Genomic DNA, 57671 nt, shown 5'->3' with positions numbered 1-57671 from the left:
TCTCTGTTCCACCAAACGTTTGTGGATATATTCGATGGCTCCAACATCCAAGCCCCGGGTTGGTTGGGCTGCAATCAAGAGTTCGGGATTACGGTCCATTTCCCTTGCAATAATGGCTTTTTGCTGGTTACCACCTGACAAGGCTTGGGCTTTTTCCTTAGGTCCTTGTGAGCGAACGTCAAACTCATCAATCAAACGCTCAGCATGTTCCTTGATGCTGTCATGATCGAGGATACCGCCACTGGAGAAAGGAAGTTGATAATAGCTTTGTAGGACTAAATTTTCCTCCAGGGTCATGTCCAGGATTAAGCCGTAGCGTTGGCGGTCTTCTGGAATGTGGCCGAGGCCTTGTTCGGTAATTTGTCTGGGCTTTTTGTTCTTAATATCAAACTTGTTGAGGTTGATTTCGCCTGATTCAATGGGTTTTAAACCTGCGATAGCCTGGATCAATTCGCTTTGGCCATTGCCGTCTATACCAGCAATCCCTAAAATTTCACCGGCTCGGATATCAAGGCTTAAACCCTTGACTGCTTCCAGACCTCTGGAATCTTTGACCACTAAGTCTTCAAGAGATAGGACGATTTCCTTACGCTTGGCTGGCTTTTTATCCACCCGGAAATTAACCGACCGACCCACCATCATATCAGCTAGGGCTTGGCTGGAAGTCGATTTAACGTCAACCGTATCGATACTTTGACCCCGGCGAATAACCGTACACCGGTCAGCCACCTGCTTAATTTCATCTAATTTGTGGGTGATGAGGATGATGGACTTGCCTTCAGCGGTCATGTTCCGCATAATCTCCATCAATTCTTCTATTTCTTGGGGGGTTAAAACGGCGGTTGGCTCATCTAAAATTAAGATATCTGACCCACCGTAAAGGGCCTTGATAATTTCCACCCGCTGCTGCATGCCGACTGAAACATCCCGGACGACAGCCTTGGGGTCGACCTTCAGGCCGTAGCGGTTGGACAGGTCTTCGATCCGTTTACGGGCAGCCTTTTGGTCTATGTAGCCAAACTTGTGCTCTTCCCGACCCAACATGATATTTTCGGTAATAGTAAACTTATCGACTAGCATAAAGTGTTGGTAGACCATGCCGATTCCGTATTGGCGGGCTTTTTCGGGTGAAGAGATGGATACCTTTTCCCCTTTAACCCGAATCTCCCCACTAGTGGGTTCCAGTAGGCCAGATAATATATTCATTAGGGTAGACTTGCCTGCCCCATTCTCTCCGAGCAAGGCGTGTACTTCCCCTTTTTTGACTTGCAAATTTACCTTGTCATTGGCCTTAAAGTCACCAAATTTTTTGGTGATATCGACCATTTCAATGACATTCTCATTTTGAGCCAAAAGAATCCCTCCTTAACTTCCTTGCTTCTATAGTATAACTTTCTCAAAAAAAGCGCTAGCCTTAAATGAGACTAGCGCTTCATTTTTTGCTCAAGACTTAGCCTTAACCCAGTAGGACCTGGGCAAAAACTCTTAATCAGTTCCTATTCTTCAGAATCCCATTCTTGGGAGAATTCAGGCACTTCAATTTCACCATCTAGAATTTGTTGGCGGACATTTTGAACTTCTTCCCAAACATCAGCTTCCATGTTCCCTTCGACAATATCTACACCATCATTGGCTAGACCGTATTGGATGTTTTCACCACCAGGGAAACCTTCGGACTGGGTTTGTTCAACTGAAGAAACGATGGCATTGCCAACTTCTTTAATGGTAGAAGTCAAGGTTAAATTACCACCAGACCATTCACCTTCAGCTTCTTGGTCCCGGTCTACTCCGATAACCCATAATTGTGTGTCAGACACGTCTTCCATCCGGTTACGAGCTTCAGTAAACAAGCCGTTCCCTGCAGCACCAGCTGCGTGGAAAATAATATCAGCCCCAGAAGAGTACATGCCGTTAGCGATTTGTTGGGCTTGGGCTGCATCCCCAAAGGACTCAGCATATTGAACGTCCACTTCAATGGTGTCGTCCACGTGTTCAACACCAGCTAAAAAGCCAGTTTCGAAGCGGTCAATAATTGGACTTTCAATACCGCCGATAAAACCAACTTGACCGGTTTCAGTAGTCAAGGCCGCTGCCACACCAGCTAGGAAAGAAGCTTCATGGTCTCCAAAGTTAAGGGAAACCACATTGTCCAAGTCAACTTCATCGTCTACGATACCAAAGTATTGGTCTTCATTTTGTTGGGCGATCTCTTCAATTGAGTCCCGGAGCATAAAACCGATACCGTAAACGATATCGTAGCCCCCTTGGATGGCCTGGTTCAAGTTAGGGACAAAGTCAGAAGTATCATCAGATTGGAAGTAAGTAGATTCATTGCCGGTTTCGTCTGACCACTCTTGCATCCCTTCCCAAGCAGATTGGTTAAAGGACCGGTCGTCAACCCCACCTTCATCGGTAACCATGGCAATGGAAAAATCACCACTTGCTTGGTCACCACCGCCTTCTTGACCTTGGTCTTGTTCTTGGTTTTGGGCTTGGTCTTGGTCTGGGTTTTCACCAGCATCCTGTCCTTGGCAAGCTGCTAAAAGCATTGAAGAAGCAGCTAGGCCTAAAAGGCTTTTTAATTTTCTTGACATCATAAACCTCCATCAATCTATTTAATGTAAATTTTTTGTAACGCTATAAGTATCATACTTTCAATAGCAAGAAATGTAAAGGTTTTTTTATACAAAAGCAGAAAAAATAATCAGTTTGTTTTCGCTTACATTGTTATGAAATAGACAAGCTTGGTCAAAAATGACTAAAAAACGAACAATGCATTAATCATTTAATGCATTGTTCGTTTCATATTTTTTCTTCTGGCAGTCATTTTACAACATACTAGCCTGAATCTTTCATTTAGTCCGAAAATCCCTCTGCCCTACTTTTTACCTTTGGGAATTTGACAAAGCATCCATTTTGAATCAGGTTAGCCCGGTCTAGTCTGCTGGATCAGCTGGGTCTTCAGAAACTTGGTTAGGACTTGGGTCATCTGGGTCTGAATCTAGGCTTTCAAGGAGGACTTGTCGGGGTTTAGACCCTTCATGGGGACCGACTACGCCCCGGGCTTCCATTTCATCGACAATCCGGGCAGCCCGGTTGTAGCCAATTTTAAACCGGCGTTGGAGGAGAGAAATGCTAGCTGTTTGCAATTCCACCACCATTTCCACCGCATCTTGGTAGTATTCGTCCTCTGGTTCTTCTTGGCCAGATGAGTCTTGGTCAGTTGGAATCATTTCCTCAATGTAATTGGCATCCTGCTGGTTTTTGACGTGGTTGACGATCCGGTTGACCTCATCATCGGAAATGAAGGCCCCTTGGACCCGGCTGGCCTTGTTGGCTCCCATGGGCTGGTAGAGCATGTCGCCCCGGCCCAGTAATTTCTCAGCCCCGTTGGAGTCCAAAATGGTCCGGGAGTCAGTCCCGGAAGAAACAGCAAAGGCCATCCGGGAAGGGATGTTAGCCTTGACCACTCCCGTAATGACATCCACACTGGGTCTTTGGGTGGCTAAAATCATGTGGATTCCCGCTGCCCGGGCCATTTGAGCTAGTCGAGTGATGGCATTTTCTACTTCATTAGAAGCTACCATCATCAAGTCAGCCAACTCATCGACAATGACCACAATATAAGGCAAGGGCAAGCCTGCCTCCCCATCTTTTGCCTGGTTTTTCTCTTGGATAAACTCATTGTAGCTTGCCATGTTCCGAGTCCCAGAGGCAGCAAATAATTCATACCGTCTTTCCATTTCTTGGACCACCTTGTGTAAGGCCTGGGCCGCTTTTTTAGGGTTGGTTACCACTGGGGTCAAGAGGTGGGGAATTCCATTATAAATGTTCAATTCTACCATTTTAGGGTCAATCATCATCAACTTCACTTCATTGGGTTTGGCCTTGAGAAGGATACTGGCAATAATTCCATTAATGGCAACCGACTTACCGGACCCGGTAGCCCCCGCAATCAAGAGGTGGGGCATCTTGGCCAGGTTGGCGATCTGAATATTACCGGCGATATCCCGGCCAATCGCCACTTCCAAGGGGTCAGTAGAGTCCTCTGAGCTGCCCTCAACCACTTCACGGAAGGAGACCATGTTAACGTGGTTATTAGGAACTTCAATCCCAATCACTGCCTTGCCCGGTATGGGGGCTTCCATCCGGATATCCTTGGCAGCCAAGGCCAGGGCAATATCATTGGAAAGATTGACGATTTTAGACACCTTGACCCCGGTAGCTGGTTGGATTTCATACTTGGTCACTGCTGGGCCAAGGTTGGCCTTGACAACCTTGGCATCCACCCCAAAGCTTTGGAAGGTGTCTTCCAGCTTCTTAACATTGGCTTCAATTGTATTGAATTCTTGGCTTTGGTCTTGGTCTGGCACTGGGTCTAGCAAGCTTAGAGGCGGTAGTTTGTAATCTGTATTTTCCTCCTCACTGATGTCCAAGTCACCAATGTCCGAGTTGGCATTGTCTTCTTCTTGACTTCTTTCTTTTTGAAGCGGGCTAGCCTGTTCTTGCCCCTCAGTATCAGGCTTGTCCTGGTGGCTGGCTGCAGGACCCCCATAGACGGATTCAATTTCTAGTGCAGATTTTTCTTGACTAGTTTCTTGGCTAGCTGATGCTGCTTCCTGGGCCATGAGGTCTTTAGCTGAACTAGCTTGACGGTTAGCCTTGGGATCCTCTTTTGCTTGAGATTGCTTGCTGGTTTTGGCCTTTTTAGACTTGCTTTTTTTTGAAGCTTGCTTGCTCTTGGCTCTAGAAAAGACTTGGTTCAACCACTTACCGGCTTGGACCAAGCTATCTCGAGTAGATTCCAAAAATATATTGTAGGAAAAGTCGCCCAGGGTCATAATCCCAACAAAGAGGGATAGGAAGATAACCAGGAAGGTCCCTGGAGAACCCAGGAGTAATTGGAAGACTTCAAAAAATCCGGCCCCGATGATTCCCCCTCCCAGATTCAATTCAATGGTATTGGTTAAAACCTCTTGGCTTATGGCCTGCCAGGTCAGGTTGGTTAAGCTGGTCTCGCCTCCCACGAAATCACGGAAATAATGCCAGTGCATAAAGATTAAAACAGATAGGTAGACCAGTAAAAAACCCAGGTTAACCCGGTTGGTCAGTTTGGGGAACTTTCCTTTAAAAATAGCATAGAGACCAATAAAGATAATGGCCCCAGCCAGGATGATATAAGACTCCCCAGTTAAGGCCCTTAAGATATTAGCCAGGAAAGTACCTAGAAAACCAAATTGGCCTACTGCAAAGGCACTGACTAAAACAAGGACGATGCCTATGACTTCTGTTGGAAATTGTCTTTTTTTACGTCGCTTACTGCTTCGACGTCTTTTTTTTGCCATCTTGCATGTCTCCTAATCTACGTAATCGAAATTATTATAGCATGAATACCAGGTCGAATAAATATAACAGCCAGGTCACCAAGGGAAGTTCAGCTTCCCCTTATTTAATAAGACTAGCTAACTTCATTCAAGTGTCGCATCATAAGCAAGGCCAACTCCCCCCTACTTAATAAGACCTATGCGCCACCGAGCTTAGAAAGATAAGTCTTGAGCCAACTTCACCTGCTTAAAAAGGCCGGTCACTAAAATTTTGAACAGAAATACCAAAAATGAAATGAAATGACAGCCGATTTTCCTTATAATGGATAAAATGATGCAAAGGAGTGTCTCTCATGTCTTCTATTCTAGATAATTTTTTTGATAAAGGAAAAAACCGAAAGTCAAATGGCCAAGTCAGCTACCTGAATGACCGACCAAGCGGGGATGGCCAGGTCAAAATCACCGCCCAAATTACTGGCCAGGTCCAGGGAGTGGGCTTCCGTTTTTCTACCCAACAGGCAGCCCAAGAGTTAGGCGTTGGTGGCCTTGTCCGTAATGAAAGTGACGGCAACGTCTATGTGGAAGCTAATGCTGACCCTGAAACCATGGATGAATTTATCGAACGGCTCCGACTCGGCCCTTCCCCAGCAGCCCAGGTGGACCGAGTTGAAGTCACCTATGCCCCTGACCTTAAGGAAAGAGACAAATTCACCCAAGCCAATTGAAAAAATCCCTCCAATCAGCTATGATAAGGCTTGTGGCTTTAGGCCCAACCATACTATAGATAAAGGGTGAAGCAAATTTGAAAAAGAAATATAAAAGATGGTTGTTTGCTGCGAGTCTTGTCCTAACAACCCTCTTCTTATCTGGCTGTATGCGGTTGGATGAGAACAATGAGCCAGTAGGATTTTTCTCTGAATTGATGTACGACTACTTGGTAGTCCCCATGGAGGCTCTCTTGGACTGGCTGGGTGGCTTCTTTGGTAACTATGGTTTGGCGATTATTGCCATTACCGTTATCATCCGGATCATCCTCCTGCCAATTACCTTAAACCAACAAAGATCCATGATGAAGTCTCAGATCCAGATGGCGGATATCAAGCCGATTATCGACGAGATCCAAGCTGACTTAAAGGAAACCAAGGACCCAGCCCGTAAGCAAGAATTGAACGAAGAGTTGATGCAAGTTTACCGGGACAATGATATCAATGTCTTCGGGCAAATGGCAGGCTGCCTGCCCCTCTTTATCCAAATGCCCATCTTCATTGCTATCTTCCATGTCTTCCGCTACTCTGAAGCCATCGCTTCAACTGAATTTTTAGGCATCCAACTAGGGTCTCCCAGCATCCTCCTAGCCCTCATTACGGGTGGCCTCTACTTTATGGAGTCCAAGATGATGCAAAAACGAATGCCAGACCAAGCCCCTGGTGGCGGTGGCATGACCCTTATGATGCCCGTTATGATGGTCTTTATTGCCATAACCTCTCCTTCAGGCTTAACCCTCTACTTCTTGACCTCAGGTATCTTAGGCATCCTCCAATCCTACTACTTAAACAACTTCTTTAAACCCAAACTTGAAGCCCAATTGAAGGAAAAATATGGGGACAAAAAAGTTGTTGGTCGGCGACAAAGACCAAAAACCCAAACCTCAACTAGCCAAGCTGGCTCAGTCAGTGGCCAAGACAAGCAAGAAGACAAACTGGCTAAACAAAAACAGCGAAACCGAAACCGGAACAAGGGTAAACAAGACCACCACCGGTCCCAGCAATAGTTAAGACACAAAAAGCTTTGAGCACGAGCTCAAAGCTTTTTCTTTATTCTTTTTTCTGCCCCTTTGAATCAGTGAAGTCTTGGTCTTTAGCCTGGTTTTGAAGGAGTTTTAATTCAATACGGAAGACGGACCCGCGGCCGGGGACACTGTCGACCGAAATAGTGCCGCCGTAACCATTGATCAATTGTTTGGCTATGGACAGACCCAAACCATTCCCGCCTTTTTCCCGGCTTCTAGCCTTGTCCACCCGGTAGAAGCGGTTAAAGATCTTCTGGCTATCTTCTTCACTGATGCCTTCACCAAAGTCTTGGACGGCTATTTGGACCCGGTCGCCACTGGTCGCCAAAGACAGGTGGACTTCCTTACGGTCCTTGGAGTATTTGACGGCATTGTCTAAGAGGATGATCAAAACCTGCTCTAAATGGTTGCGGTACATATTGACAATGGCTTCCCCTTCCACATCAATATCCAGGTTAAAAGTAAAGTCTTCATGAACCAATTGGAAGTTATTGTGAAGTTGAGAGACCAACTGCTTGACATCAGTCCGCTCATCCTTGTACTGGATATCTACTTGGACAGCCCGAGACAAGTCCAGCATTTCTTGGACCAGGCTTTTCATCCGTGAAATTTCTTGGACGGAAGCTTGGATGGACTCTTCTAAGATCTCAGGGTCATCCTTGCCCCAACGCTCCAATAAGTTTAAGTGGCCTTCCACGATAGCTACTGGTGTCCTTAATTCATGGGAGACATCTTCAACAAATTGCTTTTGACTGTCAATGTTCTTTTGCATCCGGTCAATCATCTGGTTGTAGATGCTGGCTAATTCAGCCAATTCATCTGAACCTGCTACTTTCAAGCGTTTTTCTGATTCCGGCTCCTTGATGATCCCAGCCATGGCATTTTTTAAGCGCCGGATAGGGCTCAAAAAGCGGTCAGAAATAAAGAGGCCTAAAAAGACACTGAGGACAACCACTAAAAGGCCGATAAAGAAAATGCTAGAGATTATCTGGCTAATCACATGGTGGAAGCTGGCCAAATTATTGATAATTTGAATATAGCCGATTCTTTCCTGGCTGGTCTCTGACACCAAGGGCTTGACCCCCATCAAGGAAAAATTAGGGTCATCACTGACGGGGCGGAGGATAAACTTATTGGTCACCTGGAAGGGGTAGTCATTGGCACCAATGGCGTAGACTTCTTTGCCATCTAAATCGAACAAGCGTAAGCTCAACTTGGAGATGGCCCCCTCCCTATCTCCAGACCGGGAGTCAGCTTGGTCATACCGGTCTCTGAAGGTGTTCACCGCCACTTGTTGATCTCTAACCAGGTTATCAATATTCTCCTCGGTCACTTCTTCCTGGAGGGGCTTTAAGACCTCCTCGGCATTCCCCATGGCAATTTCAATTTCCTGGCTTTCCTTGTCTAAGACCACCTGTTGGGTCGAATAATAAACCAGCATGGCAAAGATCAAGTAGACAAAAATGATCGTTGCCGAGATGATAAGGGACCATTTCCACTTAATAGAGAGTCGCTCAATATTCAGCCCTCTCCCCTTTAGTTTCATGTCCGCATCACATAACCGGTACCTCGAACCGTTTGAATATAACTTTCGCCAGTTGGACGGTCAATCTTGTTTCGAAGGTAGCGGATATAAACATCGACGACATTGGTTTCAATGTCCGATTCATAGCCCCAAACTTCATTCAATAGTTTTTCCCGTGATAGAACCACGTCCACATTTTCCATCAGTTCAACCAAAAGTTCGTATTCCCGCTTGGTGAGTTCAATGACTTCATCATCGCGGCGGACAATCCGGTTTTCTTTCTCAACCACCAAGTCCCGGTATTCCAAGATAGTCTTTTGCTTTTCTTGGATGGAAGACTCGATGTCGATACGGCGGAAAAGTGCCCGCATCCGGGCTAATAATTCTTCAATAGCAAAGGGCTTGACCAAATAGTCATCTGCCCCGTGGTCAAAACCAGACACCCGGTCAATAACGGAGTCACGGGCGGTCATCATGATAATGGGAACCTCACTTACTTGGCGGACCCGGCGAGCTACGTCGATCCCGTTTAATTCCGGCAACATCAAGTCAAGCAAGATAACATCCCAATCTTCTCCATTGAGTGCTGCTTGCAAGCCAGACCGGCCGTCAAATTTTACGGTTGGGGCAAAGCCTTCGTGCTTGAGTTCCAACTCAACGAAACGAGCCAAGTTCTTTTCGTCTTCAATGATTAATACTTTTTTCATTACTCTACTCCTATACTAAAATTTTGCTATTATCATAGGGGTGATTCCTCTTATATTCTATCACATTTCCAAACCGAAATTCACCTATATCTTAACATCAAATTAAAAAGTTTGGGGCAATTTTCCCCAAACTTTTTTGAAAATATTTTGAATTCATGGCAAAAACTTACTTTTTTATAGTAATTGCTTGGCCTGAATCCTAGTCGTCTGCGACTACTTCCCCTTGGTCGCCATACCAATCAAAGTGGTAACGACCTGGCTTGTCCACTCTCTCATAGGTGTGGGCCCCAAAGTAGTCTCTTTGAGCTTGGATGATATTGGCTGACAATCGTTCAGACCGGTAGCTATCGTAGTAGGCAATTGCGGATGAAAAGGCTGGAATTGGGATGCCAGCTTGGACAGCATGGCCTACAATTTGACGAAGGGCAGGCTGGTAGGCAGAGACAATGTCTTTAAAGTAGTCATCCAAGATAAGGTTCTTTAGGTCTTCCTGATTGTCATAGGCTTGTGTGATGTCTTCTAAGAACCGGGCCCGGATAATGCAACCCGCCCGGAATATTTTGGCAATTTCACCTAAATGCAGGTCCCAGCCGTATTCCTGGGAGGCATTAGCCATTTGGGAAAATCCTTGGGCGTAACTCATGATCTTGCTAAAGTAAAGGGCCTGGCGGAGTTTTTCCAAAAAGTCGTTCTTGTCTCCCGTAAATTGACTAGCTTCAGGCTTAGGCAGGATTTGAGAGGCAGCCGACCGCTCTTCCTTGAAGGCCGAAATATAGCGAGCGAAGACGGATTCAGTAATCAAAGGTAGGGGTTGGCCTAGGTCGAGGGCGGACTGGGAGGTCCACTTACCGGTCCCCTTGTTTCCTGCCCGGTCTAGGATCACATCTACCATGTAGTCTCCGCTTCCCGGGTCCTTCTTGGTCAGGGCATCAGCGGTTAACTCAATTAAGAAGGAGTCCAATTCGCCTTCATTCCATTCTTTGAAAGTTTGGGCCATTTCTTCATTGGTCATGCCCAAATAGTCCTTCATAATAGTATAAGACTCACCAATCAGCTGCATGTCCCCGTACTCAATCCCATTGTGGACCATTTTGACATAGTGGCCAGCACCGTCAGGCCCGATATAGGTCACACAAGGCTGGCCATCAGATGGGGCCTTGGCTGCAATATCTTCCAAGATTGGTGCGACCAGGTCGTAAGCTTCTTTTTGGCCTCCTGGCATGATCGAGGGTCCTTTTAAGGCGCCTTCCTCGCCACCGGAAACCCCTGTCCCGATAAAGTTAATCCCTGCCTGGCTTAATTCCTTGCTTCTTCTCATGGTATCTTGGTAGTTGGTATTCCCCCCATCAATCAAGATATCACCCTGGTCCAGGTGGGGGAGCAGGGATTCAATGGTCGCGTCAGTGGCATAACCAGCCTTGACCATCAACATGATCCGGCGGGGTTTTTCGAGCGAATCGACAAAATCTTCAATGGTATAAGTCGCTTGGATATTCCGGTCAGGGAACTGGTCTTTGACAGCCCGGGTCTTGTAGTCAGACCGGTTGTAAATGGAAACGGAATAACCCTTGCTCTCCACATTCAAGGCCAGGTTCCGTCCCATCACTGCCATCCCAATCACACCAAATTCTTGTTTGTCCAAATCATCTTCTCCTCTCAAGATTGCTTTCGTATTTAGACTCTTCTTTATTATAAATAAGATCTCAAGGCTTAGCAATTTTTCTTTCCCTTGTCAAGAACTTGGCACACCAATTGACTAAATCACAAGATTGTCAACTTGACAAGACTAGGAGTCTTTCGCTAAACTAAGCTTATCCATGTAAAAGAGGTGATGACATGTCTTCTGAGCCAAGCCACAAAACCGATAAAAAAACCAAAAAAGACATTAATAAACAAGCTGAAAAGAAAGCTAAAAAAAGTGGTACTTCTACCTTTGTCAAGGGCTTTATCATCTTTATCTCCATTGCCATGGTAGTCCCACTTTTAGCTAGCTTGATCTTCCAACTCTTTTAAAGAGGCAATCGAGGCAGGAGTCCGTTTTTGGGACCCTGCCTTTTTGTTTTTTATTAGTATCATTATTGGGGCTCTTCCCTTTAGCCATTTTAAGGCTAAAGGCCTTTTTTGAGTAATTCCCGGGCTGCAGACAGACTAGCTGGCGTGGTTTGGTCTCCAGACAGCATACGGGCAATTTCTTCCACCCGGTCTTCTTCAGACAAATGACTCACTTGGGTCTTGGTCCGGTCCCCTACTATTTGTTTGTTGATGTAGAGGTGTTCATCGGCAATCGCCGCAACTTGAGGCAGGTGGGTAATGCATAAGACTTGGGACTGGTCCGAAACCCCGTGGATTTTTTTGGCAATCGCCGAGGCTACCCGACCAGAGACCCCCGTGTCCACCTCATCAAAGATAATAGAGGTAATACCTTGGGAACTAGAAAAAATCGTCTTCATGGCTAACATCATCCGGGACAATTCCCCACCAGAAGCTACCTTGTTGAGGGGCTTCAAAGGCTCTCCCGGGTTGGTCGAAATATAAAAGGCCAGAGTGTCAAAACCATTGGCATTCATATTCTCCAGCTGGGCCGGTTTTTTAAATTCAACCGAAAATCGGGCCTTGTCCATGTAGAGCTCTGCTAGTTGGTCAAGGACAGCTTGCTCCAATTGCTCCGCCTGGTCTTGGCGGACCTGGTGGAGTTTTTGACCCAGGTCGACCAGGTCAGCTTCCAAACTGTCGACCTGGTTTTGAACCTGGTCGATATTGCCTTCATTATGTTTTAAATTATAGAGCTCTTCTGAAGCATTGTGGTAATAGGTCAAGACTTCACTAATGGTGTCCCCATACTTCCGTTTCAGCTCTTGGATCGACTTGAGCCGGTCTTCAATTTCATACAGACGGCCTTCATCAAATTCCATCTGGTCCAGCTCATTTAAAATATCGGAACTCGCCTCTTGGACCTGGTAAAAAAGTGAAGACAGGGTGTCCGATATGGCTTCATAGTCCTTGTTGACCGATGCAATATCGGACAACTCTTCCATGGCCATTCCTAATTTTTCCACGGCATTGCCTTCAGAAGCCTGCAAGGCATCATAGCTTAATTGGAGAGACTGGGAAATCTTGTGGAAGTTGGCTAGCTTGCGGGATTCAGCTTCCAATGCCTCATCCTCTCCTTCTTCCAAGTTGACAGCCTCAATTTCCTTGACTTGAAATTCCAACATGTCAATCCGTTGGGCATACTCTTTTTCATTGGCCTGCCATTGTTGTAGTCTTTTTTTGACTTTTAGGTATTCTTCCCGCTTGGCCTGGAAGACTTGCTTCAAGTCCTTGATTGCTTCACCAGCGTAATTATCCAATAGCTCAATATGCTGGTCCGCCTGCATGAGCTCTTGGTGCTCATTTTGGCCATGGATATCAATCAAGTTGGAAGCGATTTCTTTTAAATTAGCCACAGTGACCATAGACCCATTGACCCGGCAAACATTCCGGCCACTGGCAAAAATTTCCCGCTGGATCAATAGAATATTGTCTTCTAAGCTGATGCCAAATTGGTCCAAGATGGGGGTGAATTTATCCGGGTTCAGGACCAAAAATTCACCTTCTAGTTGGCACTTTTTAGCCCCGTGGCGGACAAATTCTGCCGAGCCACGACCACCAGCCAAGAGACCAACCGCATCAATGATAATGGACTTGCCGGCCCCAGTTTCTCCGGTTAAGACCGTCATCCCATCATAGAAATTCAGATCCACTTCCTCAATGATAGCAAAATCTTTAATATGCAAGTCTTGAAGCATGTCATTCCTCCTGACTAGCTTGCTTGTCAACGAGATCTAGCGAAAGAGCTTAGACCTTATTATATTATTTGCAAACTCTCCTTCAAGTCTTAACCCAGATCTTGGGAAAATTCTTCATGAAGCAATTTATAGCCTAACCTTTAAGTCATATCCCAAAGCTTGGGGCAAAAATTCCTTTTAAAGCCAATTGTAGCCGTATCCTCAAGCCTAAGATCAAGGCTTGGATAAAACAATTCTTCATTAAACATTGACTTAGAGGTCTAAAGACTGGTCAATGGCCTGGTCAATCATGGGTTGAATATTTCGGTCTTGGTCACTGGCATTACGGAGGAGGGCGATGAACTCAATATTCCCCTTGCCCCCCTTGATGGGTGAAGCTAGGAGGCCAAGGAGGCAGTAGTGGAGCTTAGTCATAAAGGCGGTCGTAGCCTCCAGTACCTTGCGGTGGACTCCTGGATCCAATACCAGGCCACCCGGTTGGACATCTTCCTTGTCAGCTTCAAACTGGGGCTTGATCAAGGCAACTGCCAAGTGACCAGGCGGCAAGATCTGGGCCAAGTTTTCTAAAATGGGATATAAGGATATAAAAGACACATCCATCACAGCTAGGTCGGGTTGGCCCGCTCGAAAGTCACTTAACTTGCAGTCCTTAAAATTGGTCTGTTCCATTACAATGACCCGGTCGTCCTGGCGCAAGGACCAGACAAGCTGGTTGGTTCCCACATCCAGGGCATAAACCAGTCCTGCCCCATGCCTTAAGGCCACATCGGTAAACCCCCCTGTTGAAGACCCAATGTCTAGGATAATTTTACCCTCAAAGTCTAAGTCAAAGCTGTCAATAGCCTGCTTGAGCTTGAGTCCACCTCGGCTGACATAGGGGTGGTCGGGGCTTTTGATATAAAGCTGGGTTCCTTCTTTGACCTGGTAGCCAGGAGTTGGGACTTGGCTTTCCTTTACGGTATACACCCGACCCGCCATGATAAGGGCTTGGGCCTCCTTGAGGTCGTCCAGGAGGTCTTGGTCTAACATGGCTTGGTCTGCCCGGATCTTCTTAGCCATCCCAGTCACCTTCTAGGTTTAAGCTTAAGATAAAACTTTCTAAGATGGACTTGTCAAAATGACTGGCCTTTTCAATTTCTTTCAATAGTTCTAAGCAAGAATGCAAAGACTGAGCCAGCTGGTCTTTGGCCCCTTGGATACCAAGTAAGCTAGGGTAAGTCGACTTGCTTAAGTCTTGGTCCGACCCCCTAGGCTTGCCTAAGTCACTAGAGCTAGCGGTCAGGTCCAAGATATCATCTCGGACCTGGTAGGCTAAACCCACTTCCAGGCCCAATTCACCTAAAAGCTGGCAGGTATCTGGGTCTTTTTGGGCAATCAGTCCGGCCCCCTCCAGGGTAAAACGCAAGAGTTGCCCGGTCTTTTTGGCATGGATGTCCGAGACTTGGTCAAGAGAGAGGTCTTCTCCTTCGCCAGCCAAGTCTAAAGCCTGGCCTAAAACCATTCCACTAGGACCAGCCGTTTGACTCAAGAGCTGGGTCAATTTAATCTTGGTCGGATCACTAACCGGAGTCGATAAGATAAGCTCAAAGGCCAGGGTCAACAAACCATCTCCCGCCAAGATGGCTAGACCCTCCCCATACTTTTTATGGTTACTGGCCTGCCCCCTTCTTATATCATCATCATCCATGGCAGGTAAATCGTCATGGATTAAAGAATAGGTATGGATTAATTCGACTGCCCCAGCAGCAGGATAGCCTAGCTGGGGGTTAAAGCCAAAAGAAGCCAAGCAGGCTAAAAGCAAAAGAGGCCGGACCCGTTTACCAGGTGAATAAAAGGAGTAGGCCATGGCTTCTCGCAGGGCCGTTTTGCCTAAATGAGAAAAAAGTCCTTCTAGGTAGGACTCAAAGGATTGGCTTTCCCGGTCCTTAAAAGTGGTAAAATCCATTTGATCCTCCTATTCCTTCTCCTCTAAGTCGGCTCCGTCTTCCCCCTGGTCTTCCTTCATGACTTCAAAGAGCAATTGGTCGGCTTGGTCTAGTTCTTGCTTTAGTTTCCGACTCAACTGAATGCCTTTTTGGAACTTGTCCAAGGCTTCTTCTAGGGGGATATCCCCTTGTTCAAGCCGGTCAACAATTTGCTCTAACTCTTTAAGGGAGGCTTCAAAATCCAAATCCTCTTGAGCTTTGGCTTCCTGGAGGTCTTGTGGCTGATTTTCATTGGTCATGTTTGTCTACCCCTTTCTCTTTCCTGATGCTTAGGATCTTGGTTTCTAGCTGGCCGTCAGCTAGTCTGACGGTTAGATTTTGGTCCTTACTTGCCTGGTCAACACTTCTGAGAACATGGCCTTCCTGGCTAGCATAGGCATAACCCCGGCTCAATATCGCAAGCGGTGACAGGTGGTCTAAGGCTTGGGTTAATTGGGCTAGGTCCCGGTGTTTTTGATCCTGGATATCCTTCATATTCTGGTCTAGCTGGTCTTTGAGGGACTGGCTTCTGAGCTTCAAGGCTAGGATATATTTTTGGAAATGGTCAGGATTGATGGTCTGGTCTATTTCATCTATTGCCCGCTTATAATGGGCTAAGATCTGACGGAAACTTCGGTAAAGGCCACTGGTTAAGTGGTCAATATTTTGGATATAGCCTTCATATAAGCGGTTAGGCTGCTTGAAGATATAAGATTTATGGATGCGGTCCAGGGCCTGGCGACGGTTTTCAACCAGGCGGCGGGCATGGTGGTGTAAAAGGCGGGTATATTCTAAAATTTGGTTGTTGATATCACTGAATAATGGAACAGCAAGTTCAGCTGCAGCTGTTGGAGTGGCTGCCCGGACATCTGCTGCCAAGTCAGACAGGCTAGTGTCCGTTTCGTGACCGACGGAAGAAATAATAGGTGTTTGGGCTTGGTAAATGGCCCGGACAACCTTCTCATCGTTAAAACCCCACAAGTCTTCGATGGATCCACCACCCCGTCCAACTATAATCGTATCAAAGCTGGCAGATTCATCCGCCCTGCGGATATTTTTAACGATAGACGAAATAGCTGACTTGCCTTGGACTCTAGTCGGGAATAAGACCAGTTCAACAAGGGGATAGCGTCTCTCTAGGGTCGTTTTAATGTCCTGGATGACAGCCCCGCTCTCACTAGTGACCGCTGCTATCCGCTTGGGGAATTTAACCAGGGGCTTTTTGTGGTCTGACCTAAACAAGCCTTCCTTTGCTAGAGCTTTTTTGGTCTGTTCTAAAGCTTGGTAGAGGGCCCCTACTCCATCTGGCTGGATGTCACTCACGACTATTTGGTAGGTTCCCCGCGGGCCATAGGTCGATACCCGTCCCTGGATCAAAACACTCATCCCATCTTCAATCTTGAACTTGACCCTTTTAGCATTGGACCGGAAGAGGACAACAGAAATGACATTCTGGTCATCTTTTAAGCTGAAATATTGGTTGGCATTAGGCCTATTCCGCCCTGAATTAGAAACCTCACCCTTAATGTAGACCGTCCCTAGATAGGGGTCCTGGTCAAATTTCCGTTTGATGTATTGACTTAATTGGCTGACCGTTAAGTACTCGTAATCCACATGACCACCCTTTCACTGGCTAAAAGGGGCTGTGACTGGTCAGTCAAAGCCCCTTATTCTAGCTTATTTGCCTGCTTCCTTGCTGTCTAAAATGGCCTGCAAGACCCCATTGATAAATTTGCTGGACTTGTCATCATTAAAACGCTTGGCTAGCTCTATGGCTTCATCAATAACCACACTAGGGGCTAGGTCCTCTTGGAAGAGAAGTTCATAACTCGCAACTTGCAAGATGACGTGGTCGGTTTGGTCAAGTCGGTTTAAGCTCCGTTTTTTTAGCTGGGGGCCAATCTGCTTGTCCAAATATTCTTCATGGTCCAAGACCCCGGCAGTTAAGGTCAGCAAATAATCCAAGGCATCCTGGACAATAGCTTTAGTCTGGTATTCTTCTGGCAAGTTCGCTTGGACCAGGTCCCCTAAACTGGCTTGGTCACTTGCTTCTCCCTGGCTAGCCAAAACCTGAATCAAGGCCTGGTCCAAGGAGACTTGGGGCCGGCTCGCCTTGAGGTAAAGGCTTTGATAGGCTTTTTCCCGGACAATACTCCGGACAGCAAGTGGCTTAGTCATCCTTTAAAGCTCCAGCCTTAGACTTTTTGATTTGATTTTCGGTCACAATAGAGACCACATGAACATTCACTTCAGCCAGGTTGATATCAGCCATTTGGTAAACTTGGTCTTTGACTCTTTTTTGGATTTCCAAAGCTACCTTCGGCACATTCACACCATAAGTGAGGTTGCAGTAAATATCCAGGCTGATGCCATCTTGGTCATGGGTCAAAGCCACCCCATTTTTGTAGTAAGATTGACCAAACAAACGTTTCACATCAGCAGAGAAATTTCCTTTTAAGGCAAAGACCCCTTCTACTTCGTTGGCTGCAATGTGGGAGATAACTTCCAAAACTTCTGGTGCTATTTCAATTGCTCCAGCAGATTGCCGGCTTGATCGAGTCCCTTGTATATTTTCCATATGAATAACCTCCTCAGATTCCTTCCTTAGGCACGGGAGTTGTAAGAGCCGTCATCAGTATTGACAACAAGGATGTCTCCTTTGTTGATGAAGAGAGGAACTGTGATAACCGCCCCTGTTTCAAGGGTAGCTGGTTTAGACCCGCCTCCTTGGGTGTCCCCACTGATGTTAGGAGTGGTCTCTGTCACTTCCAGCTCTACCTTGTTTGGTAGGTCTAGTCCTAGGACTTCAGATTCAAAGAAGATAATATCCACTTGGGTATTCTCTTTTAAGAATTTCAGCTCTTCCTCGATCAACTGCTCTGGAATTTCGACCTGGTCGTAGTTTTCCGTATCCATAAAGACATGCATGCCTCCATTGTCGTAGAGGTACTGCATGGTTTTGCTTTCAATCATGGCTTGTTCAACCTTGTCACCTGCCTTAAAGGTGATTTCTTGGGTCGCTCCCGTCCGCAAGTTTTTTAATTTGGACCGGACAAAGGCTTGCCCCTTACCTGGCTTAACGTGTTGGAAGTCCAAGATCTTCCACAAGCCCTTATCATATTGAATGGTCATACCATTTTTAAATTCATTGGTTGAAATCATTGCTAAACATTCTCCTAATTATAAGATAATGAGTTCTCTAGTCACCGTCATCAATTCTTCATTGCCGTCTTCAGTGATAATGAGGTCGTCTTCAATCCGAACCCCACCAAGGCCAGGCAAGTAAATGCCAGGTTCGTTGGTGACAACCATATTGGCTTGTAAAGGCTCAGGGTTTCGTTTGCTTAAGACCGGGTCTTCGTGAACATCCAAGCCGATACTGTGGCCTAAAGTGTGGCCAAATTGGTCGCCGTATCCCGCCTGGGCAATGTGGTCTCGAGCTACCTTATCTAGTTCTGCCCCAGAGATACCCGGTTTAGCTGCTTGGGCTGCCAAACGGTTGGCTTCATAGACAATTTGATAAATTTCCTTCAACTTATCACCAGGATCGCCTAAAGCAAAAGTTCGGGTCATATCAGAGGCGTAGCCCTTGTAATAGCACCCAAAGTCAATGGTGATCATGTCACCCCGTTCAATTTTCTTGTCACTGGCAACCCCGTGAGGCATAGCTGACCGTTTGCCACTGGCCACAATCGTGTCGAAAGAAACACCGGAAGCTCCCTTGCTACGCATAAAGAAGTCCAACTCATTAGCTACCTGGATTTCCGTCATCCCTTCTTCGATATAATCTAGAATATGGCGGAAGGCTGCCTCGGTAATCTTAACGGCCTCTCTTATAGTGGCCAACTCCTCAGGGTCTTTAATCATCCGCAGTCTTTCAACCAGACCAGAACCAGGCTTGAGGTCACTTGGCAATTTTTCTTTCATTTCCTGGTAGAGGGAGTAAGTGACATGGTCATTCTCAAAGGCTAAATTATGAATTCCATCTTGGCTCAGGAGGTCTCCTACTTGGCCAATGATGTCACCCGAGTGTTCAATAACGGTCATGTGGCTAGCTTGGTCTTGGGCCTGCTCAGTATATCTAAAATCAGTAATAAAGTAAGCCTTGTCTTGGGTAATCAAGCTAAGACCGGTTGTCCCGGTAAAATTAGACAGGTATCTCAAGTTAAAGGGACTAGTCACCAGCAAACCACCTATGTCCTGGTCTATTAGCTTGGCTTGTACTTTCGAAACTCTCGACATTTTATCATCCTTACTTTCACGTCTTGTATAAAAAAGAAGAGTGGTATACACTCTTCCATTATAGCAAAGGTTGATTCAAAAAGAAATTAACATAATTGGTAAAATTCCACTTAAAATGGTCGGAAAGTAGCTTTTTAGATAGAATGAAACTATTTTTTTACTTAGGGTGACCCAGACTCATTGTCAAACTGAATTCTAGCTTGCCATTTAACCGTCTGGACTAGCCTTTTCTTGGTCAAGCTTTGTAGAAACTGGATTACTTTCTTCTAGCCCACCGGATTGACTTTCTTGGTCTTTCGAGTCTGGATTGGGACTGCTTGAACTTTCTTGGTCTTCATCTTTACTAACTTGGTCTTCATCTTCACTAACCTGGTCATGGCTATCCTCTTCTAAATTTTCCAAGTGGTCTTTTTCTTCACCCTCTTCCTCCTCTAGCTCTTCATCTAACTGGTCTGGAAAATAAAGCCGGTTGGTCTGACTGTACTGGTAATCATTAGCTAGGCTAGCTGTAAAGGAAAAGATACCCTCTTCATCCTGGCTAGCCACCACCTGACCTTGGTTAAAGGAAATGGTCTTAGATGCTAAGTTTGCTAGGTCTGATGGATCCATTTCTTTCATTATATAGTAAGCTTTTTGGATCATAGCCTTGGCCAGGTAATTATCCTTAATCATGGCTTGCTGGCGGGCTTCACTTGCAATAATAATCCCTAAACCAGACAATAAGAAAGTGATAACCATTAGGAAGACCAAGGAAGAAATCAAGATACTTGCCTGATCTTCTTTGATAAGCCTTTTGAGTTTAATCCAGATTTTCTTGGTCATGCCATTGATTCACCCAAATTCTAGCCTGGTATTCTTCATCATTATTAAAGTAGGCTTTCATCATAAGACTGGGCCCCATCTCTTCCATTTCCACCTTCTTGACATCGAGGAGCATGGGCTGGTAACCATTATTGACCCGCCTGATAAAGTTGCCGTTAACGAGGCGGTATTGGGCTTGGACCACACTTTGGTCCCGGTAGTTGACCTCTTTGACTAGTAGCCGGTTCTGATTAACCGACAAGAGGTCGCTAGACTCCAGATAAAAGGACATTTGATTGACAAAAAGGTGCCAGTCAAGTTGCCGGTCTGCCCTTAATTCTTCCTTAACTTGCTTGAAATGGCTGACCCCTATTGACAGGGCGAGCAAGATTAGAGAGGTAATCGACAGGGCTACCAAGGCTTCAAGCATGGTAAAAGCTCCTTCCTTCTTAAGCCATTTCATGGTTCCACCACTTCTAAGACGATTTCATCCTGGTTAGGCAGGCTAACTTGTAAGGCATTTTCATGATAAGAAACCCGGTAGTCAACCCCACTTCGGGTCACCCATTGGTCGCTTGACCCTAACCATTCATAACTGTAATCATATAAGAGCCGGTAACCTTCAATTTCGTTTTGCCGCTTCTGCCGGGCCTGGAGCAACTGCAGGCTAAAGGGCAAAACAAGAATCATGGTAATAGATACCAAGCTTAGGGCCAGGATACTCTCCAAGAGGATAAAGGCCTGGTCATTTTTAACTTTCTTGAACATAAAATCGCCCGCTTCCAATTTGAAAAACAAATTCTATCCTCCGGTCGCCATCCGTATAGGCAAACCGGTTAACCTTGGTGATGTTACCAGACCGAGCCCGAAAAGCATAGCGCTTGTAGCCACCATAAACTTTAATATGGTCAGGAACTGGTAAAATCGTATTTAAGGGGGACTCTGGCTGGCCCAAAACGGAGAAAACTATCCGGTTGCGGCCTGGTTCCACTTCTACCACCGACATTTCCCCCTTTAAGACGGCATTTTGGTTCATCAGGGTAATCTGGGTCCTTAAATTCTCCGTAAAGAGGTCGGTCTCTACTCCTAACTTAGCCTGGTCCATATTGAGACTGGGTAGCATAAGAAAAATCAAAACAATAACCATAGTTAAGATAGCTTCCAGTAAAGTCAAAAAACCATCTTCTCGACCAACAAGGCCTAGCCTAGTTTTCATCTTAACGTGAAATCTTTATACCAGCCTCTTGCGCTTGGCTGGCCTGGGCTTGTGTTAAGTAGGAGGCACTTTCTAAATCAGCAATATCAGCAGGCCGGCGACCCTGTTCCATTTCGAACAAGTCAGCCTGGGTGTCCACTACAGTTTGCAAGGCCTTGTTCCCCGTCTCCGAAGCTGTATCTCGGTGTGAACCAATATTGGGGATAATAATAAGTAGCAAGGCTGAAATAATAAAAAGTACGATCGCCATCTCTAGCAGGGTAAACGCCCGGCTATCCTTTATTTTATGGATAATATTTTTCATAAACTTTTTCATTTGATTTTCCCTCCCATTTTAATTGTAGGCAACTAGCAAGAAACACTTTTTAGCTATTCATAGGCAAGTCCCCTTTCTGACTGCCGTCACTTATTTGCTCCTGGTAATATATACGCAAAAAATTTCTAAAATCATTTTTGAAAATGCATTTTCTTTAAAATAAATACAAAAAATCTACCTGTCCAAAAACAGGTAGATTAGATGGTGTTATTCTATTATTTCTTCATTACAGTATGCTTCTGACAAAAGTGCCCAAAATTAATGGGTAAAAATTATCGATACTCATTTAACCTTAAGACCAATTGCTTGTTACATTTAAATAATATTTAAGGCTATTTTGAAAAGCATTAGTTTTGTATGCTGTATCGTTTATTATACTTACTCCGAATAGTGTCATCAATATGGTGCTCAATATTGATAATTGTTCCTGGATAATTTACAATCAATTCATTTAATTGTTTAGCTCGATCATTATCTAATCCGGACAAAGCTTCATCAACGATAAGGACTTTTTTATTATATAATAGCGACCGAGCAACCTCTAACCGTTTCGTCTCTCCTCCAGAAAGTTGATTGTTTTCTAACGATATAACATTATCCAGCTCCTCAAGACTAGCCAATTTTTCTAGGCCAACTTCATTTAGCACTTTAAGTATCAAATCATCATCAATGGCTTGTCCTAGGGTTAAATTGAACCTAAGCGTATCTTGAAAGATAAAAGGTTTCTGTTCAACTAAAGCAAAATGATTATACAAATTACCATCCCTCAAGCTTTCATTGTATAATATTTGACCTTTAAGGACCTCAATTTCATTTAATAATGCTTTAATCAACGTTGACTTACCTGATCCACTTGGACCTTGAATTAATACGCGATCTCCATGATTAATTTGTAAATTAATGTTGGAAGATAATAATTTATTACCATATCCTATAGATACATTATTCAATTCAATCAGTGCATCCTGTTCTGTGAAAGAAGGTGGTGATATCCTCTTCCTAATTGGGTTGGGATTGAGTATTTTATCCAACAATGGGTGTGAAGCCACCATCGCACTGTAAAAACTTGCTAAAGAAATAAGTGGACTAACCACCCTATCAGCAGCCATATAGACAGTTATCAGTTCACCAATAGATAAACTACCATTTATAACAACAAATGCTCCATATGCTAGTGACAAAATGACTGTAACATTATATAAGAGACCAACTAAGAAAGAAGACGTTTTTTGACAGAAATCCATTGAAAAATAAGCTTTTTGCTCTTCAATTAACTTATTTTGAACACGTCTATACATTAATTTTGAAGCATTAAATCTTTTGATTAACTGCTTACCGCGCAACCCATCTTCCATTACTTGTGTATACAAGCGATTTTGTATTTGCCAATTATTTGTACTAGTTTGTAACCACTTTTCGGTCAATTTAGGGATCATAGTTGGTATGAAACCGAGTAAAATAAAAACAAGCCCCACTTGCAGATTTACATTCAAAACAAAAGCCAAAGCTAATAAACCTTGCAATATACAGTAAATGAAACTTATAAATGAATTAACAAAACTAGTCTCAATTTGCTTTACATCTTGAAGAATAGAGGTTATATATTCATTATTATTGACTATTTCGTTACCCGGTAAATACGCTTGAAGAAATACCATTTCTTTAAGATCTTTATTCGTTTCTTGTCTTATTCTACTTGCAAAGTATTGGAACAATAACGAGCCTAAATTAATGACTATTAGCAGCAATCCCCATTGCAGAAGAATGATTGGCACCTCTGTGTATTGGAAGCTTGCCATATAGTCTGTAAATATCCCCAAATAATGTGGTGTAACGATTGAATCAAGAGCCATCACAACCCCAAATAGCAATAGAAATATAATTAAACTCTTCTTACTGTGGTATAAGCTATGCACATCCTTCAATATGTTTTTCATCAAATCACCTTCTTAAATTATATTTGGTAGCGGTATTAGAGAAAATACATCTTCATCCCAACATAATTCTTTATCATTATATTTTAGAAACATTTTTAATATTTTCAATATTCCTAAGGTCCCGTTACCAAAATCATCAATAAATTTATCTTGTTTTTCATCATAAAAACCCTTAAAATCCTTATTATCATGAAAATGAATTATAATATATTCTATTTTATCCATAAGTAATAATTCTAATCGCTGACGTACATCTAGTGGAACGTTAGGCAGTATCAATATCATCATAATAATTAAAGCTACACCACTCATACCATATCCAATACCATAAGTATGAGTAGTAGGAACTTCTAAAGTTTTTAATAACGTCCTTAATAATTGCCAATCACAGTTTTTAGAATTATGGAAATAAGTAGTTAACACGTAAAGAAGGCTTGCACCCCCCGAGTATAAATAAGGTGATCTAATGTGTGGCCAATTTTCATAAGAATAAGATAACCCAGTAAAAATCTTGTCATCACTAACTGAAGATACGTCTATATCAATATTCTTAAAAAAACTATCTAATCTATTCGATTTAGTATTCAGGTCATCAAAATATTGTATTCCAAATGAAATACCTATGTTACCGTATTGCAAGCCTTGATATTTTCCTATCGGCTTATCCACTGCAGATATAATATCAAAATAACTCTCAATGATCTTTGAAAAATTTGGATAGGTATTATCGTCGCTAATTAATTTCAACGCATAAGTTATTCCAGTCAAACCATTCGCAAAATCAATTTCTCTATATTCTGAATTGTTCAAAGTTTCTATTAATTCAAATAGAAAAATATTGTTGCTGAAAAAAGACCCTGCTTTTGTATGGAAGAGTGCCAAACCAGCTTTTCCGAACATCAGTCCGTTATTCAAAAAAATCTTAGATTTGTTTATTTTATAGTATTTCTGTAAAAATATTGATATATTTCTTAATTGAAATTCATCAATTATGTTTAGTGATTTCAATGTTAACGCTATTCCAGGATAACCATATACAAGTGACATCGGATTATCATTGTAATCCGAAATATTAAACTTAAGTATATTTTCTGGATTATCAGCGAATACATTAGAATAATATAAACTCATTTTTTGGATAATTTCTTTAACAGTATCAATTAAACTATCTTTTTCTTCATCTATAAGCAAATTAATATTACTATCTTCATTGTTTGATAAATATTGTTCAATATCATCTAACACCGTTTCACTTAATGTTTTATTCGCTAATGAATCTCTCAGCTTTACACCCGCGTTATAAATATCCAATGCCTGAGGTGGAATAAATTTGTTAAAAAAAGCATATTCTTTTTCAAAAAAATCTTTATCATATTACTTATTACATCTACATAGTAAAAACTGCTTAATCTAATTTAGCATTGACAAGATCATTGTAAAATTAGCACAGTCAGTTGAATTTTTTCAATCTGCCAACATTTTTCACCCAAATATTAGTCTATAGGATTACCTAAGGAATTAACAACTAGCAGGCTATTTGTCAAAAAGCCTAAAAAAATCAAAATTATCCATGTTCCGCCAATGTCAGCCGAGCTCGGTTAATTACGTAACTTGCTAAGGCTATTGAAGCAGATGATAAAAGTACCAACCATAATATACCAATAAAATCACCCTCTAAGAAGATTAAATCACGCATGAATTGCAATTGATAGGTTAGCGGATTAAACTTCACTGCAATCTGCAAAAATCTTGGCGCTAACTCAATCGCAAAGAATGTTGGTGCTGCGAAGCTCACAGGAATCACGACAAATGACACAAAATTATCCCTCGTTCTATAATCTTTAATCTTAACGGTAATCATAACACCGATTGAAGTCCAAAACAGTGACATTAGCATGATGAGCGCAAACATACCTAATGATTGCATTAGCGTGAATCCATGACCTAACATAGCAGCTAACACTAACAAAACAATTGATTTTAAAGATGTACTTAACAGCGAGTAGGTACTCATTCCAACGACATAATACACAGGCCGGATCCCACTGAGTAGTTTCATTCCTAATAAGCCGTACTGCTTATCAATCGTTACTCGATAAATCGCATGTGACATATCCGTCAACATCATCATTGCTAAAATTCCCGTCATTGCATATTGACTGTACGGGAGTGTCAAACCTTTGTATGGAACAGTACTTGCCATTGAGTTTACTCCTAAGACGATAAAAAAGAAATAAAGTATTGGTGTAAGTAAATGTTGCAATACTGCTCCCTTATAAGCAAAAAATGCCTTTATTTCATTCTTGACAATTGAAGTGTAGCCCTTTAGTCCCAATAAGTTTATCTTTCTAAAATCAGTCGGTTCCATTATAAACTTCTCCCTTCACGCATAGACATATATGCTTCTTTGAGAGAAACCATCTCTGGTTCGACACTTTTAATCGGAGTATTCTTACAAAACATCTGCAAGACCTCCCTTACCAGTGTACCTTTCGGAACCATTAGCTTAACCTTATCATCGTCAATCTTCTCGATTTTAAAATCTAGTTCTTTTGCTTTCTGAAGCTCTTTATCTGTTAGCATATAGGTCTGAGCAAATAAGACTTCATAAGCTTCTTGCTCGTCTTTACTCTGAGCGAATTCTCTCATTTTACCATGGTATAATATATCGCCATGATCCATAAAGAGCAAATCATCACAATGTTCTTCTAGCAAAGACAGATCGTGAGATGATATAATCACAATCTTCCCTTTATTGGCTTCCTCTTTCAAATATGACAATAGATTATCACCAGTTTCTTGATCCATTCCTACAGTCGGTTCATCCAAAATATAAATGTCCGGACGATGCACAAGAGCTCTGGCGATTTGGACTCGTTGTTGTTGCCCGCCAGAGAGCTGCTCCAAACTTCTATCTTTCAAATCAAAAATATTCATTATTTTAAGCGCCTGTTCAATCATATGATCAGCTTCAGCTGATGGACAATTTCCTAATAGTGTCCCTAAATAAACGTTATCAAAGACATTATTATACCAGTCTAACATCGTTGTTTGTGGAGAAAAACCAATAACTGAAAACCCTTTATCTTCAATACTTTCAGTCTCAATCAATATTTTCCCGCTTGTTGGTTTTTGAAAACCAACAAGCGTATTAATCAGTGTTGATTTCCCTGCACCGTTGTGCCCAACCAAAGCGACAAAATCTCCCCCACTTAATGTAAGGCTTAGGTTCTTTACCGCATGTACCTCATCAAATTTAACATTTAAATCTTTTATTTCAATTTTAGTCAATTTAAATCACCCATTATTTAATATTCTTCACTTATAGCATACGTTTTATACTATAGAGATACGATTCTATTAAATAAATTTACATCATGATTAACCTCATTTTTATCTCCCCTCTAATAAATACGATAAAGTACTTAGGACAGGTTCAACACTTGGGACTTTCTTACCAGTCATTTCCGTTGCAGATTCCAATGACACAAGAATCTAACGGGGTAGAATTAGCTGAATTAGCATAGGTTTTTCGTTCACTTAATGATTGCAATGCTACTAACTCTTCCAAAGGAATCTCCCTTCCCCCCCTCCGCTGAGCAAGGATTTTCCCTTCTGGGAGACTATCTTCTTCAGTTAAGGGGGGATGAAAGCTTGTCTAAGCTAGCAGGGTAAAATAGTCTTTCTTCAGTTGGTCTGACATCTCAGTGACTTCTTGGTTCATGATGATATAAAACTTGTCACAGACTTGTTCCAATAAGGAATGTTGGTGGGAAGTTAAGAGGATAGTCTTTCCTTCAGCCTTCAAGTTAGTCAATAGTCTTAAAATATCCTTGTTGGTCTGAAAGTCTAGGGCATTAAAGGGTTCATCAAGTAAGATAATGTCTTGGTCTTCCATAATAGCCTGGCAGATCCCTAGCTTTTGCTTCATTCCGGTTGAATATTCCTTGACCATGGTCTCATTGTCTGGGTCTAGGCCAACCCGGTTCATTGCCTCCTTGATTTGCTTGTCATTTATCTGGTTTTTTATTTCAGCTAAGAGTTTAAGGTTCTTAAATCCACTGTAATATTCCACATAACCAGGTTGATTGACCAGAATACCAACTCCTTCTGGAAAGTCCACATCCCTTCCAATCGCTTGGTTGTCAACCCAAACCTCCCCACTATCAGGCTTTTCTAAACCGGTGATGAGTTTAAACAAGACACTCTTGCCAGACCCATTCGAACCAACTAAGGCTATAGAGTCCCCTCTATGGATTGAAAGATTGACGTTTTGGTACAAGACTTTGTTTTTATAACTTTTTTTCACTTGACTTAGTTTTATTTGTTCCATCTGATGAGGCTCCTTATCTGTATTAAATAAAAATTCCTATAGCTAAGCAGATTAAAGCGAGGTTGAGGTAAAAAAATCTTGGGGGAACTGCTAGTAATTGGACTAGAGATGACAAACCACTAGTTATTAGGATCATGTTAATCGGACTGACAAAGGCTGTGAGGGCTGAAACCACCACCATGATCAATAGGGCTACCACTTCATTCAATAGGTCAGATAGCAAGATGTAAATGAGGAAGGCAAAAAATAATTGGGCAAGTAAAAGGACTAGTAAGAGAATAAAGACTTGGATGGGCGAAGCAGGCACTTGGTAGAAAGCCAATAGTTCTTGGAATACAGATGGTGAGCCTGACCCATAACCAGCAATAAAAAGAAGCGACAGCGCAACAACTAAATATAAGGCATAGGCTAACAAAAACCGAGAATAGGTTAGGATGGTCTTGGCTTTTAATAAGGCCTTACTCGAATAGCGGATAATGAAATGGGCTTCGCCATAGCGGTCTAACAGGGTCCTTTGACTCCCAATAATAAAGAGGGGTGCCATAATAATTAAGAGGAGGCGCATCCAAGCTAAGGTATCCGGCATATTGGCATGACTACCATTCGTTAACCTGACAATGACGTCTTGTAAAGAGGCCTGACCAGTATTGACTATACCGTATAGGACTTGAAGGCTATCAATAACTAGCAAAAGACCTAAGAGGACAAAGGCCCACTTCATCACTGATTTTGGAAGAATGAGCTCCCTTAAGAGGGATTCTGCAGTTTGTTCCTCTTGTTTAAGCCTTTTTATCGGCCGAAAGACATAAACCAGGCTGGCAAGGCCGATCAAGGGAAGGGGGATAAAAGTGTCAATGGACTGAGCAAAGGCTTGAAGGGCGTGGTGTAAAATAAAGTACTGGTTAAAGAATAGAAAGGGAAATGAATTATCTAATTCCGTATTGAAACCTAGATAAGTTACAATTAGAAAAGCGACCGTCACCATCACTAATTTGCGGTAGCCAAAATGGCTATTTACTAGTGATAATATTGAAACCAAGACCAACCAGCCGAAGATCAAATAGACAAAGCTCGCTAGTAAGGCAAAAACTGGATTGGAAAAAACGGACATAATGCTTTCAAAAAACAAGGCAAAGTCAAGGTTCAAGCCCGAAAGACTCGCTTCAAAATTAGGGGAAAAAGGAAAAAAGATAGTGGATAAGACCAGGGTCAAGATTAGCTGGGTCCCAAAATACAGGATTAACCAGCAAGCAAATATACTTACTTCATTTCTGACTTGGGCCCTGCGGTAAACAAAGCGGATGACTTCTTCTTCTCTTTCTTGTTTAAAATAACGGGTTAGCATAATGAGCATTAGCGGAAAAACGGCATTTAATAAGTAATAATGGTCAGTCATTGTAAGCAAGGCGAATTCTATATTGTGAAAACCATTAGCCTTTCCTTGAGAAAAGTTATTGCCAAAGAAAAAACAATAAACAAGAAAGTTAGCTAATAGTAGGTACTTATTCACTTGATAAAATTCTATCAATTTAGATTGAAATCGCGGACCCATGTTTTCTCCTTAGAAGGTAATCAGTGAGGAAGATGATGAAGCAAAATACGAAAATGGCTAGTAGCAAGTTGGTAACAGTCATGGCGTTTGTTTCCAAACGGTTCAAGACATAAGCTGTTGGGAAACTGTATTCTGGTATATTTAAGAGGGAAAATAGGAGGTTTTCTAAAAATACTGTAACAAAGGGGGCTAGTAAGATTAAATATAAATTATGACTATACAGCCCCCAGACTTGACCTAGTAAGCAAATCAAACCAGCCATTAGACCCTTGTAAATGTACCAAAAGAAAGCAAATAATAGAGGACGGTTCATTTGCAGGTTACTGAATAAATAACCCTCTAGTCCATTGGGATTAACGCTGTAAGGGGCAGGATTTGCAATTAGAGTCGAAAACCCAACTGCTAAGAAATTGACTACTGCTACCATAAGGAAAGACAATAAAAGAGCAGCTAAAATTTGAATACCGATATATTTTTTTATTTCGGTCCGGGGATGGACATAGGTTAAAAAATGATCTTTCCGTAAAAAGTATAGGTTCCAACTAAAGACAGCAGAAACAATTAGGGGGAAGAAAAAATCAATTGGACCTGATCCATAAATATAGGGCTCGATCAGATAGTTGAATGCGGTATCCCCGTTCACCATATGGATGGAAATCCCTAAGGAGACAAGGTAAATGACGGAAACAAGGGCAAAGGGTAATAAAAGACGCTTGATGGTTGAAAATAAGATTGAATGATTCTGGGCTGACGACTTCAATTTTGGCACCTTCTTTACTAAAAACTACTAGAGAAATTGGGCGAAAATTTGCCCTTATAATAGGCTAATTAGCTCTATTAGTAGTTAAAAAGATTATAGCTTACTCCCCCCCCTAAAAACAATATAAAAAATAATGATTTTCTTATATTGTTTATTTATTGGCAATAGAAAAAGCACACTTTTAAAAGTGTGCTTTAAAGTTTTCTTCTCTAGAAGAAAAAACCAATAATACTTATTGAATATAGGTTGGTGTCAAGTCCTCCAGTAAAATAAGGGCTATCAACTTCTACATAGCTTACAATAAATGGATCAAGTAAAATACTAACCCAGCCAAAACCAGTGAGGTAGCTTATTCACTTTTACCCTTCTTGCTACTTTTTTGTGTACTGTCTACTGCTGCGCCTATTGCAGTCCCTATGGCAAGGCCAATTCCGATTCCTAGTCCCATATTATTAGTCCAACTCCCAAAAACAGAACCGAATATGATGCCTAAAGCAATCCATAAACCCATAATGTCCTCCTAAAGTTCAGTGTTAGAATCTACTCTTCATACCTTAGTTATTCACATAACCTTTACCGATGACTTACTAACTGAATTATAGCATACCCTCGACTAAAGTGATAGCAAATTGAAGCTTTAATCAACAAGTTGCCTAGCCACTTCTTTAAACTATTCTGCAGGAGCTTTTTTCAAATAGGGAGACTCACATTAATTGGCTGAGGCATACTGCTGCAAGCCTTTTTTCCAAAGGTAGCCAACCAAGCCGCTAGCAGGCCTATTTATATTGACAAGCCAGATTAGAAAAGCGGTAGAATCATTTCCTTGGACTAGTAAAACAGGCGAATTAATGGCAGTTAAAATAGGCAGGAGCCAAGTTATTGGGCCACTGGTTGGCTCCAAAATTCCCGTCATCACTTTGATGAGGGAGGTCTTTCCTGCTCCGTTTGGTTCAATTAAGCTAAGAATTTCGCCTTCTTCTACGTGTAAAGAAATGTTTTTTATGGCTATAATTTTCTTGACTTCCCTCTTCCAAAAATCTTTAATCGTTACCAAAACCGTCCTCTTTATGAAAAGTTCGCTAGTTATAGGACAGGCTATTTAGATGAATCATCGTGGTTACTCCATTTCAATTTTGTTTAAAAAGCATAAATATAAAATTTCAATTTCTCCTAGCTCAAGCCTGCCTATTTCTTTTTCCAGGCCTTTTTTGACCCCCGGTAGAGGTCGTGGTAGTACTTGTACTGGTCATAATCCATAAATAAGCGGTCCAGATCGTAATTTGCTGGGTAGAGATCTTCAGCCGAGATTAAGAGTTTTAGTCTTTGGGGAGGGGTTTGCTTCCAGGATCCATCATTATAGATCTTAGCTTGGTCGCCTGAGTCATTCAATTCGTAAAACAAGGCTTCTTGTTTAAACTCTGAAGCATAGACTCGGTCCCCTTTTGAGAAATTAATTTTGGTATCCATTGCTGACTCTTCTGGTGTTTGGATCGGAATTGGATCAAATGTTTTGACATCCAGGGGTAATTGGTTATCTTCTAATATAGTCTTGGCCGTGTCTAATATAGTTTGAGGGAGCTCCATTTTTGAAGCTATGGTAAAGGCTTGACTGTCACCAGTTTCATGCATAATAACTTGGTAAGTAGGAGCTAATTTTTCAATGTCAAAATCCATAGCAGCCGTTGTAAATTGAGGATGGTTTTTAGCGAAGGTCTTCACTTCCCCGTAGTGGGTGGTGACCATTAAGAGGGCCCCTTTGCGGTAAAAATCATTTAAACTGGCAATGGCCAAAGCTGATCCCTCCCGTGGTTCCGTGCCACTACCAATTTCATCTAGTAATACTAGGGTGTGGCGTTTTAGTTTCTTACCAATTGTCGCCAAGGCCTGCATATGGCTAGAAAAAGTGCTTAAGGACCGCTCGATACTTTGGTTATCCCCGATTTCAACAAAAATCTCTTCAAAGATAGCTAGTTCTGTCCCCTCCTCACAGGGGACGAGCAAGCCAGACATGGCCATATAGGTCAGTAAGGTGACTGTTTTTAAAACGACCGTCTTTCCTCCAGCATTGGCTCCAGTTATCACAAGACCTCTGGACTCTCTTCCATCTAAAGTTAGGGATAAGGGAACGGGGTCCTCAATGAGAGGGGTCCGTGCTTCTACTAAGTTAATATATTCCGCCTTGTTGAGGGGAACTGACCGTCCATTAATGGACCGGGAATATTTAGCCCGGGCCAAGATCACTTCTAGTTCGACAATACACTCCATGGAAGAGCGGATGCCATCCATTTGGGCTTGAATCAAACCGGTTAAGTAAGCTAGGATTTGGTAAACTTCGCTACTCTCTTCAGCTTGGAGCATGACTCTCTCCTCAGCAAGTTTGCTAACAGAATGGGGTTCAATATAGGCAGTGAGACCTTTACTACTTTCGGCTATAAGCTGACCGGGCACAAGTCGCTTAAAGGAACTTTTAACTGGTACAGTGAACCGACCATCTTTTTCAATTACAACAGCTTCTTGGATTTTATCCTTATGACTTGAATGGTTAATGAACTTCTCAAGTTTCTTTTGGATTGAAGCTTTATTTTGGGTAATTTTTTTACGGATCTTTCGCAAGTTACGGCTAGCTTGGTCATGGACCCTAGACTGGTGAATGGCCTGATAAATTTCTTGTTCAATTTCTGAAAAATCTCCTAAAATTTCTGTATAACCAGCCAAGATCGGGGCAATAAAGGCATTCTTTTGGAAGAATTGCCGGATCAAACGCGAGCTACGAAGAAAGTCAGCGTACTCAATTAGTTCCCCAGCTTCGAGGACGAGTCCCTTTTCAACTTTCTTAGTCAATCCTTCTATATGTTGCAAACCCATAAAGGGAACACTTAACTGACCATCTAAGAGGGCTTTAGCTTCAGCTGTTTCAGCCTGTTTAGTTTGGGCTACTTCTAAATAAGGGGACAAGTCTCCCTTTAAGATTTGCTTTTTAGCATATTGGGACTGAGCTTGTTGACTCACCTGGTCTAAAATCTTATAAAAACCGACAATTTCTTTTGTATCCTGCATAGCTAACCTCCTTATAACATACCCTTGCGTGTGTAAGTAGCGATTCGTCTAACCTGGTACTGGTAGCAAATAACAGCCAATAAAAACCAGACCAAGGCAATCAGCCCGTCTTGCAACAGTAAGTGGACGGAAAAAGCACCTGAAAAAAGCATGGCCATGATACGGGCAAAGGGCAGGATGTAAGTTAGGGGATAAACAAGGGGCGGGTATAACCAATAAGGGACGACCACTCCTGAAAAGACAAGGGCAAAACTCACAAAAAAATTGGTAAAAGCATAATGGTTTTGCAAGCGCCAACCAAAGATGGCACATGCTAGGCCAACGATGAGTCCAAAGAGGATGACTAATGGACTGACTAGCAAACCCATTATTAAGGCTCTAGAATCGACCCCTGCTAACCAAAACAAGAGACTGTTAGTCAAAAACAAGGTCAAGGAAAATAAGAAGATCACGACAAATTTTGACCCCCAGAAATACAGGTTATAGGGCGACTTCCTAACTAAATCACGGTCAATCCCCCTAATAATATCCTGGGTAAAGGACCCGCCCATCTGGTTCATTGCAGTGGTCCCACTAGCTAAAAGCAGGGATGCCACAACCAAGCGACTATTGAAACTTGCGGTAATTTGATAATGAAGGGCAAGGAAAACAAACGTTTCTAAAATAGGAAGAATAAAAAAATGGATTAAGAAGGTCTTCCAATTGTCTAAAACATCAATAGATGAAAGGACAACTTTCATAAAACGCCTCCTAACTTGCCGGAAACACGGGCTTGTTTCAGAATATATTTACTAATATTTATGCTTAAGACAAGAGACAGGGCCAAGCAAACGATAAACTGAAAGACGGTAAAGGTACTCAGTGCCTCAAAACCGAGTAACCATTGGATAGGCAAGGCAATCGGCAAAAGCCAATTGACAAGGGGCTGGATCGACTGCAAAAATCCTGGTAGTGGAAAGAGACCAGACAAGAACAATAATGGTAAGGTTAATAAGTCTTCATAGACAATAGCATTTTTGGTTAAAACAAAGACAGAAGCAATCAATAAATCTAACACCAAAGCCCCCAACCAGAGAGCCAGTCCAGCAAGGATAAAAGATCCTTGGATTCTGACCGGTACTTGGAAGATAAAGGCTGCCAAAATAGCTAGGGGGAAGCTCAACAAGCCAAAACTAGCTGCAGGAGCAATTAGAGCGGCCAAGGAGAGTTGGTCATTATAGGCTGTATTAATCAGATAAAGCAAGGTCCCCTGAAAACGCTGAAAGCCAATGGATCCGGCTGCTGTCGTGCCGGATGCCCATAAGCCAAAGATTGAAGCACGAATCCAAATAATCTGGCTCAAGTCTGCACCAAGTGCAGACTGGGCAATATAGTCTAAAAAGAACATGGATAGAGTACTGGTGATCATTAAATTGATAAAGTATGAATTTTTAGCATATATTTTTAAATGAAACCATGCCAAACTACAGAAGCGAATCATCAGAACCCCCCCTTTTCAACTGAGAGGAAAGGGCCAGGTAGGATTCTTCCAAAGTTGCCGGACGGTCCACATGGGTCACCTTAGAAAGAGCGACGATGCTTTCAACATTTCCCTTATGCTGAATTTTCCCATCCCCTAAGAGGAGGATTTCATCTGCCAAGTACTCTACTTCTGACATTTGGTGGCTAGTTAAAAGAATGCCAACCTCTTCTTCCTGAGCGAGTTGCTTGATTAAGTCCCGGATCTCTTTGCTAATCTCAACATCTAACCCGGTTGTCGGTTCATCCAAGAGCAATAACTGGGGATGGCTCAGCAAGGACCGGGCAATATGAAGGCGTTGCCTCATCCCTCTGGAAAAGGTATACACCTTCTCTTGGGCAACAGAAGATAGGTCAACTAGGCTTAAAACTCGTTTAACTTCCCTTTTGATGTCAGACCGAGAAATTTTATCTAAGTGGGAGAAAAAAACAAGATTATCCCAGGCACTGGCATTGCCGTAAAAACCCAATTCCCCTCCCAAGACAACTCCTATCTGAGAGTGGCGGCGATTTTTCTGGGTTAGTTCCTGGCCTTCCATATACATAGTTCCCCTAGTGGCTTCTAGGTAACCAGCAATCATCTGAACTGTCGTCGTCTTGCCTGCACCATTTGGCCCTAGAAGGGCGACAATCTGACCGTGATCAATGGTAAAAGAAATGGACTGGACAGCCTCGAAAGAACCAGACTGGGTGTCAAACACTTTAGCAATATTTTTTAGCTCTAATAAAGTCAATATGTTCCCTCAATCTAATATTTTTAGTTCTGGATTTAATTGTTGCATAAATTACTGAGGTTACATGATTGAAAACCATAAGGCATATCTCCTATTATTTTGATTAAAAAATTAACATGCTCCTGTTTTGAGTTTTTAATGGAACATGTAGTATTAGCTATATTATATTTAGTCCCACTGACAACTTCAAGCAAAAACTTATGCAGATTTCAAGTTTAAGTTAGCCACCCTGAGATTAAAATTTTCTGAATATCACAAGGTTATATTTTTACCGATTGTCACTGTTTTTTATTTATATGGGATGGACATAATCCCGCGACGAAAGGAGTGGATTGTGTTCGAACTGATTTGTCTTTAAAGCCAAATCACCACACAAGCCAAGTCATGCCTAGTGGGATCCCCTGTCAAGCAAAAGATGGCGACTATCTCTGTTAGCTTAACTGCCTCAACTCTTGGACAAAAGCTTGGTAGGGCGACCGATAACTTAAGATTATTCGCGGATACCCATTCATCCATTGTTGGATTCGTCTGACCTGACTGTCCGTTAAATCTTGGAAAGACTGGTATATGGGTAGGAAGCGCCAAATCAATTTGTGTTGGTTCTCACTGTTGCCTCGTTCGTAAGAAGCATCGAGGTTGCTGTAGAACGATAGGATATCTTTGGAAACTTGACCTAAGCTGGCAAATTCACTGCCATTATCAGCTGTGATGGACTGGAAGACTTGACTGGCCTTGTCTTCCAGCCCCTTCAAAAAGGCTTGTAAGGTTTGATGGACCGCCCTGGCACTTTGACGGGGGATTTTAAAGAGTTTTTCAAACCGGGTTTTGCGCTCCACCAAGGTCAGTAAGACGGGATCGCCTTGTCGCTTTCGGCCCACAACCGTGTCAATTTCCCAATGGCCAAAAGTTTGCCGGGTCGGGGTAGCTTGAGGGCGTTCTTTCCGACCTACTTTCTCCAGGAAGTCCCCATTCCGTGTGCGCATCAACCCTCGGTCAATCCAATGGTACAAAGTTAACGTGCTGGGAATCTGGCCAGGCTCAAAGACTTCTTTGGCTTGATGAACCACCACATCGGGAGACCAATTCTCCAGCAAGAGTTTTTGGTTAGCCTGGTCAAGTAAGATAAGTTAATCACTTTTTTTGCTTCGTCAGTATCCAGTCGAGTGCCAAGGCCTTCCGGAAATTGAGTCATTACCTGAACGACCATTATCAACTAAAAAACACCTTAGCGATTTCCAATAGTGATAGAGAGAGTAGGGGGTGGCTATGAAGCGGACAAATTTAAAATGGCCATCGGTTCTTGCCGGCAACGTGAACATTATCGGGACACTTACCATGTCAACCAGAAGATCAAGGACCGCTTAAGCTTTGATCGACCGATGGAAAATCAGTTAAGAAAAGCCTTGAGGGCTTATGACTGGGCTCAAATCGAATCCGTTTTAGCCTCCGCCCAGAGTCGTGCAACGGCCTGTTCAGCCGAAATCGCTGCAGAACGACTGGACCAAATCGAACGTTTAAGGGGCTATTTAAGTCGGTATTGTCCTTACCATCAACCGATCGCGGATTGTTCCCTTCCCGTCCCATCCAAAAAGGAACGGGCGTCTGCGAAACAGGGCACCGCTATTACAGCTATCGTTTCAAGCATCAAGGACGGGCATGGACCCATGATGGTGCCCGTCATGTGGCCCCGCCATCCTCAATGCGGTGAAAAACGAGGAATATACCAGTATCTTAGCGCAAAAAGTTGACCCCACCATCCAATCACTGGGCAAAGACATCAATGGAGCTGTCAAAGCGCCCCTTCGCACCCTGCAGCTAGTGGCTAGCCTAGTCCAACAAGGGCATATCGTTAATCAAGGGCCAAGCTCCAGTTCCATGGGAAAACTGGCCAAAATGTTTCGCTAACAGCCCCTGTCTCAAGGCCCCATGCGCTAGCATGAACAAAAACTATTGAATAAACGAACATTGATCGAGCGTTTCTCACATTACCGAGGAATACTTGACACATACCCCGATTGGTTGCAGCTTTTATATTTGAAGCATTTATGTTACATCTTACACCAAAACAATTTCTTTCTTATTGTGTCGCAACTTAAGATTAGTGATCTCTTTTCTTATGTCTTGAATTACTGAAACTTTGCCGAGATAAAATTTATACTAACATGGCCAATTTGATTCTAAAATCCACCATTATTTATCAAACTTGATGCATCAAAAAATTTCTTCAAGCAATGTCCCCTCGCTTATTTGATAAACATGATTATATTTACTTAATTCCTCAGAATTATTATGATGACTCACTTCAATAACGGCTTGTGGTATTGAAAATAAAGTCTTTCGAATATTAGTAGATGTTTTCTTATCTAGGGAAGCAGTCACCTCGTCAGCAATTACTAAGTCACGATTCCTTATTAGTGCTCGTGCTATTTCGATTCTCTGATTTTGTCCTCCAGACAGGTTCTTTCCGTTTTCACCTACCTGAAAAGTCATTCCCTTTTCTTCAATAATATCTGACAATCCCGATTTTTCTATTGCATCCTTTATTTCAGAATCCGAAAAATGCTCGCCTAAAGTAATATTAAACTCGATAGTATCGTCAAATAATATCGGTAATTGTCTAATATAACTAATGCCTTGCATAATTGATAATGAAGGTAAATCAGCCTTTTCGCCGTAGCTAACATATCCAGATACTAAATCATTCATACCTTGTATCGACCTTAAGAGACTTGTTTTCCCTGAGCCTGATGGACCTTTTATTAATATTTTGTCTCCTTTGTTGATTTCTAATGTAAGGTCACTTATTATCGGTTTTTCTGCTCCATAACCAATGGATGCATCGTGAAAAGATATGGGTAGGACACTACAATTATGGTTCTTTTCATTAAAATTACTGGACGTATTTGCCTCAATGGCTTTTATTTTTTTGATTATATTTTTTGTTGTAGATAACTTATTATAATTTTGTAATGCAACAGTTAACGGATTAGCAATACGATCGCTTGCCATAAAAATTGATAATAATGCCCCTACTTCTAAACGATTTAGAAGGACAAAAATTCCTCCAATAAATAAAGGGATTAAGCTACAAATAATAGACATTATGTAGGCAGATGTATTGGATATTACTTGTATTTTCGTCATATTGACATTACTATCTTCAGCTAATATTAGCGTATTTTTTAGCCTATCAAAAAAATTTTTTCCCTTTGGTAGTTTTTGATTGTAGGAGCACCCTTAATAGTGTCAACTAATTTGTTTGTAAACAATTCATTATTACCAGTCCAAGAGTCGGCCGACTTACTAATGCGTTTGCTAGTAAATTTAGGTAGTAATAATGGTACAAAAGCGAATACAACAAATATAAAAGCTAAAAATGTATTTGTTAATGCTACATATACAGTAGAAACTAGAGCAAGTAAAATAGTTTGAATCATTTTAATATAAGCTACAATATAATTATCTTCTAATAATTTCAAGTCATTTTGTATAAAAGATAACACTTTCGAGCTTTTACTTTCTGAAGAATCAGAATAATGATCAATATAATTTTTATAAGTTAATGATTTAACATTTATATTAAAATCTTTAATTAATTTTGCCATACTTACCTGGTAAATATAACTCCCAATTCCGATAATGATAAATCCAGTAATGCCCATCATTACACCAAAACTAAGGCCATTGAAGCTACCATTAGTCAAACTATCTACTACTATCCGTATAGTCAAAGGAAGTAAAAATCCCTCAAGTCCTATAATGATTAAACCTATCAAGGTAAATATCAGATGCTTTTTAGAAATAAATTTTAAAATTATTTTCACATTATTTCCTTTCTATTCATTATAAAAAAATAAATAATTAATTATAATAAAATTATTAAAATATTTGAATGATTTTATTATAATATATTTAATATTTATTAGCAATAGTTATCTTACTTTTTTTACATAGAATTATAAAAAATATTTTTTTACTAATAGAGAAAGTTGTTAATGTAACTATTTCACTTACGTTAAATATTATAGAACCATATTTTGTAAGTTCCCAAGTTTAAGTTTGATAAATAACGATTATAATTTCCTGAACCGTATCATGTAATATTACTGCCGACTGTCACTACTTTGCTTTAAATGGAGATTACTTAACCTTAAGTCTATTGTCCCTATAGAAAAGCCATGGAGAAGATTTCAACTCCATGGCTTCAATTTTACTATCTTCAGTTTTATCCTATTTTGTCGTCTCAAGGACCATTTGAATGGCTTGGTCAATTTCGGTGTTGGGGTTCAAGAAGGCTAGACGGAGAACGGTTTGACCCTTGATAGAAGAAGGCAGACAAAGGAGTTTGCCGGCTAAGGCTAGGTCATGAGACCATTTATCATAGTCTTCTTGGTCCCAACCTTTTCGTTTAAAGACAACAATGGACAGGGTTGGTTCCATAACTAATTCCAGGTGGTCGCTGGCTTTGATGGCCTGGGCACATTGTCTCGCATAGTTCAGGCAGGTTTCAATGGCCTGGCTATATTTTTTGCTTCCGTAAGTCGCTAGGGAATACCACAAGGGAAGGCCTCTGGTTCTTCGGGAAAGGTGGACTGCCATATCAGAAGGATTGCTTTGACTGTGGTCCACCCCATCCAGGTAGGCAGCATGTTGGGAGAAGGTTTGGTAGACACTTTCAGGGCTCCGGTAGACGAGTAGGCAAGCGTCATAAGGAGCAAATAACCACTTGTGAGGATCGACTATAAAGGAATCGGCAGCTTCAATCCCCTTATAAAGCCGTCTTACACTTGGGGCTAATAGACCTGCTCCCCCATAGGCCCCGTCTACATGTAGCCATACCTGGTGGTTTGAACAGACCTTAGCGATGGACTCCAAGTGGTCGATGGACCCGGTATTGGTGGTCCCAGTTGAAGCCACAACCGCAAAGACACCTTCATGGTCTTTGATCAATTCCTCAACAGCCTGGCCACTCATCCGGCCCTTTTCGTCTACCTCCGCTATTAAAAGGTCGACATCCAAAACCTTGGCAATGATTTCAAGTGAAGAGTGAGTTTCTTCTGAAATAATCAGCTTATAGCCATCCTGGGGCCGACCGTCCGGGTAAGTACCGGCTTGCTGCCAAGCATTTTTGGCCTTGTCCCTAGCACATGCCAAGGCAGACAGGTTGCCATAAGTTCCTCCTGAAACGAAGGTCCCAATCGCTTGGTCCGGCCAGCCTAAGTAGCCCTTGATCCATTCTACAACTTGGTTCTCAGCATAAATACTGCCAGCTCCACACTCCCAAATGCCACCAAAAACATTCGCTGCTGACACTACCTCATCAAAGGCAACTGCCGCCCTAGTTGGTGCACTAGGGATGTAGGCAAAGTTCATGGGGTCATCAGAAGACCGGTTGGATTCACTGAGAACCTCATAGATAGCTAAGGCTTCTTTGGGGCCCAGACCCTCTTCGGTAATGGTCTGGCCCACTTGTTCTCTGAGATATTCGGCTGAATGGGCTGTAGTCTTGGGGTCTGAACCAGATACCGTTCTTTTTTTAGCCCAATTTAAGGCCAATTCAACCGCTTCATCTTCCTCTTGCCAAAATCGATTATCCATAAGACACCTCTCACCTACTCCTGTCCTTCAATTATTTCAATTACGCTAGGCTAGCTTACAACAAAAAGCCAGGATGGGCAAGAAACTCTCCTTCCTCGCCATTTAGGTTTTCACAAATTGCTTAAATAAACAAAGCTTGATACTGCTGATATTTGCTATTACTAAACATTAAGCAAGCAAAAACCCATCCAGCCTAGCTTGACCGAAGCATGTCTGGATGGGCTTGGCCTCCCTTGCCTAAAGCTTGCTTTTACAAGCCATTCAGCAAGGAAAAAGTAGGTAGGAGCAAGGCGGCATAGATGGAGACAATCAGGATGCCGATACCGATAAAAACTATGGGCTGGACCAGGGTCATAATTTTTTCGATTTTTAGCGATAATTCTTCCTGGCACTGCCTGGAATAGAGCAATAATTCCTTGCCAAGGTCACTGGACTCTTCCCCGTAGTCGATAATATCTCTTAATTCATACTTTAAAAAGCTATAGTCACTAATAGAAGTCTTAAAAGACTGGCCAGCCTGCATCCCTTGGGCAATGGCTTGGCCAAGTTCTTTCACCAGATTGGTGTTCTTGTCGCTAGTCATGATTTGGGTAATCTCAAGCAGATTACTGCCATGCTTAAGAAGGTGGCCCCACTCCATGGCCAAAAACTGGGTGTAGTAAAGAGGCAAGACCAACCTGGCCAAAGGGAGTTGACAGAGAATAGAGGCCCTGGCTAGGGCAGTTTTTTTGGACAGGTAGTACTGAAAGACGAGCAAGGCCAAGCTAAACAGACATGTGGCTAGGATTAAGAGGATAGGGGATTCGCGAATAAAGAGAAAAACTAGTCGAGTCCCCAAGTTCATATGGTTGGTTTCAGAAGTGGTCAATTGAGTCAGGTGGGGCAGTAAGATATACCGCATAGCAAAGAGCATGCCGATGATAAAGATAATAAGCATGACGGGATAGGTTAAGATCTGCTGGAGCTTTTTCTTCCGTTCCATCCGGTCCATCATCTGCTGGCCACAATCGCTAATAGTCTGGGCAAACTGGCCATGAACCAGGGAAAAATAGATTTGCGAAGCGACCTGGTCCGAAAAGTTTAACTCCCCTAGCATCTCATCTAGGGTCCTGCCTTGGCTAAAACCTGCTTGAACATGGTTAACCCATTGCTTGATTTCTTGGTTACCGGTTGTACTTAGGAAACGAAGGGCCTCTTGCATGGATAAACCTTCTAGTAGAAGCTGGCCGAGCCGCTTCAGGAAGATGGCCTGGTTGTGCAGTGACTTAAGGGATTTTGTAGCTTTGATAGGTTTCTTGCGAAATAAAACCATAGACATACACCTTCTTTAGCAAATGGTTAAAGGACCGGGGCTGGTCTGCTTGACTAACGTGATTACCTTGTCTTTTTGCCAGCAAGTTTTGAAGGGACTTGCCATAGCGAACATCATAGAGGACGGCCCGTTTTTGGTCAGCTGGGATATGGTTGCAGGCAGTCTGGCAGTCCCCTTGGCAAAAGGGGCAATACTTGGGTAACAACTTTTGAAAGGCCAGGCCAATCAAGGTTTGACCCAAGACTTCCGGGCTGATCCCCAACTCTTGCAGCCGGTCAACCACCCCAGCTGCATCCTTGGCATGGACTGAGGCAATAATTAAATGCCCAGTCAAGGCCCCCCGGATAACCATTCGGGCAGTTTCTTCATCTCTTATTTCCCCTACCAAAAGGACATCGGGGTGGTGGCGGAGGCTGGACTTGATTAAGGCTTCATAAGTAACTCCTCCAGCTTCGTTGACCTGGACTTGTAAAAAATCTGCCTCTTCAATTTCCACTGGGTCCTCAATGGAGATTACTTGTTGCTTGCGGCTAGCCGACCGCTTCTTTACCAACCTGTACATGGTCGTCGTCTTGCCAGAGTCAACAGGTCCTGCAAAGAGGATGAGGCCACTCTTATGCTTAACCAGGTCCTCTAAGACCTGCCTTTCATGGTCAAAGAAGCAATCTGCCCGACTATGACCTTCCTCCTGACTGGATAAGAGGCGGATAACCAAGGACTCCTGGCCGCGGTAATTAGTCATCGTTGACAGGCGGAGGTCTGTTACGTCCGGCAATTTAAGACTGCAAGAACCACTTTGGGGCCTTCTCCTCTCCCCCACATCCATATTAGCCAGAAATTTCAGGTAAGAGATCAGACTCTCCCCTTCCTTTACCGACAAGCTAAACTGCTGGACCATCTGGCCACTTAAGCGGTAGTAGATTTGATAGCGACCAGCTTCCGGCATCAGGTGGATATCACTGGTCCGGTAATGGTGGGCCAAGGATAAGATCTTTTTGGCGTAGGCTTCAACTTCCATATGCTTCCTTCTTTCCACATCTATTTTGCTCCTGGTTAATAATACGCAAAAAAGACTCAGAATTATTTTTGTGAATCATAAAAATAAAATGAATCTTTTTGATATCTTATTGCAATTTTAATAGCCATTATTCTAACCAATTTAATATCAAGAAGCTTTACTTACAATAAGCTAGACTTTTTAAAACATAAATTTTTATCATGAATAATTCTTGACAAATAAATAAAATTAGATATACTATAGTTATATTAAAAAGCATTGACAAGAAAAGTAAATAGGTGGAGCCTTCACAGAGAGACTGTAGCTGGTGGAAGCAGTTAAGGAAAAGCCTATTGAAAATGGTCTTCGAGTTGACCGCATCGAGATTGAGATGGGTTCGGGTTCTCCCGTTATAGAGAGCGAGTATGATGGTACTCACAGAGTTATTAATCGTGAGATTGATAAAAATATAGGTGGTAACGCGAGAGATCTCGTCCTTTGATAGGGCGGGATCTTTTTGTTTGACCTAAAATAAAGGAGGTTAGGATAGGTCCTGGGTCATTAGACCAGGCAATCATTCTTACTGAGCGAAAGGATTGCCAAGGGGTGGTCTATTTCAGGTCCTAAAAATCAATAGCTACTGGTCCCGTTTTTCCTTGTCCTGGTGATTGGATCTAATGCTTTCAGGCAAAAAAGTCTGATGGGGTGACTAGTTTTGAACAAGCTTGCCAAAGGCTTGAAGTATCGGGAGTCCTACTTGAGACCGGACCAATTTTGTTAATGTGTTGCTTTTTTGTAAGAATTCATTCATAGGGGGAATTAACATGAGTCACAAGTTTACCGGAAAACACGATTTTGTTGGAAGTTTTTTAAGACCCGAACAATTAGTAAAGGCCCGGCAAGACTATAAAGAAGGGAAGATAGACCGACCAGCCCTGAAGCAGGTTGAGGACCAGGAAATTGAAAAATTAATTAACAAGCTTAAAGAATTAGGCTATGAATTCATTACGGATGGGGAATTTAGAAGAGACACCTGGCACCTAGACTTTATGTGGGGCTTCCATGGGGTTGACCACAAGCCGACTAATACTGGGATACAGTTTTCAGGTATCGTAGCCGAACTGGATGACACCTTCCTAGTCGACAGGCTCTCCTTCAATGAAAACCACCCCTTCTTGGACCACTTAGCCTTTGTCCAACAATTTGAAGATGAAAACCATACCGCAAAACTGACTGTCCCAGCACCGGCACAATTTCTCAAACAATTTATCAGCCCTGAAGAAAGGGAGAATACGGCTAAATTTTACAATAGCCGGGATGAATTAGCAGACGATATCGTTTCCCTTTACCGGCAATTTATCCAAAAGGCCTATGATTCTGGCCTCCGTTACTTACAATTCGATGATGTCTCTTGGGGCCGGCTGGTTGATGACAAAGCACCTGAACACTTCGGAACTGACCAGGCTGGCATTGAAGAGTTAAAACAAGTTTTTGTGGATACCAACAACCGGGTGATCGCTGACCGACCAGAAGACTTGGTCATCAATACCCATGTCTGCCGCGGAAACTTCCAGTCTACCTACTCAGCCAGTGGCCCCTACGACCGGGTAGCTGAGTTCCTCTTTAAGGAAGAAAATGTCAACAGTTACTTCCTCGAGTTTGATGACGACCGGTCTGGAGGCTTTGAGCCCTTGCAAAAAATTAGCGGGGACAAAGAGGTTGTCTTGGGGCTGATCACTTCCAAACGTCCTGAACTGGAAGATAAAGACCAAATCATTGACCGGATCCACCAAGCTGCTGAATATATTCCCCTAGACCGGCTCAGCTTGTCCCCTCAGTGCGGTTTTGCTTCAACCGAGCATGGCAACAAGTTAAGCTTAGAAGACCAATGGAATAAACTTCGCTTGGTCAAAGACATTGCAGATGAGGTCTGGGCTTAAAAGAAGATAAGGGGCTGTAACTAGTCCAAGTTGTCTAGTAAAGTTTGAGAGTCAAAAAAGGTGCCAGGATTTGAAGTCCTGACATCCTTTTATTGTGGTTAAAATCTCCATCCAAGCACTAGTTTGTCATGTATCTATGAACAACCCAGCTAGGAATTTCCTAACTGGGTTGCTTACTATCATTATTCCGCATTGGTGTAGACTTCATTGACATCGTCGTCATCTTCTAAGGCATCCACTAGGTTGTTTAACTTGTTTTCATCTTCTTCAGATAGGCTGACCTTAATGTTTGGCACCATGGTCAATTCCTTGTGGGCCAAGGTGAAGTCTTTTTCCAGTTCGTCAACGACATCAGTGAAGTCACTGGCCTGGGTATAAATTTCAAAGACATCATCTGATGCTTCCATGTCTTCCCCACCAGCTTCGATTACGGCAAGGAGCATGTCATCTTCGTCAAGATCCAAGCCATCGCGTTCCACGACAATATAGCCTTTCCGCTCGAACATGTAAGAAACAGACCCCTTCTCACCTAGGTTGCCCCCATTGCGGTCAAAGGCAACTCGGACATTGGTTGCTGTCCGGTTGGTGTTATCGGTTAGGGTTTCAACATAAATACCTACCCCATTAGGACCATAGCCTTCATAAGATACTTCATCATAGTTAGCCCCTTCATTGGGGTCGGTTGCCCGCTTAATGGCCCGGTCAATGTTGTCGTTAGGCATATTACCTGACTTGGCCTTGTCAATAGCCATCCGCAGTGAAGCGTTCATTTCGGGATCAGGGCCACCATCTTTTGCTGCCTTGTAGATCTCTTTAGAGTATTTCTGGAATTGCTTACTTCTTTTCTTATCTTGAGCACCTTTACGCTGCTTGATATTATTCCACTTCGAGTGTCCTGCCACAAAAATCACTTCCTATTTTATAATCTCGATATGGTACTGACTACAAGATTATACCAAATTATGACCTTAGAATAAAGTTTTCTGGTTACTTTAGGGAATTCTCTCACTGCTTTGGTGGGAAAATCGCCTACTCTAAACAGAGGTCAAAATAGTCAAGCCGGCCCAGATAGTGTAAACTAGGGATACAGTATTACGAGGAGGATTAGTATGGTTTATCAAGACACTTGGAACTTAGAATCGGTATTTGAAGGCGGGCCAAACTCCCCTGCCCTCCATGAAAAATTAGACTTGGTGAAAGACCAGATCACTAGCTTTAAGGAAAAAATTGAAGCTTGGCAAACAGACCATGACCAGGTCGACCAGGACCAATTTATTGATATTTTAGCAGACCGGGCCAAGATTGCCAAGGGACTGAACCAGTCAGGGACCTTTGCCAACGCTCACTTGTCAGCTGATGTGAATGACACCGTATCCCTAAACAATCTAAACCAGGTTAGCCTGCTGGAACATGACTTTAGTCAAACCCTCACCCTTTTAAGCAAAAAAATACAAGAAATTAATGAAGACGATTGGCAAAACTTGCTAGAAGAAGACCCTTTCAAAGACCTTGCCTTTCGTTTAAATGAAATCCGCCGTGATGCTAATAAGTTACTCAGTCCTGACCAGGAAAAAATTATTAGCCAACTAAGTCCAGATGGCTACCAAGGATGGGAGTCCATGTACAATGACCTAGTAGCCCAGGTCAAAGTACCTATCGAAGAAGAGGGGAAGGTCAATTATTACTCAGCCGCCCAAGCCCAAAACAAGTTAACCAGCCAGGAAGACCCTAGCAAAAGGTCAGAAATCTTAAAGGCCTGGGAGCAAGCTTGGCAAGACAAGGCAAGCCTCTTTGCAACCACCCTCAACCATATCGTGGGCTTTAACCTGGCTAACCAAGCCTTGCACGGGGAAGAGGACTTCCTCAAACCTGCCTTAGAAAATAACCGCTTGAATCAAAAAAGCCTGGATACCATGTGGAAGACCATCAATCAAAATAAAGACCATGTGATCAAATACATGGAACGCAAGGCCCAACTGCAAGGTCTAGACCAGTTAGGCTGGGCTGATTTAGAAGCCCCCTTAACTGTTGGAGAATTTAAACCCGCAACTTATAGCTTTGACCAAGCAGCAGAATTTATTATGGACGACTTTGCCCAGGTCAGCCCGCAAATGAAAGACCTGGCCCAAAAAGCCTTCGACGGTGCTTGGATCGAAGCTGAAGACCGGGCTAGTAAACGGCCAGGTGGTTACTGTTCGGACCTTCCAGAGTCCAAAGAGTCTAGAATCTTTATGACCTTCTCTGGCAGTCCCGACAATGTCTCCACCCTTGCCCACGAGCTCGGACATGCCTTCCACTCCTATGTTTTACGGGACCAAGCCTACTTGAACCAGGAATATGCTATGAATGTCGCCGAAACTGCTTCTACTTTTGCTGAAATGGTGGTATCAGATGCTACCATTCAAAATGCGAATTCTATAGAAGAAAAAATTTCCCTTTTAGACAGCAAGATTTCCCGGGCAGCTGTTATGTTTATGAACATCCAGTCCCGTTTTATTTTCGAGAAGTCTTTCTATGCTGAACGGAAGACTGGCTTAGTCTCTCCAGATCGGGCTAATGAATTGATGGTGGAAGCCCAAAAGCAGGCCTTTGGGGACGCCTTATCGGTCTACCACCCTAGCTTCTGGGCCAGCAAGCTCCACTTTTACATGACAGACCAAGCCTTTTACAACTTCCCTTATACCTTTGGCTTCTTATTTAGTATGGGAATTTACGCCCAAGCCAAAGAAGCAGGCGACCAATTTGAAGACCGTTATATTGACTTGCTCAAAGATACAGCCTGCATGACCAGTGAAGACCTGGTTCAAAAACATTTAGGCTATGACTTAGAAGAACCAGACTTCTGGCAATCAGCCATTGACCTAGTCAAGCAAGATATTGATGAATTCCTAAACCTTACAGAGGCATACTTGTAAGCCAGTCCTGAACTGTATTTTCTGAGTATCCTAAATGACCAAAATTACTTTTAAGCAGCTAGCCTAACCGCGCTAGCTGTTTTTCTTATGTGGGAAATGGGGCTGCCAGAGCTTGGAGAGAGGTAAGTGAATAATAACAATTGTTTTTTAAAAAACGCTCAGATTCTCGTATAGTATATGTTATTTGAGAAAAAAACATTGAAATTCTCGTATAACATATGTTGTTTGAGAAAAACATCGAAAAATTCTCAAACAACTTAAGTTATTTGAGAAAAACCGGAATAATTCTCAAACTTGAGCCAAAGTTTGAGAATAACAAATGTTCTGCTTTAATTTCGTATGTAACTTAGACAATTGAGTCGAGTTTAAGAAGCTAAAAAAGTGTCCCTGGTGAGTCCTTCACCTAGGTCAAATGTTGTAGAACCACAAAAGCGACCCATCCAATCACATGGATGGGTCGCTTTTTTCTGCTTGGTTTAACATGGAGATTAGATTGTTAGGATAAGTACGGCTTTGGATTTAGTTAACCCGGCCGTAACCAATGAAACGTGCTCCCCAGTAGCCAGTGTGGGCATTGGCATAGGCCACACCCGTTGAAGTTTGAGAACCAATAAATTGGCCGCCACCAGCATAAATTCCTACGTGGGTTACCCGACCTCCGTTTCCAAAGAAGATTAAGTCACCAGGGGCAGGGTTGGATACACGTTTGGTTGCTGCATACTGGGCCCGGGAGTTCCGTGGAAGGGAAATACCGTGTTGGCTGTAGACCAATTGAGTAAAACCAGAACAGTCAAGGCCAGATCTTGAAGATCCACCCCAACGGTAAGGGGTGCCTAGGTAGCTATTGGCCGTGCTCTGGATACTTGACCAGGATAGAGATGGTTGGCCAACCGACTGAGTTTGTGGTTTAGCTTGTGGCTGGGCTGGTTTTTTAGCTTGTCTTTGGTTAACTTGATTTGAATTGTCGTTTCTAGCAGTTTGGCTATCTTGGCGTGAATTATTACTGCTAGAAGCTTGGCTCGTTTGACTGCGGTTGTTACGGTTAGTTTGGTTAGACTGGCTAGAATTATTATTAGTTGCTGATTGGTTAGTTTGGTTGGTAGAGGAAGACTGGTCTTGGCTAGGAGCCGGTTGACTAGCAGGTCTTGCTTGAGAATTGCTAGCTTGCTGACTAGTTTCCTCCTGGCTAGTCTCCTCTCCTTGAGCTTGTTCTTGGCCAGGTTGGTTTTGACCTTCTGAACTTGTTTGGCCTTGACTAACTTGATCCTGACTTTCTGAACTGACTTGGTCCTGGCTGGTTGCTTGATCTTCTCTTTCTTCTTCTTCAACCGGAATCTCTTGATTGCTAGCCTCTTCTATCCCAGCTTCATCTTCTGAATCTTGTCCAGGGCTCGCTTCGACTTGACCTTCTTCAATAACTTCTTCTGCAACTTCTGGGTCAAGCTCTTGTTGAGTCTGTTCCTCTTCCCCCTCTTGAGGGTCAAGGTCGTCTTCTTCTACGATTTCAGCTTGATCCAATGCTTGACGGGTTTCTTCAACTAAATCAACGTCATTAGCTTCTTCACTGACTTCAATTTGGTCCTGGGCTACTTCTTGGGCTAGAGCAATCTCTTGACTTTGGGCAAAGAGGCGGTCAGCTTGGGCCTGGGCCTGGTCTCTTTGGGCAATAAACTGGTCTCGTTCAGATGCCAATTGGGCTTGTTCAGCAGCTAATTGAGCCAACAAAACTTCTTGGTCAAGGCGCTGTTGTTCCAAGTCTTGACTGGTAACCTCTAGGCTATCAACCAAGTCTGCCTGGTGCAAAATACTTTGGCCTGTTTCTTCTTTAATGGCTTCCAAAGCTTCCTTGTCTTTCACCTGGTCTTTGATAATCGACTGGTTAGACTTAAACAAGTTAACGACAAGGTCTAACCGGGCAAAGGCATCGGTTAAGGACTCAGATTGGATAATAAAGTCTATGTATTGAGATATTTGACCGTTAGTTTGAACAGCTCTTGCCTGGTCCTTGAGACGGTCTGCTCTTTTTTCAATGTTTGCTTCCAGTGTGTCAATCTCGTCAAGTAAAGCTTGGTAGTCACCTTGACTGGACTCTAATTCCCCACTAGCTTGGGCTAATTTAGCTTCGTTATCAGCAATGGCAGCCTCTAGGTCTCTTAATTGGTCCTGAGTTGACTTACTAGAGGAAGTGACTTGACTCAAACGACTGTCCAGGGCTTCCACTTGACTTTGGGCTTCTTGGGCATTGGCTATTTCACTGTCATAATCACTTGCCAAAGCGACCTGACTTGTTAGCAATTGGGCAAAAATTAAAGAACTGGTAATAGATGTCCTGATAAACTTCTTCTTCATCGCTTAATCCTCCCATACGTCACCGGCTTCTTCAAAAGAGTGAATACACCTAAAAGTATAGCATTAAAAAATATTAATATGTTTCAGCTATATTACAATCTCTTTTCTATTCTATAAAATAATTTCTAGCTTTATGACAACGGCTTTTGTTTTGATGTAGGATTTGCCTTTTAACTTAAAAGTTGATATTTGAATATTACCAACAACTAGTTTATAATTCGTGTGTTCATAACTTATATTTGCACTATAAGATAATGGAGGAAGAAAGATGAAAGACTACAGAGTGTTACTATACTACCAATATGTAACCATCGATGACCCTGAACAATTTTGCAAAGACCATAAAAAAATGTGTGATGAATTGAACCTGAAAGGGCGGATTTTAGTCTCAAAAGAAGGCTTAAATGGAACCCTTTCTGGTAAGAAAAAAGACACAGACGAATACATGAACCGCATGCACCAAGACCCTCGCTTTAGCCAAATGCCTTTCAAGATTGATGAAGCTGACCAACATGCTTTTAAAAAAATGCATGTGCGAACTCGTCCAGAAATTGTCTCCCTTCATCTAGGTGACGAGGATGTCGACCCCAATCAAACTACCGGTAAGCACTTGGAGCCAAGTGAATTCCGGGATGCCCTCTTCGATGAGAACACAGTCGTTTTAGATGCCAGAAACGATTACGAGTATGACTTGGGCCACTTTAGAGGAGCAGTCAGACCGGACATCCGCAACTTCCGTGAACTACCCGACTGGATCCGGGAAAATAAAGATAAATTCATGGAAAAAAGAGTGGTTGTCTACTGTACAGGGGGCATCCGGTGTGAAAAATTAAGTGGTTGGATGCTCAAGGAAGGCTTCGAAGATGTTGGCCAACTCAATGGTGGGATCCACAACTATGCCACCGATGAGGAAACCCAGGGAGAATACTGGGATGGCAAGATGTATGTCTTCGACGAGCGAATCAGCGTCGATATTAACAAAAAAGAAAAAACAGTCATCGGTCGCGACTGGTTTGACGGCACTCCTTGTGAGCGTTACGTCAACTGTGCTAACCCCTACTGCAACAAACAAATCCTCATGTCAGAAGAAAACGAGCACAAATACCTCCGCGGTTGCAGTCATGAATGCCGTATCCACCCTGAAAACCGCTATGTGAAAGAGCACAACCTGAGCAAGGAAGAGGTCCAAGACCGGCTGGAGGCGATTGGCGAATCCCTTCCTGAATACGCCAATTAAGCAATAAAACTACTTTAAAACTAGGGTCCATAAAACCCTAGTTTTTCCTTTACCTATCCCCCTTAATTCCTAGTAAGAATGCTTTTATTTTGCCCCTAGCTTTGCTATAATAAACTGAATCAAACTGTAAGTTAATACCCTTAAGGAGTTAAATATGAAGTCAAATAATTGGAAGCATACCCTCCGAAACTGGCTAGAGAACATATACTATTATTTTGATATTTTTGCCAGAGTAATGAAAAGCTTACTAGGTGTTTTTATTTTCTTATTTGTCGTAGCTGGGGCCCTAGCTGGCGGTTTGGCTGCTGGCTACTTTGCTTCCCTAGTGGATGGGGATATCCCCTCCCAGGAAGTCATGGCTGAGGAAGTAACCCAGTACTCGATCACCTCAACAGCCCATTATGCAGACGGTAGCCTGATTAGTGAATTGCGGTCTGACCTAGTCCGAACCCCAACCACCATTGACAAGGTCTCACCAGAGTTTATCGATGCCTTGGTAGCAGTTGAAGATGAATACTTCTTGGAACACGAAGGAATCGTACCGAAGGCGATTGTCCGGGCTATGTTACAAGAATTTACCGGTAGTGAAAGCCAGACTGGGGGCTCTACCCTCACCCAACAAGTCATCAAGCAACAGCTCCTCTCTAATGAAGCCACCCACAAGCGGAAGGTTAACGAGATTCTTTTGGCCCTCCGACTTGAAAACTTCATGGACAAAGAGCAAATATTAGAAGCTTACATTAATGTGTCCCCTTTTGGACGGAATAACCGGGGGCAAAATATTGCCGGTATCCAAGAAGCAACTGAAGGGATCTTTGGCATTCAACCAGACGAACTCAACCTGCCCCAAGCTGCCTTTATTGCTGGCTTACCGCAAAGCCCCATCGCCTACTCCCCTTACAACCAAGATGGGTCTATCAAAGAAGACCTCTCCCGTGGTTTAGCCCGGAAGGATATCGTCTTGTTTAACATGTACCGGGAAGACTACATCACTTTAGAAGAATTTGAAGAAGCTAGAGACTATGACTTAGAACCAGACTTCATCCCACGACAAGAAGATGAAGACGGGTCTGAACGCCAGTTTTATGTTTATGATTTGGCCGAAAAAGAAGCCCGGGATATTATCATCAACCAGATTATTGAAACCAGTGACTACAGTCCTGAAGAGGTCCAGGAAGATAATGAACTAGCTGAAGAAATTTATAACCAGGCCGACACCATGATGCGGTCTCAGGGGATCAAGATTTATACAACTATTGACAAAGACCTCCACACCGCCATTAACCAGGCTGCCCAAGCCCAAATCGATAGCTTAGGTAGTGAGAAAACCATCACCTACACCAATTCCGACGGCGAAACCGTAACCGAAAGCTTTCCGATCCAATTAGGGGCTACTGTCATTGAAAACGAGACGGGCCGGGTCCTAGCCTTCGTCGGTGGACGGGATTATGACTACTCTAATTACAATATTCCCTTTGATTCTAGACGGTCATCCGGGTCAACCCTAAAACCCCTCGTGGCTTATGGTCCGGCCTTGGCTGAACACATTATTACCCCGCAAACCGTTATCCCAGACACTCCTTTCTCAGTTCCAAGTGGTGGCGGAACCCACGCTATTTCCAACTACGGAGAAACAACCAACCAATGGCGTCCTGCTGAGGACTGGCTACCAAAATCGCAAAATATTCCAGCCTCTAGAGTCTTTATGGAACTTTTAGAAAACGACATCGATGTGGAACAATACGTCCGTCGCCTAGGCTTAGGCCAAGACGCCATCAGTAGCGACGAATTCAACAACCCATCCCTAGCTTTAGGTGGGGTCACCCATGGACCTACTGTTACCGAACTAACAGCTGCTTATGCCGCCTTGGCAAACAATGGAGTTTTTAACCCACCCCACGTTATCGACCGAATCGAGGATGCCAATGGTAACGTGCTTTATGAAACAAGCGAAAATAATGAACCAAGCCGGGTTTGGTCCGAAGCCAGCAACTACCTACTCGTTGACATGCTGAGAGGAGTTACCCACTCTGATATCGGGACTGGTAGTGAAATTCCTGGCAACCTACAATTCGATGCCGACCTCCTCTCCAAGTCGGGAACTTCTAGTGAATACAAGGACGTATGGTTTGTTGGCTCTACTCCAAACGTTTCCCTTGGTACTTGGTTAGGTTATGACAACCAAAATATTTCAGTAGAATATGACTATGGGGTCCACCCAAGTGTCCGGACTCGACGTCTATGGGCCAACCTGCTCAACACTATCTACCAAACTAATGCCGACCTCATTGGTTTGGGCGAGGAATTCTACATGCCAGAAGATAAATTAACCACTGAAACCATCTCGACCCAAACCGGTATGAAAACTGGTCGGGTTGAATTGCCAGATGGTAAAGTAGTCAACCTCGGCGGGCCTACGACTGAAGCCTTGTTTGATGCTGAGAATGTTCCTGGGACAACTGTTTATGACTTCACCGTCCAAGCGACTTCCTCCGAATTGGATAATTTCTGGAGTGGTCGGGCCAATCGAAACACCCGCGGTTCTTCCAGTAACACAAACGGCTCATCAAGTGGCTCTTCCTCGGGTGGCAGCGATGGACAGGAAGACACTGATGACGACCAGGAAGATGGTCAAGACCAAGCAGGTGAAGAAGAAAATGCTGGCAACGACCAGGACGATGACGCCTCTTCTATCGAAAGCACCTTACGAAACTTTATCGATTCCATCATTGGTGGCAATGACGACCAAGATGAGGACGACGAAGAATAATAAAAAGAGGCGGTCAGTGGTCAACCCACTACCGTCTCTTTTATTTTAGCAAGATAAACATACTAAAAAGATGACTTGTTTCACGCAAGTCATCTTTTTAGCTTTTTATTAGGATGGCTAACTATTTGGTAGTGCCCCATTTTTTAATGGTGTGGGGGAGGACAATTTCCTTATCCTCAACTTCATCATTGTTCATCATCTTGGTCAGCAAGCGCATAGAAACTGCCCCGATGTCATATAAGGGTTGAAGGACAGTACTGAGCTGGGGCCGGGTCATATTAACAAGTTTGGAATTATTGGAGACAATAATTTCAAATTTTTCTGGGACCTGCAAGCCATTGTCATGAGCAGCATTTAAGAAACCAACAGCTGCTTCATCATCTGAGAAAATGGCAGCGGTCGCCCCATTGGATATAAGCTGGTCATAAATATTTTGACCGTCTTTATATGAATTTGATGAAGTAAAGACTAAATTATCATCCACTGGGAGACCATGATCTTGGTGGGCTTCCTTATAGGCCCCGTACCGGACCTGGGAGTCAATTTCTTCGTCGACGGACCGGTAAACAAAGCCTATTTTTTCATTGCCATTTTCAAATAAAATGTCCAAGCTATCTTTCATGGCTGCACCGTAGTCAATATTTACACTGGGAAGGATCCCTTTTTGGTCAATTGACCCAGCTAAGACCAAAGGGGTTGGCACACTTTCTAATTGGGCATGTAATTCATCTGAAATATGGTGACCCATATAAATAACACCATCTACCTGCTTGGTCAACAAATCTTTTAAGACAAGGATTTCTTTTTCCAAGTTCTCATCGGTATTGGTTAGGATAATATTGTACTTGTAGATGGAAGCAACATCATCGATCCCCCGAGCCAAGGAAGAGTAATAAAGGTTGGTAACATCTGGAATAATAACCCCAACAGTGGTTGTTTTCTTACTAGCCAAACCTCTTGCTACAGCGTTGGGTTGGTAATTCAGCTGTTTAATGACTTCTTCAACTTTTTTGCGGGTGGAAGGTTTGACATTGGGATTGCCGTTGACCACCCGTGAGACTGTAGCCATGGAAACACCAGCCTCCCTGGCTACATCATAAATTGTAACTGTTTGTCGATCCATTTAAAAAACTCCATTCATTTTATTTTTTATTATATCTGAAAATGTTTTCATTCATAATGTAGCAAAGAAATCTAGCTATTTCAATAGTAACACATATTTTATGAAAAGTTTTCAGAAATCGCTCACAAGTTATTGTCAGCTTATATCATTATGGTATAAGTTTAGACTTGTGCTAAACTAGTAGTAACATGCTTTAGGAAGTTGGTTCAATATGACAAGTTTAGATAAGTTACAAGCTCAGTTAAAAGACCAGGACATTGACCTTGCCCTCATCACCCGGCCTCAACTCATCGATTATTTCACTGGCTATGCTAGCGAACCCATGGAAAGAATCTTGGCCTTATTTGTTTCGCCGACCAAGCATATCTTATTTGCTCCCTACCTGGATGCCCAGGATGCAAAAGACCAGGTCTCCTGCCCGGTCTTATCTTATAAAGATGAAGAAGACCCCTGGCAGGTTATCCAAAAAGACCTGCTCAGCCAATTTGACAGCCCCAACCGGGTGGGAGTAGAAGACAGCCAGCTCACCCTAGACAAGTACAAGGCCTTAAGTGGAATCTTAAGGGACAGTGAATTTATTGACATCGGTAGTTTGTTGGATGGCTTGAAATTAATCAAAAGCAAGGAAGAAAAAGACCGCTTGCTTGAAGCGGGAGACTTAGCTGACAAGGCCCTACAAGTAGGCTTAAATGCCTTAAAAGTAGGGATCAGCGAGGTTGAAGTGGTAGCCAAAATTGACTACGAAATGAAAAAATTAGGGGTGTCTAAAATGAGTTTCCCAACCATGGTCTTGTTTGGTGACCATGCTGGTAGCCCTCACGGCGTGCCAGGTAGTCGGAAACTCCAGGCAGGTGAATTTGTCCTCTTCGACCTAGGCGTTCTCTACCAGGGTTATGCCAGTGACATGTCTCGGACCGTCTTCTTTGGAGAGCCTGAAGACTTAGATGACCAAGACAAGGCAGTCTACCAAACAGTCTTAAAGGCTCAAGAAACTGCCATGGAAGCGGCAAAACCAGGCATGACAGCTGGCGACTTAGACAAGTTGGCCCGGCAAGTAATCGACCAAGCCGGCTATGGCCAGTACTTCATCCACCGATTGGGTCATGGCATCGGCCAAACCGCCCATGAGTCCCCAAGTATTAGTTCATCGAATACTAGTAACTTGCAGGCAGGAATGGCCTTTTCGATTGAACCAGGCATCTATATCCCTGGCCAGGTTGGAGTCCGAATTGAAGATTGTGTCTATCTGAATGAAGACGGAGCCATAAGTCTGACACAATCCCCCAAAAACCTTCAGTTTTTACCTGCCGTGACTGACTAAAATCGAGTAGGAGACTAGCCATTAATTGGCTAGTCGACCTCTCACACCACCGTGCGTACGGTTCCGTACACGGCGGTTCAATATCTTGCGTAAGCAGACTCAGCGATAGTGCTTAGTGGAACTAAGCCCCACTTGCTGAGTCTTTCTGTTGTTATTGCACGATGAAATTCATGTGTGCATGACAGTCGCCAGTACTTTTTGCGTGAATACGCAATCCGTTTGGCTGAATCTAAGTCCAGTCCATATTGTTCCAACTTTGATATAATAGTTCGTGGACGTTTCCACCGTTTAAGAATCAGCTGTCTGATACGGTGATTTAACCATTGCTCAACTTCTTTGATAAAGCTTTTAATGAAGCCTAAACCAAAGTAATTAATCCAACCGCGGGTGACTCGATTAATTTCAGTCATTATCTTTTTAAAAGTACCTGGCCGTTTACGACTGGTCAGCTTTCTCAATCTGCGTTTGAATTTCTGCTTGGCTTCTTTGGTAGGGATAAAACGATAATCCCCATTCACTTGCTTCATCAGACAGCTCAAAAACTTT

Annotated in this window: 51 protein-coding genes, 1 pseudogene and 1 other annotated feature (1 of these 53 only partly in view); of the genes and pseudogenes, 9 read left to right on the top strand and 43 right to left on the bottom strand. The window is 42.9% G+C overall.

Annotation, left to right across the window (positions count from 1 at the left end):
- The 3 genes from HMPREF9698_RS07360 to HMPREF9698_RS07350 form a co-directional block, all read right to left on the bottom strand.
- Window positions 1–1353, bottom strand: partial view of an ABC transporter ATP-binding protein gene (locus HMPREF9698_RS07360; RefSeq protein WP_003778883.1) — the 5' portion only. It extends 231 nt beyond the left edge of the window; only the first 1353 of its 1584 coding nucleotides appear in the window; the start codon lies at window positions 1351–1353; its stop codon lies off the left edge, out of view.
- Between the two features lie 143 nt (window positions 1354–1496).
- Window positions 1497–2594, bottom strand: coding sequence for a BMP family lipoprotein (locus HMPREF9698_RS07355; protein WP_003778881.1), 1098 nt, complete (start codon window positions 2592–2594; stop codon window positions 1497–1499).
- A gap of 342 nt (window positions 2595–2936) precedes the next feature.
- Entirely contained in the window at window positions 2937–5345 is a 2409-nt protein-coding gene (locus HMPREF9698_RS07350; RefSeq protein ID WP_003778879.1) for an FtsK/SpoIIIE family DNA translocase, read from the bottom strand.
- A 332-nt stretch (window positions 5346–5677) separates the two neighbouring features.
- Here HMPREF9698_RS07350 and HMPREF9698_RS07345 point away from each other — a divergent pair, with 332 nt between their 5' ends.
- Window positions 5678–6049 (top strand): acylphosphatase, encoded by a 372-nt coding sequence (locus tag HMPREF9698_RS07345; RefSeq protein WP_003778878.1) that lies wholly within the window; start codon window positions 5678–5680, stop codon window positions 6047–6049.
- 77 nt (window positions 6050–6126) lie between these two features.
- On the top strand, window positions 6127–7095 hold the full coding sequence (yidC, locus tag HMPREF9698_RS07340; protein WP_051011814.1) for a membrane protein insertase YidC: 969 nt from the start codon (window positions 6127–6129) through the stop codon (window positions 7093–7095).
- A gap of 43 nt (window positions 7096–7138) precedes the next feature.
- Here yidC and HMPREF9698_RS07335 read toward each other — a convergent pair whose 3' ends face one another.
- The 3 genes from HMPREF9698_RS07335 to gndA form a co-directional block, all read right to left on the bottom strand.
- A complete protein-coding gene (locus HMPREF9698_RS07335; RefSeq protein WP_003778874.1) occupies window positions 7139–8659 on the bottom strand; it encodes a HAMP domain-containing sensor histidine kinase in 1521 nt (506 codons plus the stop codon).
- Complete coding sequence (locus HMPREF9698_RS07330) at window positions 8656–9345, bottom strand: response regulator transcription factor (protein WP_003778872.1); 690 nt, start codon at window positions 9343–9345, stop codon at window positions 8656–8658. The genes HMPREF9698_RS07335 and HMPREF9698_RS07330 overlap by 4 nt, the downstream gene beginning before the upstream one ends.
- A 199-nt stretch (window positions 9346–9544) precedes the next feature.
- Window positions 9545–10987, bottom strand: a complete 1443-nt coding sequence (gene gndA, locus HMPREF9698_RS07325) for an NADP-dependent phosphogluconate dehydrogenase (protein ID WP_003778870.1) — start codon at window positions 10985–10987, stop codon at window positions 9545–9547.
- 194 nt (window positions 10988–11181) lie between these two features.
- On the opposite strand from gndA, the gene HMPREF9698_RS08850 reads away from it, so the two are divergent.
- On the top strand, window positions 11182–11358 hold the full coding sequence (locus tag HMPREF9698_RS08850) for a hypothetical protein (protein ID WP_003778868.1): 177 nt from the start codon (window positions 11182–11184) through the stop codon (window positions 11356–11358).
- Window positions 11359–11453: 95 nt separating this feature from the next.
- On the opposite strand, the gene recN is transcribed toward HMPREF9698_RS08850, so the two are convergent.
- From recN to HMPREF9698_RS07190, 28 genes are all read right to left on the bottom strand, one after another.
- Window positions 11454–13133, bottom strand: a complete 1680-nt coding sequence (gene recN, locus HMPREF9698_RS07320) for a DNA repair protein RecN (protein WP_003778866.1) — start codon at window positions 13131–13133, stop codon at window positions 11454–11456.
- 252 nt (window positions 13134–13385) lie between these two features.
- Window positions 13386–14192: a TlyA family RNA methyltransferase gene (locus HMPREF9698_RS07315; RefSeq protein WP_003778864.1), complete on the bottom strand. Its 807-nt coding sequence runs from the start codon at window positions 14190–14192 to the stop codon at window positions 13386–13388.
- On the bottom strand, window positions 14185–15078 hold the full coding sequence (locus tag HMPREF9698_RS07310) for a polyprenyl synthetase family protein (RefSeq protein ID WP_003778862.1): 894 nt from the start codon (window positions 15076–15078) through the stop codon (window positions 14185–14187). The genes HMPREF9698_RS07315 and HMPREF9698_RS07310 overlap by 8 nt, the downstream gene beginning before the upstream one ends.
- Window positions 15079–15087: 9 nt before the next feature.
- Window positions 15088–15357 carry an exodeoxyribonuclease VII small subunit gene (locus tag HMPREF9698_RS07305; RefSeq protein ID WP_003778860.1) on the bottom strand — a complete coding sequence of 90 codons (270 nt, stop codon included), beginning with the start codon at window positions 15355–15357 and terminating at the stop codon, window positions 15088–15090.
- A complete protein-coding gene (xseA, locus tag HMPREF9698_RS07300; protein WP_003778857.1) occupies window positions 15347–16711 on the bottom strand; it encodes an exodeoxyribonuclease VII large subunit in 1365 nt (454 codons plus the stop codon). The genes HMPREF9698_RS07305 and xseA overlap by 11 nt, the downstream gene beginning before the upstream one ends.
- 63 nt (window positions 16712–16774) lie before the next feature.
- Window positions 16775–17275 (bottom strand): transcription antitermination factor NusB, encoded by a 501-nt coding sequence (nusB, locus tag HMPREF9698_RS08545; RefSeq protein ID WP_003778854.1) that lies wholly within the window; start codon window positions 17273–17275, stop codon window positions 16775–16777.
- The gene (locus HMPREF9698_RS07290; protein ID WP_003778852.1) at window positions 17268–17675 is read right to left on the bottom strand and encodes an Asp23/Gls24 family envelope stress response protein; all 408 of its coding nucleotides are present in this window, start codon (window positions 17673–17675) and stop codon (window positions 17268–17270) included. The genes nusB and HMPREF9698_RS07290 overlap by 8 nt, the downstream gene beginning before the upstream one ends.
- A 26-nt stretch (window positions 17676–17701) precedes the next feature.
- Window positions 17702–18259, bottom strand: coding sequence for an elongation factor P (efp, locus tag HMPREF9698_RS07285; RefSeq protein WP_003778850.1), 558 nt, complete (start codon window positions 18257–18259; stop codon window positions 17702–17704).
- A gap of 18 nt (window positions 18260–18277) precedes the next feature.
- On the bottom strand, window positions 18278–19339 hold the full coding sequence (locus HMPREF9698_RS07280; RefSeq protein ID WP_003778848.1) for a M24 family metallopeptidase: 1062 nt from the start codon (window positions 19337–19339) through the stop codon (window positions 18278–18280).
- Between the two features lie 207 nt (window positions 19340–19546).
- On the bottom strand, window positions 19547–20161 hold the full coding sequence (locus HMPREF9698_RS07275) for a hypothetical protein (RefSeq protein ID WP_003778847.1): 615 nt from the start codon (window positions 20159–20161) through the stop codon (window positions 19547–19549).
- Window positions 20139–20603 (bottom strand): competence type IV pilus minor pilin ComGF, encoded by a 465-nt coding sequence (gene comGF, locus HMPREF9698_RS07270; protein ID WP_040292786.1) that lies wholly within the window; start codon window positions 20601–20603, stop codon window positions 20139–20141. Before comGF ends, HMPREF9698_RS07275 begins: the two co-directional genes overlap by 23 nt.
- Entirely contained in the window at window positions 20600–20908 is a 309-nt protein-coding gene (locus tag HMPREF9698_RS07265; protein ID WP_040292784.1) for a hypothetical protein, read from the bottom strand. Before HMPREF9698_RS07265 ends, comGF begins: the two co-directional genes overlap by 4 nt.
- Window positions 20892–21356 (bottom strand): competence type IV pilus minor pilin ComGD, encoded by a 465-nt coding sequence (comGD, locus tag HMPREF9698_RS07260; RefSeq protein WP_003778840.1) that lies wholly within the window; start codon window positions 21354–21356, stop codon window positions 20892–20894. The genes HMPREF9698_RS07265 and comGD overlap by 17 nt, the downstream gene beginning before the upstream one ends.
- Before the next feature lies 1 nt (window position 21357).
- Complete coding sequence (comGC, locus tag HMPREF9698_RS07255) at window positions 21358–21672, bottom strand: competence type IV pilus major pilin ComGC (RefSeq protein WP_003778838.1); 315 nt, start codon at window positions 21670–21672, stop codon at window positions 21358–21360.
- 347 nt (window positions 21673–22019) lie between these two features.
- Window positions 22020–23609, bottom strand: a complete 1590-nt coding sequence (locus HMPREF9698_RS07250) for an ATP-binding cassette domain-containing protein (protein WP_003778837.1) — start codon at window positions 23607–23609, stop codon at window positions 22020–22022.
- A gap of 12 nt (window positions 23610–23621) precedes the next feature.
- Window positions 23622–24854: a hypothetical protein gene (locus HMPREF9698_RS07245; protein ID WP_040292782.1), complete on the bottom strand. Its 1233-nt coding sequence runs from the start codon at window positions 24852–24854 to the stop codon at window positions 23622–23624.
- 319 nt (window positions 24855–25173) lie between these two features.
- A complete protein-coding gene (locus tag HMPREF9698_RS07240; protein ID WP_003778833.1) occupies window positions 25174–25977 on the bottom strand; it encodes an ABC transporter permease in 804 nt (267 codons plus the stop codon).
- Window positions 25977–26900 (bottom strand): metal ABC transporter ATP-binding protein, encoded by a 924-nt coding sequence (locus HMPREF9698_RS07235; RefSeq protein WP_003778827.1) that lies wholly within the window; start codon window positions 26898–26900, stop codon window positions 25977–25979. The genes HMPREF9698_RS07240 and HMPREF9698_RS07235 overlap by 1 nt, the downstream gene beginning before the upstream one ends.
- Before the next feature lie 367 nt (window positions 26901–27267).
- Entirely contained in the window at window positions 27268–27942 is a 675-nt protein-coding gene (locus tag HMPREF9698_RS07230) for an ATP-binding cassette domain-containing protein (protein ID WP_003778826.1), read from the bottom strand.
- 22 nt (window positions 27943–27964) lie between these two features.
- The gene (locus tag HMPREF9698_RS07225; protein ID WP_147292217.1) at window positions 27965–29338 is read right to left on the bottom strand and encodes a hypothetical protein; all 1374 of its coding nucleotides are present in this window, start codon (window positions 29336–29338) and stop codon (window positions 27965–27967) included.
- 133 nt (window positions 29339–29471) lie between these two features.
- The gene (locus HMPREF9698_RS07220; protein ID WP_003778822.1) at window positions 29472–30254 is read right to left on the bottom strand and encodes a hypothetical protein; all 783 of its coding nucleotides are present in this window, start codon (window positions 30252–30254) and stop codon (window positions 29472–29474) included.
- A 349-nt stretch (window positions 30255–30603) separates the two neighbouring features.
- Window positions 30604–30765 (bottom strand): glycine zipper domain-containing protein, encoded by a 162-nt coding sequence (locus HMPREF9698_RS08710; RefSeq protein ID WP_003778820.1) that lies wholly within the window; start codon window positions 30763–30765, stop codon window positions 30604–30606.
- A gap of 198 nt (window positions 30766–30963) precedes the next feature.
- Window positions 30964–31308 carry an ATP-binding cassette domain-containing protein gene (locus HMPREF9698_RS07215; RefSeq protein ID WP_003778818.1) on the bottom strand — a complete coding sequence of 115 codons (345 nt, stop codon included), beginning with the start codon at window positions 31306–31308 and terminating at the stop codon, window positions 30964–30966.
- Between the two features lie 131 nt (window positions 31309–31439).
- Window positions 31440–33311, bottom strand: a complete 1872-nt coding sequence (locus HMPREF9698_RS07210) for an endonuclease MutS2 (protein ID WP_003778816.1) — start codon at window positions 33309–33311, stop codon at window positions 31440–31442.
- An 11-nt stretch (window positions 33312–33322) separates the two neighbouring features.
- Window positions 33323–34051 carry a hypothetical protein gene (locus HMPREF9698_RS07205; RefSeq protein WP_003778814.1) on the bottom strand — a complete coding sequence of 243 codons (729 nt, stop codon included), beginning with the start codon at window positions 34049–34051 and terminating at the stop codon, window positions 33323–33325.
- Window positions 34048–34791 carry a hypothetical protein gene (locus HMPREF9698_RS07200; RefSeq protein ID WP_003778813.1) on the bottom strand — a complete coding sequence of 248 codons (744 nt, stop codon included), beginning with the start codon at window positions 34789–34791 and terminating at the stop codon, window positions 34048–34050. Before HMPREF9698_RS07200 ends, HMPREF9698_RS07205 begins: the two co-directional genes overlap by 4 nt.
- Window positions 34775–35563: an ABC transporter ATP-binding protein gene (locus HMPREF9698_RS07195; RefSeq protein ID WP_003778811.1), complete on the bottom strand. Its 789-nt coding sequence runs from the start codon at window positions 35561–35563 to the stop codon at window positions 34775–34777. The genes HMPREF9698_RS07200 and HMPREF9698_RS07195 overlap by 17 nt, the downstream gene beginning before the upstream one ends.
- Before the next feature lie 431 nt (window positions 35564–35994).
- A complete protein-coding gene (locus tag HMPREF9698_RS07190; RefSeq protein ID WP_003778808.1) occupies window positions 35995–36633 on the bottom strand; it encodes an IS30 family transposase in 639 nt (212 codons plus the stop codon).
- 62 nt (window positions 36634–36695) lie between these two features.
- Here HMPREF9698_RS07190 and HMPREF9698_RS08705 point away from each other — a divergent pair.
- Window positions 36696–37468 (top strand): annotated as a pseudogene (locus HMPREF9698_RS08705) (ISLre2-like element ISAot1 family transposase); the annotation flags it as partial.
- A 306-nt stretch (window positions 37469–37774) separates the two neighbouring features.
- On the opposite strand, the gene HMPREF9698_RS07180 reads toward HMPREF9698_RS08705, so the two are convergent.
- The 5 genes from HMPREF9698_RS07180 to comGA form a co-directional block, all read right to left on the bottom strand.
- Window positions 37775–38707 carry an ATP-binding cassette domain-containing protein gene (locus tag HMPREF9698_RS07180; RefSeq protein ID WP_040292779.1) on the bottom strand — a complete coding sequence of 311 codons (933 nt, stop codon included), beginning with the start codon at window positions 38705–38707 and terminating at the stop codon, window positions 37775–37777.
- 38 nt (window positions 38708–38745) lie between these two features.
- A complete protein-coding gene (locus HMPREF9698_RS07175; RefSeq protein WP_003778803.1) occupies window positions 38746–39387 on the bottom strand; it encodes an ABC transporter transmembrane domain-containing protein in 642 nt (213 codons plus the stop codon).
- 406 nt (window positions 39388–39793) lie between these two features.
- Window positions 39794–41161: a pyridoxal phosphate-dependent decarboxylase family protein gene (locus tag HMPREF9698_RS07170; protein ID WP_003778800.1), complete on the bottom strand. Its 1368-nt coding sequence runs from the start codon at window positions 41159–41161 to the stop codon at window positions 39794–39796.
- 250 nt (window positions 41162–41411) lie between these two features.
- The gene (gene comGB, locus HMPREF9698_RS07165) at window positions 41412–42473 is read right to left on the bottom strand and encodes a competence type IV pilus assembly protein ComGB (RefSeq protein WP_003778797.1); all 1062 of its coding nucleotides are present in this window, start codon (window positions 42471–42473) and stop codon (window positions 41412–41414) included.
- Window positions 42427–43491 (bottom strand): competence type IV pilus ATPase ComGA, encoded by a 1065-nt coding sequence (comGA, locus tag HMPREF9698_RS07160; RefSeq protein WP_003778795.1) that lies wholly within the window; start codon window positions 43489–43491, stop codon window positions 42427–42429. Before comGA ends, comGB begins: the two co-directional genes overlap by 47 nt.
- 249 nt (window positions 43492–43740) lie before the next feature.
- Window positions 43741–43972: a binding site (T-box leader), on the top strand.
- Between the two features lie 322 nt (window positions 43973–44294).
- Between comGA and HMPREF9698_RS07155 the strand changes: the two genes are divergently transcribed.
- Window positions 44295–45410, top strand: coding sequence for a 5-methyltetrahydropteroyltriglutamate--homocysteine S-methyltransferase (locus HMPREF9698_RS07155; protein WP_003778792.1), 1116 nt, complete (start codon window positions 44295–44297; stop codon window positions 45408–45410).
- 182 nt (window positions 45411–45592) lie between these two features.
- Here the strand turns inward: HMPREF9698_RS07155 and HMPREF9698_RS07150 are convergent, their stop codons facing one another.
- Window positions 45593–46312 carry a YebC/PmpR family DNA-binding transcriptional regulator gene (locus tag HMPREF9698_RS07150; RefSeq protein WP_003778791.1) on the bottom strand — a complete coding sequence of 240 codons (720 nt, stop codon included), beginning with the start codon at window positions 46310–46312 and terminating at the stop codon, window positions 45593–45595.
- 207 nt (window positions 46313–46519) lie between these two features.
- On the opposite strand from HMPREF9698_RS07150, the gene HMPREF9698_RS07145 reads away from it, so the two are divergent.
- Window positions 46520–48325 (top strand): M3 family oligoendopeptidase, encoded by a 1806-nt coding sequence (locus HMPREF9698_RS07145; protein ID WP_003778790.1) that lies wholly within the window; start codon window positions 46520–46522, stop codon window positions 48323–48325.
- Between the two features lie 519 nt (window positions 48326–48844).
- Here the strand turns inward: HMPREF9698_RS07145 and HMPREF9698_RS07140 are convergent.
- On the bottom strand, window positions 48845–50674 hold the full coding sequence (locus HMPREF9698_RS07140; RefSeq protein WP_003778789.1) for an NlpC/P60 family protein: 1830 nt from the start codon (window positions 50672–50674) through the stop codon (window positions 48845–48847).
- A gap of 268 nt (window positions 50675–50942) precedes the next feature.
- Here HMPREF9698_RS07140 and trhO point away from each other — a divergent pair, with 268 nt between their 5' ends.
- Both trhO and HMPREF9698_RS07130 read left to right on the top strand, forming a co-directional pair.
- Complete coding sequence (trhO, locus tag HMPREF9698_RS07135; RefSeq protein ID WP_003778788.1) at window positions 50943–51911, top strand: oxygen-dependent tRNA uridine(34) hydroxylase TrhO; 969 nt, start codon at window positions 50943–50945, stop codon at window positions 51909–51911.
- Window positions 51912–52065: 154 nt separating this feature from the next.
- A complete protein-coding gene (locus HMPREF9698_RS07130; protein WP_003778786.1) occupies window positions 52066–54681 on the top strand; it encodes a transglycosylase domain-containing protein in 2616 nt (871 codons plus the stop codon).
- A gap of 121 nt (window positions 54682–54802) precedes the next feature.
- Here HMPREF9698_RS07130 and ccpA read toward each other — a convergent pair whose 3' ends face one another.
- Window positions 54803–55804, bottom strand: a complete 1002-nt coding sequence (gene ccpA, locus HMPREF9698_RS07125) for a catabolite control protein A (protein WP_003778784.1) — start codon at window positions 55802–55804, stop codon at window positions 54803–54805.
- A 211-nt stretch (window positions 55805–56015) separates the two neighbouring features.
- Here ccpA and HMPREF9698_RS07120 point away from each other — a divergent pair, with 211 nt between their 5' ends.
- Window positions 56016–57125, top strand: a complete 1110-nt coding sequence (locus HMPREF9698_RS07120) for a M24 family metallopeptidase (protein WP_003778782.1) — start codon at window positions 56016–56018, stop codon at window positions 57123–57125.
- A gap of 77 nt (window positions 57126–57202) precedes the next feature.
- On the opposite strand, the gene HMPREF9698_RS07115 is transcribed toward HMPREF9698_RS07120, so the two are convergent.
- The coding region (locus HMPREF9698_RS07115; protein ID WP_003778781.1) for a group II intron maturase-specific domain-containing protein at window positions 57203–57671 on the bottom strand (469 nt) is incomplete at its 5' end.

Origin of the sequence: Alloiococcus otitis ATCC 51267 (assembly GCF_000315445.1) — a bacterium.
Lineage (GTDB): Bacteria > Bacillota > Bacilli > Lactobacillales > Carnobacteriaceae_A > Alloiococcus > Alloiococcus otitis.
The sequence above is the reverse complement of the archived record's forward strand: the minus strand, read 5'-3'. Positions and strand labels throughout refer to the sequence as shown.

Excerpts from the sequence above, each read along its gene's own strand:
- HMPREF9698_RS08710 (WP_003778820.1), bottom strand. The coding sequence starts at position 30,765 with ATGGGTTTATGGATTGCTTTAGGCATCATATTCGGTTCTGTTTTTGGG.
- trhO (WP_003778788.1), top strand. The coding sequence starts at position 50,943 with ATGAAAGACTACAGAGTGTTACTATACTACCAATATGTAACCATCGAT.
- recN (WP_003778866.1), bottom strand. The coding sequence starts at position 13,133 with ATGCTTCAAGACTTGCATATTAAAGATTTTGCTATCATTGAGGAAGTG.
- HMPREF9698_RS07310 (WP_003778862.1), bottom strand. The coding sequence starts at position 15,078 with ATGGATTTTACCACTTTTAAGGACCGGGAAAGCCAATCCTTTGAGTCC.
- HMPREF9698_RS07200 (WP_003778813.1), bottom strand. The coding sequence starts at position 34,791 with ATGATTCGCTTCTGTAGTTTGGCATGGTTTCATTTAAAAATATATGCT.
- comGB (WP_003778797.1), bottom strand. The coding sequence starts at position 42,473 with ATGGTTTTATTTCGCAAGAAACCTATCAAAGCTACAAAATCCCTTAAG.
- HMPREF9698_RS07155 (WP_003778792.1), top strand. The coding sequence starts at position 44,295 with ATGAGTCACAAGTTTACCGGAAAACACGATTTTGTTGGAAGTTTTTTA.
- HMPREF9698_RS07315 (WP_003778864.1), bottom strand. The coding sequence starts at position 14,192 with ATGGCTAAGAAGATCCGGGCAGACCAAGCCATGTTAGACCAAGACCTC.
- comGC (WP_003778838.1), bottom strand. The coding sequence starts at position 21,672 with ATGAAAAAGTTTATGAAAAATATTATCCATAAAATAAAGGATAGCCGG.
- HMPREF9698_RS07140 (WP_003778789.1), bottom strand. The coding sequence starts at position 50,674 with ATGAAGAAGAAGTTTATCAGGACATCTATTACCAGTTCTTTAATTTTT.
- HMPREF9698_RS07225 (WP_147292217.1), bottom strand. The coding sequence starts at position 29,338 with ATGACTGACCATTATTACTTATTAAATGCCGTTTTTCCGCTAATGCTC.
- HMPREF9698_RS07250 (WP_003778837.1), bottom strand. The coding sequence starts at position 23,609 with ATGAAAAACATATTGAAGGATGTGCATAGCTTATACCACAGTAAGAAG.
- HMPREF9698_RS07230 (WP_003778826.1), bottom strand. The coding sequence starts at position 27,942 with ATGGAACAAATAAAACTAAGTCAAGTGAAAAAAAGTTATAAAAACAAA.
- nusB (WP_003778854.1), bottom strand. The coding sequence starts at position 17,275 with ATGACTAAGCCACTTGCTGTCCGGAGTATTGTCCGGGAAAAAGCCTAT.
- HMPREF9698_RS07355 (WP_003778881.1), bottom strand. The coding sequence starts at position 2,594 with ATGTCAAGAAAATTAAAAAGCCTTTTAGGCCTAGCTGCTTCTTCAATG.
- ccpA (WP_003778784.1), bottom strand. The coding sequence starts at position 55,804 with ATGGATCGACAAACAGTTACAATTTATGATGTAGCCAGGGAGGCTGGT.
- HMPREF9698_RS07330 (WP_003778872.1), bottom strand. The coding sequence starts at position 9,345 with ATGAAAAAAGTATTAATCATTGAAGACGAAAAGAACTTGGCTCGTTTC.
- comGD (WP_003778840.1), bottom strand. The coding sequence starts at position 21,356 with ATGAAAACTAGGCTAGGCCTTGTTGGTCGAGAAGATGGTTTTTTGACT.
- HMPREF9698_RS07345 (WP_003778878.1), top strand. The coding sequence starts at position 5,678 with ATGTCTTCTATTCTAGATAATTTTTTTGATAAAGGAAAAAACCGAAAG.
- HMPREF9698_RS07350 (WP_003778879.1), bottom strand. The coding sequence starts at position 5,345 with ATGGCAAAAAAAAGACGTCGAAGCAGTAAGCGACGTAAAAAAAGACAA.
- HMPREF9698_RS07335 (WP_003778874.1), bottom strand. The coding sequence starts at position 8,659 with ATGAAACTAAAGGGGAGAGGGCTGAATATTGAGCGACTCTCTATTAAG.
- HMPREF9698_RS07275 (WP_003778847.1), bottom strand. The coding sequence starts at position 20,161 with ATGACCAAGAAAATCTGGATTAAACTCAAAAGGCTTATCAAAGAAGAT.
- comGA (WP_003778795.1), bottom strand. The coding sequence starts at position 43,491 with ATGGAAGTTGAAGCCTACGCCAAAAAGATCTTATCCTTGGCCCACCAT.
- HMPREF9698_RS07210 (WP_003778816.1), bottom strand. The coding sequence starts at position 33,311 with ATGCAGGATACAAAAGAAATTGTCGGTTTTTATAAGATTTTAGACCAG.
- HMPREF9698_RS07205 (WP_003778814.1), bottom strand. The coding sequence starts at position 34,051 with ATGAAAGTTGTCCTTTCATCTATTGATGTTTTAGACAATTGGAAGACC.
- efp (WP_003778850.1), bottom strand. The coding sequence starts at position 18,259 with ATGATTTCAACCAATGAATTTAAAAATGGTATGACCATTCAATATGAT.
- HMPREF9698_RS07265 (WP_040292784.1), bottom strand. The coding sequence starts at position 20,908 with ATGTTCAAGAAAGTTAAAAATGACCAGGCCTTTATCCTCTTGGAGAGT.
- HMPREF9698_RS07305 (WP_003778860.1), bottom strand. The coding sequence starts at position 15,357 with ATGACCAATGAAAATCAGCCACAAGACCTCCAGGAAGCCAAAGCTCAA.
- HMPREF9698_RS07290 (WP_003778852.1), bottom strand. The coding sequence starts at position 17,675 with ATGGAAAATATACAAGGGACTCGATCAAGCCGGCAATCTGCTGGAGCA.
- HMPREF9698_RS07280 (WP_003778848.1), bottom strand. The coding sequence starts at position 19,339 with ATGTCGAGAGTTTCGAAAGTACAAGCCAAGCTAATAGACCAGGACATA.
- HMPREF9698_RS08850 (WP_003778868.1), top strand. The coding sequence starts at position 11,182 with ATGTCTTCTGAGCCAAGCCACAAAACCGATAAAAAAACCAAAAAAGAC.
- comGF (WP_040292786.1), bottom strand. The coding sequence starts at position 20,603 with ATGAAATGGCTTAAGAAGGAAGGAGCTTTTACCATGCTTGAAGCCTTG.
- HMPREF9698_RS07240 (WP_003778833.1), bottom strand. The coding sequence starts at position 25,977 with ATGGAACCGACTGATTTTAGAAAGATAAACTTATTGGGACTAAAGGGC.
- HMPREF9698_RS07120 (WP_003778782.1), top strand. The coding sequence starts at position 56,016 with ATGACAAGTTTAGATAAGTTACAAGCTCAGTTAAAAGACCAGGACATT.
- HMPREF9698_RS07130 (WP_003778786.1), top strand. The coding sequence starts at position 52,066 with ATGAAGTCAAATAATTGGAAGCATACCCTCCGAAACTGGCTAGAGAAC.
- HMPREF9698_RS07180 (WP_040292779.1), bottom strand. The coding sequence starts at position 38,707 with ATGACGAAAATACAAGTAATATCCAATACATCTGCCTACATAATGTCT.
- HMPREF9698_RS07170 (WP_003778800.1), bottom strand. The coding sequence starts at position 41,161 with ATGGATAATCGATTTTGGCAAGAGGAAGATGAAGCGGTTGAATTGGCC.
- HMPREF9698_RS07145 (WP_003778790.1), top strand. The coding sequence starts at position 46,520 with ATGGTTTATCAAGACACTTGGAACTTAGAATCGGTATTTGAAGGCGGG.